The sequence below is a fragment of the Lactobacillus kalixensis DSM 16043 genome, from assembly GCF_001434335.1.
Taxonomy (GTDB): Bacteria; Bacillota; Bacilli; order Lactobacillales; family Lactobacillaceae; genus Lactobacillus; species Lactobacillus kalixensis.
Genome location: NZ_AZFM01000004.1, coordinates 1 through 57,671 on the forward strand (window position 1 = coordinate 1; position 57,671 = coordinate 57,671).

Sequence of the window (57,671 nt, forward strand, 5' to 3'; positions counted from 1 at the left end):
GCTAGTATATGACAGAAAACGGAGCTAAGATAGGTACCTTGTTTTTAGACGCTTACGCTATTACTTCAATTGTTCAAGGTGTTCTTTGATCTTGTCAGCTGAAGCTTCAAGTTTTTGATGTTCTTCAGCAGTTAACTTCAATTCAATTACTTCTTCAATTCCATCGCGACCAACAATTGCTGGGTAGCCAATGTAAGTCTTAAATTCTGGATTGTAAGTTGAAACTGGGCAGTACAAACGAGCATCGCTAAAGACAGCTTGAACTAACTTAACTGCACAAGTAGCAATTGCATAGCTAGTGTAGCCTTTACCATTAGCAACCTTGAATGAGTTCTTGTTTGATTGTTCACTGATCTTTTCTTGATCTTCTTCATCGAACAATTGCAAAGCAATCTTGTTGTTCACACGAACTGTTGACCAAGCAGTAAATTGTGAAGCACCGTGTTCACCTAACACAAATCCTTCAACATTACGTGGATCTTGCCCCAACTTTTCACCAACAATTCTTTGCATTCTAGCAGTATCAAGGAAAGTACCAGTACCGAAGACGCGGTTCTTCTTCAAGCCAGTAGTTTCTTGCAAAATTTGAGTAATTGCATCACATGGGTTAGAAATGTTGATAATTACACCGTTAAAGCCGGTTTCCTTGATCTTCTTACCAACTTCCTTGGCATTTTTAGCGTTCAAATTAAATTCACCGAAACGGTCCCCTGTCTTAACTGAGGCAGCGATATCACCAAATGCAGTGATGATTAAGTCAGCGTCTTTTAAAGCTTCCCAATCTTGCATTCTCACGTTAACAAAGTAGTTGTTTCTAGCTAAAGTATCATGCAAGTCGTTGTATTCAGCTTCCACCTTGTTTTCATTGTTATCAATTAAAATCAATTCATCAGCGATTCCGTGGGTAAATAAAGTGTAAGCAACTGTTGCTCCAACGTGGCCCATCCCGATAATACCAATTTTTCTCATTTTTAAAGTCCTTTCTAGCAAAAAGAGACCAGGCGAACCTGATCTCTTTCTTTAAGCTTCAACATCGTTAATAACAACGTCAAACTTACCACCTGGGGTGGTGATTGATACAGTTTCACCCTTTTTCTTACCAAGCAATGCTTGTGCAATTGGTGAATCATTTGAAATCTTTCCGTTCAATGGATCTGATTCGTCACTACCTACGATAGTGTAGGTTTCAGGATCATCTTCACCGACTTCAGTATAAGTAACAGTCTTACCAACTGAAACTTCATTTGGATCAACAGAATCTGCATCAACAACTTGTGCGTACTTAAGCATTTCTTCTACTTGAGCAATTCTGTCTTCTAAGTGGCTTTGTTCATCCTTAGCTGCATCGTATTCTGAATTTTCTGACAAGTCACCAAATGAACGCGCAACCTTAATACGGTTAATAACTTCTGGACGTTTAACAAGCTTTAAATCTTTTAATTCTGCTTCAAGTTTCTTCTTACCTTCAGCAGTCATTGGAAATGATTTTTCTGCCATTTGTTATATACTCCTTAGCAATTAAAAATAAATCTCTTATGTACTGATCAATGATATTGATTTATCTAGTCAAAGTCAACCTTTATCTAATAATTGCTTCTAATTCGTTTTCAAGAGATTCTGTAATCTTACTCATTGCCTTATTTACAACATCATCAGTTAAAGTATCCTTTTCATTTAAGAAAGTTAAGTTGTAGGCAATACTCTTTTTACCCATTTCAATATGAGCACCTTCATAAACGTCAATAACGCGCAATTCTTTTAGATACTTACCACTGTTAGCCTTAATAACGTTTTCAACTTGGGCATTAGTCAACTTCTTATTAATCAAAATTGACAAGTCACGGCTAATTGCTGGGTATTTAGGAGCTGGTTTAGACTTCAATCCCTTAGTTAAATGCTTAATAATTACATCAAGATCGATTTCGTAACCATAAAGTTCTGAACCGCGCAATGACTTATCTGCAAGAGTTACAGCGTGAGCAACCATCCCGATCATTCCGATATATTCTTTGTCTAAATAAATTGCAGCAGTACGAGTTGGGTGCATTCCATCAATTTCCGCAGCCTTGTAGACAATTTTATTTTCATCAAGTCCGATTGCGTCAAATAAGTTTTCCAATTGTCCCTTTACAAAGTAGAAGTCAATCTTTCTATTTTCATGTTGCCAGTTTTCGTTGAACGTATCACCAGCATAAAGGGTAGCAAGGTGTTCATGTTCATTGAAAGTGTCATTTTCATGATCATAAACACGACCTTGTTCAAAGAAGTGCAATTGCTTTTCTTTACGTGCCATGTTGTAGCTTGCTGCATCAACTAAGCCAGTCATCAAGTTTTCACGCATAGCTGAACGAGATGAATTCAAAGGCATTTCTACTTGAACAAGTGGCTTTGGATCCATTGTGTAGCGAACAGCTTGCTCAGGTGAAGTCAATGAATAAGAAATTGCTTCCATTAAGCCTTGTCCTTCAACAATATTCTTGATGCGACGAATTGCTGTTTCTTCTGGAGAATAGCCACCATGAGTTTCTGCAAGAAGTGGTTGAGTTGACTTCAAGTTGTCGTAACCGTAAAGACGACCAACTTCTTCAACAATATCAGCTGGAATTGAAATATCCCATCTTCTGTTAGGAATAGTAATAGTTAATTCACCATTATTTTCTTCAACATCAAAGTTCAAGCGATCAAGAAGTGCAACTACTTCACTGTTTTTAAGTTCAGTACCTAAAACGCCATTAATATGAGCAACTGAAGTCTTAACAACTGCAGGTTCACGTTTAGTGTCTGTAGCCTTAATCAAACCTTCGTCAACTGTTCCTTCTGCTTCATTTCTGAGCAAAATTGCAGCCATATTAATTGCCTTTTCAGTATTATCCCAGTTAATGCCTTTTTCAAAACGGCTTGAAGCTTCAGTTCTGTTAGCATGACGAAGAGCTGCTTTACGAACCAAAGTACCATCAAAGACAGCAGATTCTAAAATTACGTCAGTAGTGTCATCTTCAACTTCAGAATTCAAGCCGCCCATAACACCAGCCATCATTACTGGAGTTTCACCATTAGTAATAATGATATCGTTTGGATCAAGTTCAACTTCTTTATCGTTTAATAAAGTTAATTTTTCGCCCTTTTCTGCTTTTCTAACAACTAACTTGCCACTCTTGAAGCTTCGAGCATCGTAAGCGTGCATTGGTTGACCTGTTAAAAGCATAACGTAATTAGTTATATCAACTATGTTGTTAATTGGACGAATACCAGCATTCCAAAGTCTTCTTTGCATCCATAATGGACTTGGAGCGATTTTAACTCCGCTTACTTTACGCAAGTAGTATTTTGGAGCTAACTTAGCATCAACTTCTGCATCAAGCTCGTTAGTCCAATCTGGTCCGTCTTCTTTTAAGACAACTTCTTCAATTTTAGGATTTTGGTTAACAATTGCACCAACTTCATAAGCTACACCTTCCATTGAAAGTGTATCAGCACGGTTGGGCGTAATATCGAAGTCTAAGATGTAATCGTCCATACCTAAAGCTTCGTAAACATCTTGACCAGGCTTAACCTCAGCATCTTCTGGGAAAACGTAAATACCGTCAGCGAATTCTTCTGGAACAACACTATCTGCAAAACCAATTTCTTGTAAGCCACAGATCATGCCATAACTTTCAATACCACGGATTTTACCCTTTTTAATTTTTTCGTTACCAGCGATTCTAGCACCGTGAAGAGCCACAATAACTAATTGACCTGCAGCAACATTTGGCGCACCACAGACAATTTGTAAAGGTTCTTCTTCGCCTACATCAACATGAGTTAAATGTAAGTGGGTTCCTTCAACATCTTCACAGTCAAGAACTTTACCGACAACAATCTTTTTAAGACCTTCTTCAGGATGATCAACATCAGCAATTTCAACACCAGTTCTTGTGATCTTTTCAGCTAAAGCCTTAGGATCTTGATCTAAATCAATAAAGTCTTGTAACCAATTATATGAAACGAGCATTAATCTTCCTCCTTACGGAATTGATCTAAGAAACGAATATCATTTGTGTAGAAATCACGAATATCATCGATACCGTATTTAAGAATAGCGAAACGGTCCAAACCAACACCAAAAGCAAAGCCGCCATAAACAGTTGAATCAACGCCAGCGTTTTCTAAAACGTTTGGATGAACCATACCAGCGCCTAATACTTCAATCCAACCAGTGTATTTACAGATTGCACAACCTTTACCACCACAATTGAAGCAGGCAACGTCCATTTCAACAGATGGTTCAGTGAATGGGAAGTAACTTGGACGAAGACGGGTTTCACGATCTTGACCAAAGATATGCTTAGCAATCATTTCAAGAGTTCCCTTCAAGTCACTCATAGTAACGTGCTTATCGATTACTAAACCTTCCATTTGCATGAATTGGTGTGAGTGAGTAGCATCATCATCATCGCGACGGTAAACTTTACCAGGCCCCACCATCTTTAATGGACCTTTTGAAAAGTCGTGTTTTTCAAGAACCCGTGCTTGATCACCTGATGTTTGTGATCTGAGCAAGTTTTCATCATCAATATAGAAAGTTGCTTGCATATCACGAGCTGGGTGATCCTTTGGTAAGTTCATCATTTCAAAGACATAATGATCAGTTTCAATTTCTGGACCTTGAACTACTTGATAACCCATTCCGATAAAATATGCTTCCAAATCATCCAAAATAATGTTAATTGGATGCTTTGAGCCTAGCTTTTGTCTTCTACCTGGAAGAGTTACATCAACGCGCTCTTCTTCCATCTTTTGTGCAATTAAGGCTGCAACAATCTTATCTTTTGATTCGCCTAGTTGCTTATTGAATAAATCACGAAGTTCGTTAACTTTTTGACCAACTTCACGTCTATCTTCAGGTGCGATATCACCCATTGAGTGTAAAATCTTAGTTAATTCACCTTTACGTCCGATTAATTCTACTCGAACTTCATTAAGGTGTTCTTCATCAGTGGCCTTTTTAATTTCATCAAGACCTTTTTGGCGAAGTTCCTTTAACTTTTCAAATAAGTCCATTACTTTTTCCTTTCAAACAAAAAAGCTCCGTCCCCAAAAGGGACGAAGCTTCGCGGTACCACCCTAGTTTGAGTCCAAAAAGACTCACACTCTTGTTTTCGATAACGGTGAAATACCGGAATTGATTAGATCCAACTTCCAAGATGAAATTCACAAATTCCACTAAAGCCTTTCTTTCAGCTGGTAAAAAGGCCTCTCTTTTTTAGCTTTCTTTGTTACTAGTCTTGTTCTTAGTAATTAACTAATAGGATAATTCATTTTTAATCTTCTTGCAAGTACTTATGCCCATTTATCTGCCCAGTCGTGAACTGAATCAAATACCGGCTTTAAAGCCTTACCCTTTGGCGTCAAGCTATATGAAATAATACCTGTTTCTTTACCAACTTTTCTATCGACAATACCGTCTTCTTCTAATTCTTTAAGACGTTCTACCAATACACGATCTGAGCATGCTTCAATGCAGCGAGCCAAATCTTTAAAACGCATATCTTGAGTATCGCAAAGTGAACTGATGATTAAGCCATTCCACTTTTTCCCAATAATTTTAAAAGCATTAATAAAATGTCCACATAATTCGTAATCTTCAGGTTTACAGTCACCAATGCTCTTTTCTTTTACTCCTTGAGCCATAATTTTCCCTCCTGATCAAATATTATCATATTAACTTAAAAGCTCTGAATAATCATATTATAGATAATTCACTTACTTAATACAAGCAAAAGCATTTAAGCAAAATGATAGATCATAATTCCGGCTGCAACTGCGGCATTCAATGACTCGGCTTGTCCTTTAATTGGAATGTACAATTTTTCATCGCTTAAATTAGCAACAAAATCACTTACTCCGTGAGCTTCATTCCCAATAACTAACCCAAGTTGTGGTTCTTTTTCAAAATCTTGCAATTGTTTGGCAGTCTTATCTAGCATACTTGCATAAACGAGAATACCATTTGCTTTTAGATCAGTAATTGTATCGCCTAGGTTTTTGATAATCAAATCAAGGTGGAATTGACTACCTTGCATTGCTCTTTGAGCTTTAGGATTATATAAATCGACACTTTCTGGTGAAAGGACTACGCCAGTGAAGCCGGCAGCATCCGCTGTTCTAATAATCGTTCCAACATTGCCAGGATCCGCCAAATTATCGAGTAAAACCCACTTACCATAATTGAAGTTGAATTCTTTTGGTTGAGCAATTTTCAAAATCATAAAAATGTCTTGTGAATTCGTTGTAGCACTTAAATGACGTGAAATTGACGTATTAATCAAAATAACATTCTTAGCAGATAAGTCAATACCGTACTCTGCTTCGGCCTTAGAAAGAGCTTCATCGCTTCCCAGAAGGTATTTAAATTTTTTGTGGGCTTTTAATGCTTCTTCGATTAAGTGGAAACCCTCAATAATGTATAAGCCAGTATCTTCGCGATATTTCTTTTTGTTTAGTTTGGCTAAATTTTTAACCAATTTATTGTTAACTGAACTAATTTGCTGCATAGTGATTCCTTTCTATCTTCTTTCTTATTGTATAAAATGAACATGTTAGAATCAAAGCTAAATAGTTTAAAGAAAAGAGGATTAAAATGCAAACTTGGAAATTAATTGCTTCAGGAATTGTTCAAGGAGTCGGTTTTCGCTGGAGTGTTCAAAATTGCGCTCAAAATTTGGGCATTAATGGCACTGTGAGAAATAATTCAGATTCAACCGTCACAATTATCCTTCAAGCTGATCGTGATACACTTGATAAATTTGTCAAAAAATTACCTGATTTTATCTCACCTTTTGCAAAAATTGCAGATATTAATATTACAAAGCTATCAGGGGTGGAAAAGATGCATGGTTTTCATGTATTATATTAAAGTCAACTAGAAAATAAACAGGTGATTTAATGAAAAAATATCGAAAATATGCTGGAGTTCTTACTCTAGTTTTACTAGTTAGTCTTGTATTAACAGGCTGTTCTGGTGGTAATATCAATACTAGCACTCCTCCTCATGGCGGAATTTATGGTTGGATCTTCCAATATATCAGTTTACCAATTCAAAGAATCATGCTCTCAACTGGTAATGCTATTGGCGGAGCTGATGGAATTGGTTGGTCAATCGTAATTATTACTTTAGTTGTAAGAACCATCTTGCTACCACTGATGCTTTCTCAACAAAAAAAGAGTGTCACTCAACAAGAAAAGATGAGACGGCTTCAACCACAAATGAAGTTAATTCAAGAAGCTATGCGTCGTAAGCCAATTACGCCAGAGCAACAAATGCAACTGTCAACTTGGCAGCGTGAACTATATTCTAAGAATAATGTTTCAATGATCGGCGGTGTTGGTTGTTTACCATTATTGATTCAAATGCCAATTATGATTGGTATTTATCAGGCCGTAGCTTATTCATCTGTAATGAGACATGCAACTTTCTTTGGTATTTCTTTGAATGATAAGTCAGTTGTCTTAGCAATTGTAGCCACTGTTTTCGCTGTGATTCAAGGTTATCTCTCATTGATCGGAATTCCTGAAGAACAAAAGAAAACCATGCAATCAATGATGTTCATGAACCCAATCATGACTTTATTCTTCAGTTTATCATTCTCAGGAGCTTTAGCTTTATACTGGGCTGCAGGTAACTTTGTTATGATTATTCAACAATTAATTGTAACTTTCATCATTACCCCTAACGAAAAGAAGCGTGTTGCTAAAGAATTGGAAAATAACCCAACTCAAATAGTAGTCACTCAAGCTGATATTGATGATTTATTTAGCACTAAAACCACTAATAAAGCCGACAGCAAAACACAAGAATTGCACCAAGATCTACGCAAGCGTAATCAAGGTAAGCAACAAAAACGTAAATAATTTATCCATACAAAAAGCTTTCCCAAATCGAGGAAAGCTTTTTTTTGTTGCTTTAACTTAAAATTCCAGATGGCAAGTCTTTCTTTTTTCTTTCGTTATCAAGTTTTTCCAATTCTTCAGCCTTAGCTTTTGATAAAACTGGGAAAGAAATTTTAAATTGACTACCTTGACCTTGAACTGAGTCAACACTAATTTCACCATGATATGAAGAAACTAGCTTCTGAGCAATTGATAAACCTAACCCATTACCACCTTTTTCACGAGTTCGTGCCTTATCGACACGATAGAAGCGATTGAAGATTTTCGTCTTATCTTCTTCTGAAATCCCTTCTCCAAAATCTTGAACCATGATTGAAACTATTTGCTCACTAACACCTGCTGAGATATTAATTTGTTTGAGATCAGTTGAATACTTGATCCCATTATCAATCAAAATAATCAAAACCTGCTCCAAGTGACTGGAATACATCTGAATCTTCGTATCAGCTGGTAAATCATCCATATCAAGCTGAATATTGAAGTCGTTATGTACCATTGCCATATCACCTGCAACGCGTCTCAGAACCTCATTTACGTTGGTTACAGCATTAGGATATTGAACATCAATTTGTTCTGCACGAGTCAAGTCTAGCATTTCTTGAATCAAGTGCTTCATTCGATCAGCTTCTTGAAGTGAGGCATCAATTGATTCATCCAGAATTTCTGGATCATCTTTACCCCAACGCTTAAGCATTCCCAAATGTCCTTCAATTACCGCTACTGGCGTTCTCAATTCATGAGAAACATCGCTTACGAATTCTTTTTGTTGATCAATATAGCGCTGCATTCGATCAAGCATTAGGTTTAATGACGTACTCAATTCTTGTAATTCATCATCACGATTAAGATTTTCAATTCTAACATTGCTATTTGGATCTTCATTAACTTTTTTAGCAACTGCTGAAATATTTTTAATCGGATTAACAACATCTTTAACAACAAAATATGATATTAGTGTAAAGAGAAGAATTGAAAAAACAGAAATAAGTAGCATCCATCTGAGTAGATTATGCATTAATCTGTTGTAATTAGTCATTTTATTGGCAACAACCACATAGCCAATCAGCTTATTGTTCTTAGTAGATCTAATTCTGCTGTATGTAATCAGGCTTGAACCGTTACCTTTAGTATTAACTTTTTTATATTTAATATCACCGCTAAATGATTCTAGCTTTGGTGTGGTTGATCCGTTAGCAAAGACAACTTCTCTATGTAAGTTATAAACTCCAACACTGATGTCAGGATTAGAAATCGAAGAAACCAAGGCATCATTAAAAGCATTATTGCTTTCTCTTGAGTCAGCTGAGCCAGAAATATTAGGACCACCATTCAAAATTCTTCTAGTTGACGGTGACAGAGCCGGTACAACATTAGAAATTTGTAACTCTTCAGAAATCGATTGTAATTGTGTCTGCAATGTTTGAACAACACGATTTGAAGTTTGCTCTTGCTGGATCAAAGTCTGCTGACTAACAGTCGAATATATAATTACTGAAAAAATAATAAAGGAGACCGTAATCGTCAATGAAACGATACTTACCCACTTAATTATTAGGGATGAGTGCTTGGTCTCCTTCTTATTTTTCTTCACTTTTTCTTTATTCGCCATCATCTTCATCTCTTACCATGTATCCAGTACCACGGACTGTCTTGATGTATGATGGTTGACCTGGCACGTCAATCTTATTACGCAAGTAACGTACATATACTTCAACAACATTAGTTTCGATGTTTGATTCAGGTCCCCAAATTTTACTCAAAAGTTGGTCACGACTTACAACATTATTCTTGTTGTTAATCAAAGTCATGAGCAAATTGTATTCACGTTTAGTAAGATCAATTGCCTTACCGTCTCCGCGATGAACGATTCTGTTAGCAGTTTCAATTGTTAAGTCTTTAAACTTCACAATTTGTTGCTTAGAAACAGTGACATTTTGTGCATCCTTTTCAATTTTTACTCTACGTAAAACTGCACGTAATCTAGCCAGCAATTCTTCAATTGCAAAAGGCTTAACAATATAGTCATCTGCACCGTGATCTAAACCAGAAACTCGGTCTATCACAGAATCTCTAGCAGTCATCATAATGATTGGGGTGGTTTTAACTTGACGTACTCGACGTGCAATTTCCAAACCATTCAAATCTGGAAGCATCAAATCGAGTAAAATTGCATCAAAGTTTTCGTTAAGGGCTTGATCTAAACCTTTACGACCATTATTTTCTACTACAGTCTCATAATTCTCGTGTTGTAATTCAAGTTGTACAAAACGAGCTAAGTTCTTTTCATCTTCAATAATCAGAATTTTTGCCATTATCTATTCAGTTCCCGTCCATAAAATATCTCTTAGTTAAGACTAAGAATTAATAAATGTTTCATATTTAAAGGATACTTTAAAAAAGTATCAAAAACAAGGAAAAAAGCAAGTAATCTTAGGAAAGTATTACTTGCTTATCTATATTCAGTCTATTTACCCTGATCGTCATTATTATCTTCAAACAAAACCTTTAATTTAGCAAAGGCTGGATTGATTTGATTCTTCTTACCTTCTTCAAAGTCATGCTCTGAAACAACTTCCCAATCATTTCCTTCTGGATAAACATCATCATCCTCTTCTTCCGGAGTAAGAATGGTTGAAGGTATGTTAAGCAAGATATTATCTTCAACTGCTGTTTGAAGATCAATTTGATCATGGTTGATCAAAACAATTGGATCTGGATTTTCTTCAATTTCTTCCTTAGTCGGCTTATCCTGAGTGTAATTTTCTGTAAAAGAAAATTTTTCATGATAAGATACTGGCTTCAAACTTCTACTTGAAGGCACAACTAAGTCTGCTTCGACATGGAAGTTTCCTGTAACATATGGTTCATCGTAGAACAAGTCACCAGTTACTTGAATATTTTCTGCTTTATATAATAATTTTTTTGCTCTTTCCAAAAACTCAGGGCGAATTTCAACTTCGCGTTCAACATGTGTAATTGGAGCGCTTGAATTTTTAATTCTTGAAAAACTTAGAGTTAACATTTTATTTTATCCCTCGATTGGACGTCGACCAAAATTTTGATCAACGTGCATAATTTGCTCAAATAAACGATCTACTCGCACTTGTAAGGCTATTGAGCCGTCGCGAGAATTCTTCTTATCAACCTTAGAAACAATCTCAATGTCAAAATCTTTGCGGTGTTCCTTTAAGTATTGACGACCTAACTTACTAAAGCCTAAAAGCATTACAGCTTCATGATTAAAACTCTGAATAATATCATCTTGGCTGACGTTAAGTAAAGTATATAGACAAAGGCGGCGTAAACGTGAATAAGTATACCGCTTAGATTTAATTCGGCGTAAAAACTCAGTAAAATCACGTGCCAAGTGAATTTCTGCCTTCATTTTGTATTCAAGTCCCTCACTCATTTGATAAATTTTCTGCAATTCTTCAACTGAAGATGATTCAATACGATATTTCAAAAATGGAAACAGTATATTCCAATTGGGATAAATTTTTTGCTTACTTAAGGCTTCAGCTTCTTCTTTAGGTAGCCATTCCTTTAATTGACTAGTATCTTCACCATGGAGCAATAAATTTCTGATCGCACTTGCACTTTGAACGGCACTAGTTGTTTTTAAAATATCATCATGTCCAACACCGATTCGATTAATCGGATGAAGTGTCATTGGTGCACCTAAATTATGATTAGCAACAGCATATGCTAGTCCTAAAATTGCATTTGGTGCATTAACTTCATATCCAACTTCACGAGCAACCATCTGATTATATTGCGTCGAATAAGTCTGGCTATAATCACGAAAGTCCATTGAAGATTGAGGAATTTCAGCAATTCGACCGCCCAAATAAGCAAAGTTTAAATTGGCATCTTCTACTCCAAATACCAGCGTTTCTACGCCTAACTTATTAAGAATTTCAATTGAACCTAACGCAAAAAGATCAGCTGCTTCAACAGCAGTGGAAAAGGGCATCTCAAAAACTAAATCAGCTCCCGAAGCTAAAGCAGCCTTAGCCCTAGACCATTTATCCATAATTGCCATTTCGCCGCGTTGAACATAATTACCGGACATGATAACAATGATCGGATCATCTCCTGCAACCAGTCGGGCTTGATTCATCAAAAATTCATGTCCACTATGGAAAGGATTGTATTCAGAAATAATCCCAACTACGCTCATTAGTCTTCTTTTACCTCAAGTTGTTTACCATCTATCCATAACTTCTCAAGGTTATAGAATTCACGAGCATCCTTAGTAAAGATGTTAACAACAACATCACCTAAGTCAATCAAAAGCCAATTTGAGTCTCTGGTACCTTCAATACGGTAGTCAGTGTAATTGTGTTCATGAGCTTCTTCAACAATTGAATTTGCAATTGCATGAAGTTGACGATTTGAACCTGCACTGGTAACTACAAAAAAGTCTGATAAAATACTGATACCACGCATGTCATATGCTTCAGTATCTTCACCATGACGATCACTAATTGCCTTTAAAGCAAAATCTAAAATTTCTGTATTTTTCAAATTGTTCTCCTTTATTTTTTAATACTCCAGACATTGTATGCTTGCAATGTTCGTGGATAAACTTTATTTCTATTTTCGATTAAGAATTCAAGTGTATGCGCCAATTGATAACCTACGCCTTCATCCAAATTCTTAAAGGTAATCTTGCGTGCCTCTTCTACTCCATCAAATGATCTTCCAGGTTCGATATAATCAGCCATAAAAACTATTTTATCTAAAGTAGTCATTTCTACATCAGCAGTAGTATGACGCCATACAGCCTGCAAAATCTCTGGATCAGTAATTTTTAAATCACGCTTGATAAAGTAAGTTCCGACAATTCCGTGCCAAATTGCACGATTCCAATTGAGTAAATCTGGATCAAAGCCTTCATCCTTAATGACTTGGCGATATTCTTCAACTGGTACTTGCTTTGCATAATCATGGACAAAACCAGCTAAAGCTGCCTTATCTTCATCATAATTATTAAGCTTAGCTAATTTTCTAGCAGTTTCACTCACTCTAACGCAGTGCTCAAAACGGTTGTCATCCATATTAGCCTTTTCTTTGGCAATAATTTCGTCACTTGATAATGGCGAAAAAGTTTCTTTAAAAACCAATTTAGTCAAGGTAAAGCCCCTTTTCCTCAATATATTCTCTTACTTTATCAGGAACCAAATATCTAATTGAAGTGCCAGTTGCAACAGCTTGACGTATCGCAGTTGATGACAAGCGAATATCTGGTGCATCAACCCAAATCATTGGATATTTTGGATCTTGTGGATACCCGGGGCGACGAATTCCGACCAAAGTTACTAATTTAGCAAGTTCATCTGCATCTTTCCAGCGATGAAAACTATTTACCTGATCGCTCCCCATAATTAAATAATAATTATTTTGTGGAGCTTTTTCTGTTAAATAGCGCATTGTATCAATTGTATATGAGATCCCACCGCGGAAAAGTTCGAGTAATTTTACGCGGAACTTAGGATTGTCTCTCGTTGCTAAATCAAGCATGGTTGCACGATCTTTAGGCGTTACATTGACGGGGGCCTTTTTTAAATTAGGAATATTATCAGGAATAAACCATACTTCATCTAAACGAAGTTTTGTCATTGCTTGTTCTGCAGCTACCAAATGAGCGATATGAACTGGATTGAAAGTTCCACCCATAATACCAATTTGCCGACCAGGACGATTAGAATTTATTTGTAATTCTGTTTTGGTAATCGGCTTTTTCTCAATGCATCTAGAATTACTCATATTAAAACCTCTAAATTAAAGCTCGACGGATTCCTAAACCTATTTTATCAGGTGTATATGTTTTCACAACGCAATTTGCTGGAACAGTCACAAATCCGATCCCACCAAAGAGTAAATCACTCTTAAAGTCAGTATGATATTCTTGTCCTTTTAGTGGTGGTAAGTAATCACTGCCAGTAGGCGGGGTTAACATTTCCGCAACATGCTTTTGATAAAAATCATCGGCATTGCTTGTCTTGGTGCGGTGGAGCGTTACGGCGCGGGCTGCATAGACAGTAAAACCGGCTGGATCACCCTTAATAAAGTCAATTCGGCCAAGTCCACCTAAGAAAATCGTGTTTCCTGGCTTAATTTGGAAAGTAGCAGGCTTTAATGGCTTTTTAGGGGATGCACTCTCTAAATCTTTAGGATTAAGTCTAGTAGCCAATTGATTTTGACTCATGATGCCGGGTGTATCAGCTAAATAATGACCATTTTCAAGTGGAATTTCAATTCGATCCAAAGTAGTACCTGGAAAACGTGAGGTGGTAATTAAATCCTTAATATCCCCCATTTTATCTATGATAGCGTTAATTAATGTAGACTTACCTACATTAGTCATCCCAACAAAGTAAATATCTTCTTTTTGTGAAGCCTTATTTAAATACTCAATTAAGTCATCCAAATACTTTTGACGGGCTGCACTAATTAAAAAGATTTCTTTAGGATGAAGTCCCATGCGGTTAGCTTCTTGTCTCATCCAATCTTTAATCTTGCTTTGGCAAGTATTTAATGGGAAAAGATCAAACTTATTTCCTACCAAAATAAAATCATTGTCCCCAACAAATCTCTTTAATGAACTAAGCAGTGAATTTGAAAAGTCAAATAAATCTACTACATTAACAACTAGAGCCTTTTTTTCAGCTAAGGAATTAAGTAAAGCCAAGAAGTCATCATTATTTAAATCAACTGGCATAATTTCATTATAATGACGAAGTCTAAAGCATCTTTGGCAATATACGTCAGTATCTTCTGTTTCTTGCGCTTTCTTCAAAGCACTGGCCGGTAAGTAGCCAGCTTGCTTAGGATCGTCTGATTGAAGCTTAGCCCCGCACCCAATACAAATAATTTCATCATCCATTTTTTAAATTCTCCTTGAAAGTTACACGATGCGATAAGGATAAAAAGAAAAAGATAATTTTTTCAAAAAAGCGATTAATTCTTGTATTCCATTTGTCAGTTTCAACTAATGGTTTAACAAGAACAGTTTGAACACCAGCTAAGTTTCCAGCTTGCATATCAGTGATTAACTGATCGCCTACCATCATAACTTGATCTTTTTGAAGACCTAGTCGCTTGCGTTCTTTAGTAATTGCAAAAGGAAGTGGCTTTCTTGACTTAGCAACAAAAGCGATGCCATATGGGTTAAGTACTTTACCCACTCTTTCGGCGTTGTTATTGGAAATAACAACTAATTTAATACCAGCCTTCTTTAACCGCTGATTTAATTTATTCATCTCTTCTGCTGTTTCAAACTTATTCCAAGCAAGCAAAGTATTATCTAGATCTGAGAAGACAGCTTTAATGCCCATCTTATGCAGTTTATCAGTATCAAAGTGATAAATTGTATCAATAGTATATTTAGGTCGAAATAACATTTTCCGATTTTCCCTTCATGAATGTACTATTCCTATCTTATCAGAAATGGACTACTTTTTGATAATTTTTGGCATAAAAAAAACGCGTCTATCACGCGCTTTTTCTATTTATTAGTTCAAAGCTTTCTTTGCAGTTTCAACAAGCTTTGCAAAAGTTTCTGAATCGTTGTAAGCAATGTCAGCTAACATCTTACGGTTCATGTCAACGCCAGCAACCTTAAGACCGTGCATTAACTTAGAGTAAGACATATCGTTTTGTCTTGCAGCTGCGTTAATACGAACGATCCATAACTTTCTGAAGTCGCTCTTGCGTCTTCTACGGTCACGGAATGCGTACTTGTAGGAAACAAACAATTGAGTGCTTGCTGCCTTAAATTGCATATGCTTTGCGCCACGGTAACCCTTGGCAAGCTTTAAAACCTTTTTACGACGTTTACGTGTTACAGTTCCACCTTTAACTCTTGGCATCAGAAATTCCTCCTACTATCGTTCTATTTATCAATTAACGCATTTGAGCAAGCATTTGCTTGATACGCTTCATGTCGCTGCGTGAAACCATAGCAGCTTTTCTCAAGTGACGACGTTGCTTCTTAGTCTTACCGTGGAAACGGTGACCAGTAAATGCGTGGTGACGCTTTAAACCACCATTTGCAGTTCTCTTAAAACGCTTAGCAGAAGCGCGGTGTGTTTTCATTTTTGGCATTGTAAAATTCCTCCAATTAACTACTTTTTATTTTTGTCCTTATCACTCTTAGGAGCAAGCATCAAGAACATTGAGCGGCCTTCCATCTTAGGCTTGCTAGTTACATTAGCAATATCTGATGTAGCTTCGGCCATCTTCTCAAGTACTTGTTGTCCTAATTCCTTGTGAGTGATTGCTCGACCTCTAAAACGAATTGAAACACGAACCTTGGCATTTTCCTTAGTGAGGAACTTGCGAACATGCTTCAACTTAGTCTCAAAATCGTTACCTTCAATAGTTGGGCTTAAACGAATTTCTTTGACACTAATTGTCTTAGACTTCTTACGGGATTCCTTAAGCTTCTTCTGTTGTTCGAAGCGGTACTTACCGTAATCCATTACTCGAGCTACTGGTGGTTTAGCGTTTGGTGAAATAAGAACTAAATCAAGGCCTTCATCGCTTGCACGACGTAAAGCATCATTCTTACTCATAACGCCAACTTGTTCACCATCTGCATCGATCAAACGAACTTCGCGAGCGCGAATTCTTTCGTTTAATATCAAATCTCTTGGTATGACTCTTCACCTCCGTGTTAATTTGAGGACAAGAAAAAGGCGGGATAAGTAACGCCCGCCTTTAATCAACAGAAAATATCGATCAGCCTAGAGGTTAATTTAACTTAGGCGAGAAGCGGGAGCTTCTTCTTGTTCTCAACTAGTAGTAGTATACTCGTTTGCACCATACACGTCAATACGATCTTACAATTCTTTTGAACAAATTTGGGCAAAATAAGCATAATCTATTTTACCTATTTTTCAATAATTTTTCCACCAAAAAAAGCTGCTAGATTTTAGGCAATTAACCTGATCTAGTAGCTTTATTGTTAAATATTTAATTAGTTTTCTCTTGAGTATGACTTAACATCAGCTTCAATTTCGTTAATGAAATCTTCAAGACTCTTAGAAATCTCTTCTTCAGTACCGTAACGACGTACATTTACTGAGTTAGACTTCATTTCTTCATCACCCAATACCAAAGTGTATGGAACCTTTTGAGTTTGTGATTCACGAATCTTGTATCCCAATTTTTCATTTCTGTCGTCAACTTCAACTCTAAAGCCGCGCTTAGCTAATTCTGCACGAACCTTTTCAGCGTATTCACCGTGAGCTTCGTTGTTAACTGGAATAATTTCAGCTTGAACTGGTGCAAGCCAAGTTGGGAAGGCACCCTTGTAAATTTCGATTAAGTAAGCGATGAATCTTTCCATAGTACCAACAATACCACGGTGAATCATAACTGGTTGGTGTTCTTCACCATCTTGACCAACATACTTCAAGCCAAATCTTTCTGGAAGCATGAAGTCAAGTTGGATAGTTGACATAGTTTCATCATTACCCAAAGCAGTCTTAGTTTGGATATCAAGCTTAGGACCGTAGAATGCAGCTTCACCTTCTGCTTCAACATAGTCAAGACCAAGGTCATCCATAGCAGCCTTAAGCATTGATTGAGATGTTTCCCACATTTCGTCATTTGCGTAGTATTTATCAGTGTTCTTTGGGTCACGGTAAGATAATCTGAAGTAGTAATCAGTAATACCGAAATCGTGGTAAACATCCATGATCAACTTCAAAACTTTAGCAAATTCTTCTCTGATTTGGTCTAATGATACGAATGTATGACCGTCATTTAATGTCATTTCACGAACACGTTGAAGACCTGACAAAGCACCTGACTTTTCGTATCTGTGCATCATACCAAGTTCTGCAATACGAAGTGGTAAGTCACGGTATGAGCGAATGTGGTGCTTGTAAATTTGAATATGTGAAGGACAATTCATTGGACGAAGTTCAAGCATTTCACCATCACCCATGTCCATTGGTGGGAACATGTCATCACGGTAGTGTGCCCAGTGGCCTGAAGTCTTGTAAGCATCAACATTCATCAATACTGGAGTGTAAACATGCTTGTAACCATCAGCCACTTCTTTATCAACGATGTAGCGTTCAACAACACGGCGAATAGTAGCACCCTTTGGCATCCAGTATGGAAGACCTGCACCAACTTTAGGATCAACAAAGAACAAGTCAAGATCACGACCAATAGTACGGTGGTCACGTTCCTTAATTTCTTGACGACGCTTCAAATCTTCATCTAAAGCAGCCTTCTTGAAGAATGCTGTACCAAAAATTCTTTGAAGCATTGGGTTTGAAGACTTACCAAGCCAGTAAGCACCAGCAACTGACAAAAGCTTGTAGTTCTTAATCTTACCAGTGTTTGGAAGTAATGCATCAAAGCCAAAATCAACGAAATCGCCCAACTTATAAGCATCAACTTTTTCGCCATCGATCTTCTTAAGAAGTTCCAACTTGTATGGATCATCCTTAAAACGATCTTCTAATTCAGACTTAGCAACTTCAACACGTTCAATTGCTTGACCATTCTTGATCATCTTTTGCATTGCCTTTTCAAATTCTGGCAATTCGCTAACTTTAATTTGATCACTCTTATCAGTGTCAACATAGAAGCCGCCTTCGTCAGCAACGTGATCACCGAAGCGAAGTTCTGGATACTTGTTCTTAGCAACTGCTTCAAAAACAAATGCAGCAGTTGCACGTAAAACATCTAAACCTTCTTCATCTTTATCAGTAATAATAGCAACTTCACTATCTTTATCTAATTGAAAATCTAATGGCTTAATTTTACCATTAACCTTACCTGCAACAGCAGCTTTTCCAAGTGAAGTAGCAATATTATGTGCTAAATCACTGATTGATAATGCTTCTTCATATTCTTTCTTTGAGCCATCTGGCAAAGTAATTGAAAAACTCATAAGTTCCTCCAGTAAAAATATAATAAAAAAAGTCCCAGTGCGACATTGCACTGGGACGTTAATTAGCGTGGTTCCACCCAAAATTCAGACTAGCGTAATCTAGTCTCTCTTATGGACTGATAAAGGAGTCCAGCCAAATATTTATTTTGGGGTTAAAAGAGGTGGGGCAAGCCACTAATGAATGACTTCCAGAACTAGGTCATTCTCTCTGAAGCGTAGCTTGTCATGTCTCTTTCATTAATTGATATTATACGCGCTCCAAAATGCGAATCAAGCCTTTTTTAAAATTTTCTTCGATCTTCTCCTGAAACGACAACTTCTTTAGCCAAGAACTTCACTCTTTGCATAAGTCTTGCCGCCTTAACAGGATCAATCGCATTTCTAGTTTCTGCAAAATGTGCCTCTAACTTTTCAAAATCGAAGTTTGTTGAGAAAAATGTTGGCAAAACATTGTCCATTCTAGCTTGTAAAATCACACCTAAAACGTCATCTCTTGACCACTGGCTGAGGCTTTCGGCACCAATATCATCTAGAATTAAGACATCACAATCAGAAATTTTTCGAATTTCGTCTTGCAAGGTATTGTCATTGAAGTGACTGGACAAGCTAGCGATGAACGTTGGCACATGTAAAAAAATCACTTGTCTATTCATCGATGTAATTTGATTGGCTAAACCGGCTAGCATGTAAGTCTTACCGACCCCAAAATTACCTGTTAAATATAGTCCACGTTGATGAGGATCCTGTTTGTATTTCTTCAGAAAACTATTCATCTCATTTAAAGCAACCGCACGATTTTCATCAACATCTAGTTCACTAAATTTCACATCATGTAGGCGTTTAGGCAAATCAATTAGTTTCAAATTTTTCTTAACAGCACGTTCATGGTCATTTTCGATTTTTTGCTCAGTTGGTGTATAACGGACGTCAATCACTTTACCATTCATGAATAATTCTGGTCGATAGCCTTTAAGCACTTGGTTAGGTTTGTGCAATTGACTATAGTATTCATACAAATTAGTCATGCTATTTTTTACGATGGCAGAATTAAGCTGGTCTTGGTGTTTACGCAAAAAAAGTTGAATTTGTGGTTCTCTTAACACCTCATTTTGAATCTGTTCTTGATTGCCCAAATTACGTTCTTCAACTATCTTTTTGATAACTTTACCAATTGGCTCCATTATTTCTCACCTACTTCATTTTAATCTTCATATTTTTTGAGAGATTCTCTTAATTTATCTAAGTCAATATTAGGATCGATTTCTGCCTTTTTCTTGCCCCAATCGGTCCCCTGTTCAACCCGCTTATTTTGCGTATTTCTAACTTTGTAACGTGTCTTTTTATGTTGCTGTTCTTCAAAACGCTTCTTAGTATAACGCAAGGCTTGAGACCCAGTCTTAATACCTTTTTGTAGCCAGTCATCAACTACCTGATAAGCATAACTAGATGGCACTCCGGCATGGTCTAACAAGCAGACATAGATCAACACATTAATCATATCTGTTGGCAAACCATATCGTCCATTTAATGTAGAAATTAAACGTTTTTCACCAGGTTGCACCATTCCCCCGCTACCTTTTCTTGATTTCATCCGATACAAGAATTCAGCAGGATACATAGTATGTGCTAAACGAAGCAGGTTCTTCTCTTTTTCATCAAAACCTTCTAAATCTAGCTTTGCATCTTCTGGATGAGCTTGAACTTCTTGCTGCAGTTGCTTACGCGTAGTAATAGACTTGTAGTTATCCGCGATTTGATTAGCAATCATATTCATATCAAGTGTATTTCTACCTGATAAGAATGGCAAAACTTCGTTAACAAAATCCATTTCAGACAAGCCAAAAGTCTTCATCAATGATTGAATTTGACTCATGTTCTTATCTACTTCACCTGGATTGATTTGGTACATCTCAAATTGTTGTTTAATAGTATCCCAGTCAATTGAATGATCATCGTTAACTTTAGCAGTTTCAACTGGTTTTACACTATTATCAGCTTGTGCTTGTCTAACCGGTTCTGACGGATTAATTGCCTCATCCTCTGGCAAACTGAACACTTCCAGAAATGACGCTGAAATGTCTTGTGCATCTTTAAGTGGCTTTTGACTATAACGGTTTTTCTTTGAAAAGTAACGACTTATTTCAGCATAGTTAACGTCACCAATTTTTTCACGCAATAAGCTACTGAGTAGCGGAGTTGCATAAAATTCTGATGAAGATGGAACTTTATGCAATTTAAAAGCAATCGATTCCATAACTTCATTACTGATCAAGTAAGTCTTAACTAAACCAACTGCTTCAAGCTTATGCAAGTAATCAAATAAGTTCTCTAAACTGATCTCTAATTGTTCTTGCAAAAAATAAATACCTTTGGCATCCATCATTGTGGCATTGGGATTGAAATTCTGAATTAATGTGTGATATAAAGCCGTTCCCATTCCGCCAACAATTGGTTGATACAATTTAGTCAGTACTTCTTCGTCTTGAGGAAAAAGCTCAAGTTTGTTAACGACAAAATATGGCTGCTTAGGATCAGCAGTTTTAAACATTAATTATTCCCTTTCTCTCTTTTAGCCATCATGTCTTCCATCGTCTTCATAAAACTAGACATATCTTTAAATTCACGATAGATGGAAGCAAAGCGAATGTAGGCTACATCGTCGATATCTGCCAAATCATCCATAACGAATTGCCCAATCTTCTTAGATGAAACTTCGCTAATACCTTGTTTACGAATTTTGTTTTCGACATCATCAACTAAACGTTCAAATTGTTCACTTGTAATTGGACGCTTTTGACCAGCAGCCATTACACCATGCAAGATTTTCTTACGATTAAATGGTTCACGAGTTCCATCGTTTTTGACAACAAGCAAAGGCGCGGTTTCTACACGTTCAAAAGTTGTAAAACGAAAGCCGCAATTTTCACATTCTCTTCTACGTCTAATGGCGCGGTTTTCATCACTTGGACGTGAATCAATAACTCGTGAAGCGTTCTCATGACAATTAGGACATTCCATAGCTATACCTCTTGTTTGATTTTTAATAACAATTTTTCTAGATTTTTTTCTAATTCACTTATTGTACCAGTATTGGACACAACATAGGTAGCTTTAGCTTCTTTTTCTTTTAATGGCATCTGACTATTAATTCTTTTGACCGCTTCTTGTCTGGTAAAATTATTTCTCTTCATCAAACGCTCAATTTGCAATTCTCTTGGAATAGTAATTACAATTGTTTGATCACAGATACTCTCAGAATTAGTTTCAAAAAGCAGCGGAATATCAACAATTATGATGTCATTATTTTGACTAAAGTCTTTAATTTGTTGGAGTATTTCTTCATGAATCAGAGGATGAGTGATCGAATTTAATTTAGCCAATCGAGTTTGATTACTAAAAACAAGCTGTCCAAGCTTTCTACGATTAATTGATTGGTCTTTATTTAAATATTCTATCCCAAATGTTTCAATTACCTGCTTCCAGGCACTTTTTCCTTTATTCAAAATATTATGAGCGATCTCATCAGCGTCAATCACTGGTATATTTTGCTTTTTAAAATAAGCATCTGCAGCGCTTTTACCAGTTGCGATGCCGCCGGTTAAGCCAATAACTAAACTCACTTATAAATCACCTCACAATGAGGACAATATGTTGTGCCGCGACCATTTACTTTAGTTTTTTCTAAAATATTGCCACATTTTGGGCAATTATCTCCAGCGTGACCATAAACTTGTAGAAATTCTTGGAAACCACCGACATCCCCGTTGGCATCTAAATAAGTGTGAACAGTCGTACCATGTTTTTCAATTGCTAAAGCAATTTCCTGGTTAATAATGTTTCTTAATTCTTTCACTTTATCCGTAGGAATTTTATTAGCACTACTTAATGGGTTAATTCCACTTTTCCATAAAACCTCATCGACATAAATATTCCCAAGACCTGCGACAACAGTCTGATCAAGCAAGGTATTTTTAATATTTTTGCTTCGCTTTTTTAGTGCATTAATAAAATATTCGTCAGTAAATTCCGAAGAATTAGGTTCATATCCTAGCTTACCAATCCCTGTTGTTTGCCGCTCAGTGCCAGTGATAATGAGCTGCATCCGGCCAAACTTTCTTACATCGTTATAGCGAAGAGCTGTAGCGTCAGTAAATTCAAATTGAACGTGATCATGTTTGTCTTTTGGTGTTTCTGGCGTTACCAAATGGTATTTTCCTTCCATTCTTAAATGAGAAACAATTGTCAAATTATCACTCAAACGAATTAGTAAATACTTTGCATAACGATCAATACCAACTACTTTTTTGCCAGGCAATTCTTTGACAAATTCATCGTGATCTGTAGCAACAATATTTGGATACCATAAAGTAACTTTTTTGATAGTTTTTCCCTTAATTAAAGGCGTCAAAGTACGTTTAACAGTTTCAACTTCTGGCATTTCTGGCATAAAATCACCTACTTCGCATCATACCAATTATGACCCCAACCTGAATCCGCAATCAAAGGTACATCCAAACTAACAGCTGATTGCATTACTTCAGGTACAATCTTTTTCATTGTTTCCAATTCATCCTTTGGTACATCAAAGATCAATTCATCGTGAACTTGAAGGACCATCTTAGTCTTTAAATGTAATTCTTCCAATTTCTTCTGCATGTTAATCATCGCAATTTTAATGATATCAGCGGCTGAACCTTGAATTGGTGAATTAATCGCAGTTCTTTCAGCAAAACTTCTAACATTGAAGTTTTTTGAATGGATATCAGGTAAGTATCTTCTTCTGTGCATGATAGTTTCGGCATAACCCTTTTCACGCGCTTCTTTAACGGCTTTATCCATATACTCACGAATTTGTGGATATTGTTCGAAGTAACTGTCAATGAATTCTTTGGCCCGTTTTCTAGAAATACCTAAATTCTTAGATAAACCATAATCTGAGATTCCATAAACGATCCCAAAGTTTACAGCCTTGGCATGTCGCCGCATTAATGGTGTTACTTCATCTGGTGATTCTAAGTGGAAAATTCTCATCGCGGTGTGGGCGTGAATATCATAACCAGTCTTGAAGGCTTCTTGCATATTGCTATCGCCCGAAACATGAGCTAGCACTCTAAGTTCAACCTGTGAATAGTCACATGAAAAAATATAGCCATCTGGAGCACTTGGTACGAATGCTTTTCTAATTTGCTTACCTTCTTCAGTTTTTGTTGGAATATTTTGCAAGTTAGGATCAACGCTAGAAAGGCGTCCTGTTGCAGTCAATGTTTGAAGATAGCGTGTATGAACACGACCATCTGCTTGAATCACGTCAAGCAGACCTTTAACATAAGTCGATTGGATTTTAGCAATTTGACGGTAATCTAAAATTTCACTGACAATCGGACTTTGCGTTTTTAATTGATCTAATACTTCAACTGAAGTCGAATAACCTGTTTTTGTCTTCTTAATTGGTGGTAAATTCAACTTTTCAAACAAAATATGCCCAAGCTGCTTAGGTGAATTTAAGTTGAATCGTTCACCAGCTTGTTGATAAATCTTGTTTTCAAGCTCTGTCAATCTAGTAGCAAATTCGTTTTGAAGCTGAATCAAAGTCCCAGCTTCTACCTTCATTCCAGCGATTTCCATCTTTGCTAAAACAAAAGCTACCGGGATTTCAATTTCATCATAAAGATCATCTTGTTCATGATCTTTGAGCAGCTTAAGTAATTCTGGCTTCAATTTTTCAATCACACAAACCTTGGCAGCTAAGTGTTTGAAGAATTCTTCATCTTCTGGAATTGCTTGTTTTTTACCCTTACCATAAACTTCTAAATCAGTCTTAACTGAATATTCATCATAAAGATGGGCAACTTCACCTAAATCGTTAGAGTTATTTTCATTATTAACCAAGTATGAAGCAAGAAGCATATCATAATCGAGACCTCCTGCTGTAATATCCAAACGGTGTAATCCAACATAAGTCCGCTTAATGTCAAAGACATTCTTCTTGATAGTTTTATTTTCAAGGATACCTTTGAGTGGCATCTCTTGTAGCAATGCAACGTCTCTTGAAACGTAAACTTGATCGCCAACCTTTAAACTGAAGCCTTCAAACGGAGCTAAGTGATAATTATCACCAAGCATTTCAAGATAAAAGCTAATTTCTTTTTCTTCTAAGTTATCTAATTCAGCGATATTGTCAGTGGTCAATTCAACGTAATCATAATTTTCAGCATCAGTGGATTCACCACCAGTAACATCTTGATTTAATTCTACTAAGAACTTCTTGAAACCCAATCTTTCATAAAGATCGCGAAGTTTCTCGTAATCCGGTTCTTTTTTAACGGTGTCTTCAAGAGTTACTTCAACAGGCGATTCACGGTCAATTGTAGCCAATTTTTTAGCTAAAAATGCCTTGTCTTTGTCGCGGATAAGTCGTTCCTTACGCTTAGATTTCTTCAAATCATCTATGTGGTCATAAAGATTTTCAACTGAACCATATTTTTGAATTAAACTTGAAGCAGTCTTTGGACCAATTCCTTCAACACCAGGATAATTATCTGAGCTATCGCCCATGAGAGCCTTCATGTCAATAAATTCAGTTGGAGTTACACCATTAACTTCCTTCATATGCTCAGGAGTGTAAGCTTCAGTCTCACCAACACCATTTTTGGTGATTAAAACCGTCGTCTTGTCTGAAGCAAGCTGAGTTAAGTCACGGTCACCAGTAACAACATCTACTTTATAACCCGCATCTTCACCCATCTTAGAAAGAGTACCGATAATATCATCTGCTTCATAGTTTTTCAATTCATAGCTTTTAATACCTAGGTCTGCCAGCATTTCACGAATAACCGGCATTTGTTCAAGTAATTCACTAGGTGTCTTTTGCCGACCGCCCTTGTAGTCTTTATACATAGCGGTTCTAAAAGTTACTTTACCTGCGTCAAAAGCAACTAAGATATTAGTTGGTTCCACTTGCTTGATAATAGCATCTAGCATGTTTTTAAAAGTAAAAATAGCATTAGTATGTAAGCCATCTGGACTGGTAAAGCGATCAAGTTGCCGATACAAAGCATAAAAGGCACGAAAGGCAACTGAGTTTCCATCGATTAAGAGTAATTTCTTTTGTGCCACAATAGATCTCCCTTATTAAAATAAAAAAGCTGTCAAAATTAGTCTACTAACTATTTTAACAGTTTTTGTTATTATCTGTTCTAATTAAATATTCTAACATAGACGAGTAATTCTTCTGATTATTTGGAATAAGATAGAAAAAGAAATGGAGCAGTTATATTTAAATCGTCAATTTTCATTTTTAACTTTCTAATCGTTCTAATTTCCATATTTTTCAATTAAATTCTCCAATGACGACTTACCCACTGATTAAGTTCATTATCAGATAAAGCATATTTACATTTTCTAAAAAACTTTTCTGCATCTTCGCGATTATATCCTAATTCTTTTAAGTTTTTAATTTGATCAATAATTAGCCGTAATTGCATAATAATGATTTCTAACTTTTCAAAGCCATGAAATGATGTATCACTATGATATTCACCTTTGAAACCACGACCATACCAGGTTACTCCACCTTCAGAATCAGGTACTGCCAGGTAAAGATAATCTTGCCTCTGACAATATTTTTCAATCGATTCTTCAAAAATAGAAATTGCATCTTCTTTACCATCGCGATGAAAGGCTACCGTATAATCAAATAATCCAGTTGTAATTTCATCTTTTTCTTTTGGAGTTAAAGCTTGAAAGTCTGGATTAGTTCTATAGTTAATGCCATATTTTTTAACGACATTAGGTGTTGATGTATGATCACCTAACGAAAGTAATTCTCCCAGCGAAATCAATCTTCTTACTTTTTCTATGTCATCAGAATATGAAGCCCATAAAATTGCTCCATTATAATCAAAAGCACCATTCATATAGCATTCGATAAACTTGACTATCTTTGTTTCGGGATCTAATAATCCAATAACTGAATTAACGGCCATCGTCATCACCTTTCCATTTTAATCATATGTTCGATTAATAATATTATACATTAATATATCTTATTTGAACATATTTTCGATAAATTATATTTAAAAACAAAAAACGACTACCACACTTGGGCAGTCGTTTTTTTGTTGGTGGACGAGGCAACTCATCAATTGATAGTCACGATTTATGTTTTCTTAGTTGATAAAACATTGGCTGGTCGCGACCAAATTAACACATTCATTTGTTCGGGTCTTTACGTTAATACGTAATAAAGTTATCATTTGGAATCATCGCGGTCAGTCTTTATAATAATACTCTGATGACTGACAACTCTTTTATAGAAAGAGAATCTTTGTTTCCAACAATAATACAATTCTTTCTGGAGATAAAAACTTACTTATTTTGTTAAAATTAATTTCTACCTCTTCCACGTTTCTATCATATCATAATTGTAAACGCTTGCAAACTAATTAAATTGTTTTTGCTTTATTTTTTAACGACAAATGACTTTCAATAATTTTTTACAACTAATCGATAATATTAATCAGGATTTTCAAATTTTTTGTCAAATTCAAGATAAAAATTTACCAATCAGTAAAATCACCGTCTCAGCTAATGATTTTTTGGCCATCCCAGGGCAAAAAGCTATAACTAAACGTAAAATAATTAGATTATTTAATAAAATGCACAATCGCGGCCTCAGCTTATTTATTTTTTTCCAAGATAAAAAAATGCCAGTTTATGGCATTCAAATTTCTTTAGAAAAAAGTCAAATTATTCTTATGTAACTTTAGACAATATGTACATTTTGAAAAAATAAGTAATAGCAAAGCATCCTTATTTTTGCTTATATTGTCGAACCTCGTTTTTAGTCCCAGCAAAATACCATCTACCTGGCTTTTCGTCACTGATTAATTCTTGACCATCTTCTGGTACTTCCATCGCCTTATTAAAAATCTTTTCATATTCTGAAACTGATAATTTCTGTCTCTCTGAGAGCATCAAACGGTCAGCTTCTGGATCAAGTTGCTCTTCATAACCATCAACAATATTACCAGAGTAAAACTCAGCCATTGCGCCTGAACCATACGAAAACAACCCTAACAATGAATTTGGTGCTAAATCCGTATTTTCAAGTAAACTTAACAAGCTCATGTATAAAGACGCAGTATAAATATTACCTACTTGCATGCTCATTTGCTTAGAAGCTTCAAAGTTAGTTAATAAACGCTCACTTGTTTCTTCATCTTGACCTTCAACTGCTAAACGATTAGCCTTAAGTCCCAGCTTAGTGTATGGTAAGTGGCAAATAATTGCACTAAAGTCTTGCGTCTTCCACCCCTTTAGTTCCTTATATGCACCAAAAGTCTTACTAAAGAAGTCTAAATAGACTTGAGTTGAATACTTTCCTTCTACTAAGGCAGTTGTGTGATTGTTAGGACGCCAGAAGTCATTAATATCCTCACTATACGCACTATGGCCGTCATTCAGAGATAAAATAGAAGGATCACTCTTAATAAGCAAACTGATACTTCCGGCACCTTGAGTAACTTCACCCGGGGTATTGACACCGTATCGAGCAATATCACTACCAATCACAATTGCACTTTGATCCGGATGAACTCTCACAAAATCACGTGCCATCATCAGACCGGCAGTTAACCCAAAACAGGCTTCCTTAACTTCAAAAGTACGAACTTCTGGCTTTAAATGCAAAGCTGATTTAACAAATAAAGAGGCTGATTTTGATTGATCAACACTACTTTCGGTACCAAAAATCATTAAGCCAACTTTGTCTTGATCAATTTTATTCCAATATCTTAAAGTTGCATTAATCCCCATTGAAACTGCGTCTTGAGTTTGATCTGCCACACTCATTTTCTTTTGACCAATTCCAATCAAAAATTTATTAGGGTCAACATTGCGAGCTTCAGCTAAATCTACCATATCAACGTATTTATTTGGTGTATAAAAACCAATCTGATCAATACCAACTTGCATTATTTCTCTTCACTCAACTTTCTTAAAATTTTATTTGCTTCTTCAATAGTATAGTTTTTTTCGGCAATCATTCTCATTAAAACTCTTTGCTTTTCTTCATCACTTGCGTCCAAATTAGCCACAATATTTCTAGCTTGCAATTTCATATGACCAGCCTGAATACCAGTTGTTGAAATTGCTAAAATTGCCGCTAAGTTATTAGCTAACCCAACACTTGCAATAATCTCTGCTAAAGTATGAGCTTTAATATTCCCACCTAAAATTCGATAGGCTTGTTGAACATCGCGACGAGCATTAATTGAACCACCAACTGTTCCAATTGCCAAAGGTAGCGTTAACTCACCAACTAATTTACCTTCTTCTATACTCCAATTACTTAAGCTGCGATATTGGCCGCTTTGACTAGCTAGAACAGCACTAGCCGCTTCAACTGCACGATAATCATTTCCAGTCGCAATTAAAACAGCATCAACACCGTTCATAATCCCTTTATTGTTAGTAACTGCGCGGTAGACATCATCATGAGCAATTTGGCTTAACAAGCTAATACGCTTGGCGACATCTATCCCGCCAATACTGGCGACATCAATTACAGCCTTAGCCGTAGTTAATTGGCTAGGATAATTTGATAAAATCGCAAATAATTTTTCACGAATTCCTGGAAAAGTTGACAACTGATTGCCTAAATATTCCAAAATTGAATTAGTCTTATTGGCACCCATCGCTTCCGCAGGATCCACCAAAACTTTTAAATAAAGTAGCTCTTTTTTTAAATGGGCGCTTATCTTCTTAAGTCCGCCACCATGCTTGACCAAACTAGCGAATTCGTTATTCGTCTCATCAATTACTTTTGGAAAACTTGCTTTAAGTTTGTCTAATTCAAAATTAGATTCAATCCTGAAAACAACTTGACCAAAAATACCATTGCGTTTGCTTTCAGCAGTCACTCCATGATTCATAGCAAAGATTTGAGCGCCATGATTTGCAGCAGCCACTACAGATGGTTCTTCAGTAACAAGTGGCACCGTATATTTTTTGCCATTAACCACTAAATTTTGTACGATTCCAAGAGGTAGGCGCATTTGTCCTACCACATTTTCACTTAATTTATCTAGCTGCTTTAAGACTGATTGATCAATTTCATCCAATCGAATTCCCTCCTCAGCTAATAAATTGCGCCTTTCTTCAGGACTTAATTGATAAAATTTCATTTCATTAACTCGATTTCATAAGCAACGGCTTGACCACCACCAATACATAAAGTTGCGATCGCCTTTTCACCTTGCTTTTTCTTTAAAGCGGATATTGCAGATGTAATTAATCTGGTTCCTGTTGCTCCAAGTGGATGGCCTAAAGCGATTGCACCGCCCAAAACATTTAATTTTTCATTTGGAATATGTAAATCTCTTTGAAGTGCAATTGATTGAGCAGCAAAAGCCTCATTAATTTCAAAAATATCATAATCATCAACTGTCTTTTTGGACTTATCGAGCAACTTTCTAACAGCATAATACGGTGTATATCCCATCAAGCTTGGATCAAAGCCAGCTTCCGCAAATTGACCTAATTTAGCAATCGGCTTTAACCCCAACTTATCAACTTTTTCTTCAGTTGCTAAAATAAGCATGCTTGCGCCGTCTGTTAGCGGAGACGCATTACCCGCTGTTATTTGACCATCTTCTTTAAAAACAGGTTTCAAGTCTGCTAATTTTTCTAAATTAGAGTCGCCGCGGACAGGCTCATCGTGCTCTAATGTTTTACCATTAAGAGTAACTGACAGAATTTCATCACTAAAATCATCGTTAGCGATCGCCTTAGCTGCTTTTTGGTGAGATTTCAAACTAAATTTATCCATCTCACTTCTAGACACATGATACTTCTCTGCAACGTTTTCAGCGGTAATTCCCATATGATCTCCTGAAAAAGCGTCTAACAAACCATCAGAAAATAAAGCATTCTTCATGTGACCAACTGGATTATCCTTATATTTTTTATCAACCAAATAAGGAGTATTAGTCATACTTTCACTGCCGCCAACTGCCACTAAATCAAGGTCGCCCATTTGCATTTGCCCTTGAGCTAATCTAACAGCCTTTAAGCTTGAGCCGCAAACGTCATTAATTGTCGTTGCTACAGTTGTTTCTGGTAAACCGGATTTTAAAGCAACTTGTCTTGCCATATTTTCACCAAGACCAGCAGAAATAACATTCCCCATTAAAACAGCTTCAACTTCAGCTGGATCTAAATTAATGCTTTCAAGCACGCCTTTAAGTGCAATTACACCTAAATCTACTGCTGTTTGATCTTTGAAAAATCCTTTGTAACGACCAAAAGGCGTTCTCTTAGCCGCAACAACATAGATATTTTTCATTATATATTTTCTCTCCCTCAATCTATTTATACTAAATATTATATAGGACATTATGAAAAAGCTCAGGAATAAACCTGAGCTTTTCTATTTCTTATTCAAAATTTTAATTTTGTTTGCTATTTTTCTCTAATTCGCGTCCCAACTTAATGATGTAGTTACGCAATTCATCTTTAGTTTCTGGGTGAGTCAAGCCATATTCAATTGAAGTTTCAAGATAGCCTTCCTTGTTACCAACATCATGACGCTCTCCTTTAAAGACGTGAGCAAAAACTCTTTGAGTCTTGTTCATAGTGTCGATTGCATCAGTCAATTGGATTTCACCGCCGCGCCCTGGCTTTTGATGAGCTAAAATTTCAAAAATTTCTGGTGTTAATAAATAACGACCAATAATTGCATAGTCACTTGGAGCTTTATCAACAGCTGGCTTTTCAACAAATGACTTAACATTGATCAAGCCTGGTTCAATTTCGTCAGCTGGCTCAATGACACCATATTTGGAAACTTCTTCATGAGGTACTGGCATAACAGCAATTGTTGAAGCGTGGGTCTTGTCATAGCGGTTAATCAATTGCTTGGTTAATGGCACCTTGTCGGTCATTAAATCATCCCCAAGCATAACTGCAAATGGTTCATCTCCTACAAAACTACGCGCTCTCAAAATTGCATCCCCAAGACCAGCTGGATGAGGCTGACGAGTAAAGTATAAGTTAACTCCTAAATTAGTAATTGATTCAGTCAACTTCAACAATTCTTTTTTACCAGTTTTTTCCAAATCTTGTTCAAGTTCGGGATTTGCATCAAAATGGTCTTCGATTGAACGCTTATTCTTACCTGTAACAATTAAAATATCTTCAATCCCTGACTTTTTAGCTTCTTCAACAATAAACTGAATTGTTGGCTTATCAACAATTGGTAACATTTCCTTGGGCATCGCTTTAGTTGCTGGTAAGAATCTTGTTCCTAATCCGGCAGCGGGAATAACAGCTTTTCTAACTTTCATAATATAACCCCATATATCTATATACAAAAAAATTACACTTTATTTTGCTTGCTTTCACGTCTCTTCTGCTGGATGTATGAAGCAAGTCGACCACTTGTATATTCAAGCTGACCATGTCTTAACTTCATAATCGCCGCATTAACGCTAGTCCCAAATAAAAGAAATAAGGAAGCAAGGTTTAACCACAGCATGAAGATAATAAATGTTCCGATAATACCATAGTTCTCCCAAGAAATTGGAAAATTACGTAAATAAAAACCAAAACCATACGACAAGGCAACCCAGCTGATAACTGTCGTTAAAACGCCAGGCCAAATCACTCTTTTTTTAACTTTTATATTCGGCAAGACATAATTAAGATACGCCACAGCCAAAAGCATCATAATAAGAACAACTGGATATCGATATGAGAAAATCTTCTTAATTTCTCCAACAGAAATTTTAAAGATTGGACTGATAATATCTAGAACTTGTTGTCCAAAAATCAGCGCTAAACTGACCCCTGTAAAGACGATAATCATTACGGCTGTCAAAAAAATTGTGAACATTCTCGTCCAAACAAAACTTAACAAAGAAAGTTTTAATTCAATTCCATGTACACCATACAAGCGGTTCATCCCAATCCTAATTGCATTAACTAAACTTGAAAAAGACCAAACTGCAAGAATAATACCAAAAGACATGTAACCTGCTGATTTGCTTTTTAAGAGTGAATTAACAATCGGCATAATATACTGCGAAACTTGATCAGGAAAAATCCAATTAACATATTCCGCAATCGGTTCAGTCGGGATGTGAAATAATGGCAAAACATTTCCAACAATAATAATGATGGGAAAGATTGAAAATAAAAGATAATAGGCGATTACAATCGCACTTTGTAAAATCTCTCCTTCTGCATTTATCTGAGAAATAGTCAAATAAAACTGCTTTATCTGCCGCATGATACGACTTGGTAAAGACTGCATTAATTCATCCTTTAACTAATCTTCCATTTCATCAAAATGAGGAAGGTACTTTTCATAACCATCATATGGCTTTTGTAATGTTAAAATCTTTGGACCATCCTTAGTAATGGCAAATGTGTGTTCAAATTGTGCAGAATTTGAGCCGTCTGGAGTAGCATAATAAACCCAATCATCGTTTGGATCATCAACAACTCTTTGGTCAATATGCCAATCTCCACCTGCTTCAACCATTGGTTCCACAGTAATCGTCATCCCTTCACGCAGACGAAGACCGTGTCCTGCTTTACCCCAGTGTGGTACTTCTGGATCTTCGTGAATTGATGGTTGAATACCATGACCAACCAATTCACGAACGTCACCAAAATGATTTTCATCTTCAACATAATGTTGAATAACGGCACCAATATCACCAATTCTGTTACCTAAAACTGCCTGGTCAATTCCCAAGTACATTGCATTTCTAGTAACTTCGATTAACTTCTTATCAGCGTCAGAAATCTTACCTACTGGATAAGTAGTGCAAGAATCAGTTTCATAACCGTTTAAATTGCAAGTGACATCAACCTTTACAAGGTCACCTTCATTTAAAATACGGTCTTTTCTTGGAGTTTGGTGGGCAATTTCATCATTAACAGAAATACATGTGCCGTACTTGTAACCTTCAAATCCTTGCTCTGATAAACGACCTCCACGATCTTTAACAAACTTTTGACAGAATTCTTCAATATCCCAAGTAGAAATACCAGGCTTAATAACATCGCGTAAAGCTTCAAACATAGATGCTAATAAACGTCCAGATTTTTGCATACCCTGCAATTCTCTAATAGATTTAATTGTAATCAATATTAATTTTCTCCTTATAAAAATACTTACTATCATTATATCCTTTTTATCGCCTTTTTTAAAAGTTTGCTAAAGCATTACGCGATTTTCTAGTTTTTAGGTATAATAAGATATATTTGAGAATGTGGAAGGAGCAAAACACTCATGAAAGCAAAGATTGTTTATGCTAGTATGACCGGTAACGATGAAGATATGGCGGATATGCTTGAAGAAGATTTGCAAGATTACGGCTTCGACGTTGATTCAAGTGATGTTAGTTTCACTGATGCAACTGACTATGAAGATGCCGACCTATGTATTTTTATTACCTACACTTACGGTGAAGGTAAGATGACTGATGAACTTGTTGATTTTTATGAGCAACTTAAAGAATTAGACCTTAGCGGTAAATATTTTGCTGTAATGGGTAGTGGTGACAGAACCTATGGCGAACATTTTTGTGAAAATGTTTTTGATTATCAAAAAGCGTTTATCGCTTGTGGAGCCAAAGAAATCACTGCTCCTGTCACAATCGAAAATGCACCTGATGAAGACGACATCGATGCAATAGATAATGCAGCTAAGGAAATGAATGAGAAACTTGGATAAGAATAAACAAGTCGTTATCTCTGATGAAAAAAATATTCGTCAGTTAGGGCAAAAATTAGTAAAGCGTCATCGCAATTTATGGGTCTACATGATCTTTGGCTTTTTAGCAGCTTTAATTAACACTGTTGTGTTCATGATTCTTCATCAGTGGTGGCACAGTGCTGTAGTGATTTCTAACACTGTCGCATTTATAATTTCTAACTTAGCCTCTTTCTATTTTAATCAAAAAGCTGTTTTTATTAACAACGTTGACCATGACCACTCAACTTGGCATAAGTTGATCGTTTTCTTCACTTATAGGATTATCAGCTTGATCCCTGACACATTAATTATGTTAGTTGGTTTATCATGGTTGCATTTAAATGCCTTGTTAGTGAAAATCATTGATCAAATTTTAGTTGGTATTTTCAACTATCTAACTACTCGTTCAGTTTTCCAAAAACAGGAACACACAATGATTGAGCGAGCAAAAATGCGAATTCAAGAACAAAAAGAAAAACAAAAACATGAATTAAATAAAGAAAGAAAAGGAGACGTTCTACTTCAGAATTCTCCTTTTACTTTACTCAAAATCTTTTGGCTTATCTTGATTTTCTTTATCAAAGTAATAACTGATTGCATCCATAATGCGGTCGCTAGCATGACCGTCACCATACGGATTCTTGGCATTAGCCATTTCATCATATGCTTCTTTATTCTCAAGTAGTTCAAGCATTGCTTCGCGAACCTTGTCTACTTCTGTACCAACAAGCTTAAGAGTTCCAGCTTTAACACCTTCTGGACGCTCAGTTGTGTCGCGAAGAACTAAAACCGGCTTACCAAGACTTGGTGCTTCTTCTTGAACACCACCTGAATCGGTCATAATGAAATATGAACGCTTAGCTAAGTTATGGAAGTCTACTACATCAAGCGGATCAATCAAGTGAATGCGAGGATCTCCTCCCAGCACTTCTTTAGCCACTTGTTGAACACGTGGTGACAAGTGAACTGGATAGATAATTTCAACATCGTCATGGCTATCAACAACTTGCTTCATTACCTTGAAGACGCGGCGCATTGGTTCACCCTGATTTTCACGGCGGTGCATAGTAACTAAGATCACCTTGTTACCATCTTGAATTTCATCCATTACAGCGTGGTGATAATCTTTTTGCACAGTTTCATGAAGTGCATCAATAGCAGTATTACCAGTGACAAAAATATTATCAGCTGGGTGATTTTCTTTTAATAAGTTAGCCTTAGACAATTCAGTTGGAGCAAAGTAAAGATCTGCCAAATCATCAGTCATTTGACGGTTCATTTCTTCTGGGAATGGTGAATACTTATTCCAAGTTCTAAGACCTGCTTCAACGTGACCTACTGTAGTTTGTTTATAAAATGAAGCTAAGGCTGCCGCAAAACTAGTAGTCGTATCGCCGTGAACTAAAACGATGTCAGGCTTTTCTTCTTTAACAACCTTAGCTAAATCGATCATAACTTTTGAAGTAATTTCTTCCAAAGTTTGATTCTTGTGCATGATATTGAAATCATAGTCAGGCTTAATCTTGAAGATCTCCAGCACTTGATCCAGCATTTCGCGGTGCTGAGCAGTAACAACAGTTACTTCTTCAAAGCGGTCGTCTTTTTCCAATTTCAAAACCAAAGGGGCCATTTTAATTGCTTCTGGACGAGTGCCAAAAACAGTCATTACTTTTATTTTTTGCATAAATTTCCTCCGTTTATTTAATCTAAATATACCTATTTTTTCTTTTTTATTCAACTTAATCAGAACAATGTGCTTTAATAAATAATATATAAAAGAAAGTTGGTTAATAAATGGCACTAATTTTAACTACAGCATTATTTATTGTTATTGGCTGCTTTTGTTTAGTTTTTGGTTTAGACAAAACTCGCCCAGCTAAAACTCGCAAATATCTACTCTACACTGCATTAATTTGCGTCTTTATTGTTTGGGGCCTTATTACAGCGGTCATGTTAAATCCATTAAGATAAAAAAACTAATGCTCATCAAATTTTCGAGCATTAGTTTTTTTATCAAAATTTTATTTTATTTTCGCGTAGCATTTGTAAGAACTTTTGGTGCTTTGCTTCCATTTCTTCCATTGCTTGATCACGATCAATGAAGAAATATAATACAGCTGCAAGAATTGCAACTACTACTCCACAAAATAAAGTTAAAGGCGTAAAGTTTGTAACCATGTAACAGGATACAATCAGTGCCAAAATTGGGATAGTATATTTCCCAGGTAAACTAAAGCCATGGTTTGGAAATTCATTACTATGTTTAAACTTAATAACTGCCAGAATAGATGGTACATATTGAATAAAGGATGCTAGTACTGTACATGCAACTAAGAACAAGTAGCTTTGTGTAGCAAATATTGCTGTTAAAATTGATGTCATGATAATACCAACCCATGGAGCATCATGTTTATTCTTTTTACCAATCCACGCTGGCAATAATTTATGTTCATTAGCCAATGAAGCAATTAATGAAGGTGCATTAAATGATGCTGAAAATGCTACACCAAAAATTGAAATCAACATTCCGGCAATAATAAAATCATAACCCCATTTACCTACTCCAGTTTGAAAAGCTGAAGCCAGTGGTGTTGAATATCCACCCAACTTTGAGCCAGATAAACCAACTGCAACAAACATCATTAAGCAATCTAAAATTGTTACTGTTACCATTACTGCAATTAATACTCGTGGAATATTTTTTTCTGGATTATTCATTTGTCTTGCCGCAATCGGAATGAATGAAAAACCAGTGAATAAATAAAATACTGGGGTAAAAGCAGCGCCAAAGTGCTGCAAAAATGGTCCTGCCCCTTTTAATGCAGCTTTAGGAATAATTGGATTAAAGTTAGTCATATGGATAAAAAATGCACCAACTACAATAAAAACTATTAAAGTAATTATTTTGGCAGCTGCTGAAATATTATTAACTAGTTTAACTAAAGAACGCCCAAAATAATTAATAATTCCAAATAAGATAATTATCCCTAATGCACAAAGGTAATACACTGCCCAATTTGACAAAATTGGCACAAAAGACTTCAAAGTAGTAAGTAACGCAACTATTTCTGCCCCTAATGTGCAACAACCTAAAAACCAAGTAAATACACCTAATTCATAACCTGTGAAGCGACCAAAGGCATGATATGCATATAACCATGCAGCTCCTGAGCCTTTAAATCGGCTAGACAAATCCGCATAACACAAGGCAATCATTGATACGGTAATTGCAGTACATAACAAAACCAAGATTGCCATCAAATTCATCTTTTGATAAATAGTGGACGGGAGTAAAAACGTTCCTGAGCCAATAACTGCATTAATACCTAGAAAGTAGATCGATATAAAGGATAGCTTTTTAGGCTTTTTAACTGAATCATTCATAATTAAGCCTCGATTCTTCAAACCTAGAAACTCCACTTTCATTCTAGCAGTCTTTGAAGAAAAGATAACCTAATAAGCGATAATATTATGACCCGGGTGAGATTCGAACTCACGACACACGGTTTAGGAAACCGATGCTCTATCCAGCTGAGCTACAGGGCCTTATTGAATTAACTTTATCATAAAAGAAAAGTTAATTCATTATTTATCAAAAATTTTTAAAAATTCTGGCTAAAAAAAGTACGTGGCGCATTAGTATCCGCGATCTTATCAGCCGCAAAAACAAATGGTGTCCAAATAGCTAAAGCAATTAACATATTAATGATGCACAAAACAATTGCTCGCCAATCATAATTGCAGGCCAGAAACGGTCCAACAATCGGTGGCATTACCGAAGGAACAGCTACTTGAACTGGATTAACTAATCCCATCACTGTGACCCAATATGAAAATGCCACATTGACAATAGGTGCCACAACAAACGGAATAAAATAAACAGGATTTAAGATTAATGGCAAGCCATAAACAACCGGTTCATTAATATTGAAAATGCCAGGTGCTAACGCCACTTTAGCAATCGTACGATAATCAGCTCTTTTTGAAAACAATAAAATTGCAATAATCAAAATTAAGGTTCCGCCAGTTCCACCAAACCAGGCAAATGCATCAAATGATCCTCTTCCCCAAATATACTTAGGAACATTGCCATTTCTAGCAGCAGTAATATTCAAATTCTGAGCCGTCCCCCAGATTGAGTCGAGAATTGGCGCTAAAACTGCTAGACCACTTAACCCAAAGAAGCCAAAAACCTGGACAAGTAAAGTAACTAATAATACCATACCGAAACCTTGGCCCATTTTCACTAGTGGCATTTGAATTGAATTTAATAACCAATTACCGAAATAAGTGCCCGTGATTAATTGAAAAGCATAATTAATTGCTCCAATACTAAATAATGAAATAATACATGGCAAAAGTGCATCAAAAGCAGCTTGTTCAGCGTGTGGCATTTGAGCGTTAATCGTAAATTTTATTCTTGCCTTATAACAAATCACAAAAATTGCAAAACCAATCGAACCAAATAAAATTGCACTAAAAATTCCAGTTGTTGAAAATTGCGATATATCAAAGGTATCTTTCAACGTAATATTTTTATTAGCGACTTTAACCTTAGCATAATTGGCAATGCTCATCATAAAACTGCCTAAAGCAACAATCGCTCCTGCTAACCGATTAGCTTCAAAAGTCTTAGACAATTGATAGCCTATAGAAACCGCTAAAAACAATGCAAATAGTGAAAAGCTGCCTCGCCACACAATATTACTAATGCTGACTAAAGGCGATAAGGCTACAGCAAAAGTGTGCCAACCCCAATGCTCATCAACTGCATTAATCAAGCTTTTAATTAAAACCGCAAGCGAGCCAGTAATAGTAATTGGCATAACTGAGATAAAAGCATTTCTCAAGGCTACTAACCAGCGAATTTGAGCGACACGATTAGCAATAGGTAAAATATAATCTTCAAGCCAAGAAACTAATCGACTCATTTCTTCACCTTCAAGTAATGTGGGTGATAACCCTTATTCTTATTCTTTCTCTTCTTACGCTTAACCTTCTTTTTAGCAGAAACTTCCTGCTCTTTTTTAACTTTTTCTTTCTTAGGTTTAGGTTGTTTTTCACTTAAGTGGTAACCAGCAAAGTATACTCGTTTTACTTCTAGTTCATCTTCAAGCAACTTTTTTAAATCACGAAAATCATGGTCATCCCCAAGTGTAACAACATATCCTTCTTTGTTCATCCGTCCAGTTCTTCCGGCGCGGTGAAGATACGTGTTAACTTCGCTAGGGATATCGTAATTAATTACATAAGTTAACCCTGGAATGTCTAAACCTCTTGCGGCTAAATCAGTTGCTAAAAGCAATTTAGTCTTACCATTTGCTAAATTGCGCAAAGATTCCTCACGACGTTTTTTACCAAATTCATTTGCTAACAAATCAAACTTAGTTTTAGTATGACCAAAAATTCCAGCAAAGCGCATCATAGTTTCATTAGAGTCAAAAAACAAGATTCCTTTGAAACCATCTAACTTCGTCATTTTTTGCAGAAAATCAATCTTGTGCGCATTGTCCACCATCAAGAAATAATGCTTAGTTGCTGAAGTTTGCTCATTTCGCACATCCATTAGCAAAAAGTGACGAGCAAACAATTCTTCTGCATCTCTAGTAATTTCAGAATCAGTTGCCCCAAACAATAAGATTTGTGAATCTGGACCCAAATTTTGTCCTAAAGAAGTCAAAAGCTCCATTTTGGTAAATTCCAAAATATCATCGGCCTCATCAATGATCAAGGTCTTGATTTGTCCAATCTTAATCCTCCCGCTTGAAAAGAAGTCGAAAAATCTACCTGGCGTTGCCACAATAACTTCCGGGTGTTTTTTCTTTAATTGAGCTTCTTGACGCTTGCGGTTCCCTGCACCGACTAAAGAAATTCCTTTTAAGCCCAATGCATGTAAATAAGGATTAATTGCATGGCGAATTTGTACAGCTAATTCCGTTGTTGGTGCAAAAATCACCACTGAATTTGCTGCCCCACTTTCAGCCTTTTCAAGGACAGGCAAAGCATAAGCTAATGTTTTACCAGTTCCTGTTTTTGCTAAAGCAACGACACTAGCGCCATTTTTGATAGCTTCGTAACTTTCTTTTTGAATTAATGTTGGTTTAGTTTTGTGTTCCCTTTCAAGAACTGCTTGAATTTTTTCTTGATACATTATTGTGTTAATTGTCCATATTTCTGTTTATATTGTGCGACCGTGCCATTATATGAAAACATTGTTACGTCGTCTTCTAAGCCACTCACATTCTTTACTCGTCCATCAGTAGTATAACGCCAAAAAGCGTATTTTACTTTATCAGGCTCATATTTCCCATCTGTAACGAACTTAGTTTTTACAGGAAAAAATTTATGATAGCGATAATTGAGTAAAACCGCAACACTCTTTCCCCTATTCATTAACATTTGCGTAAAATCAGCCATTGAATTCAGATACTTTCTTGATCTCGATTCAACTGCTGGCTCAATTAAGATCGGCAAGCTACCAGTATTTAACCCCACTTTTTTGATGAAGTATTCATAATGCTGACGCGCAGTCGATTCATTACTGTAAGCAACGATTGTGCCAAATGCTAAGTTTGTTCCTTGCACCTGATCGCGATAACTTAAATAATCATCATCAAAATATGATCTTCCTTGTGTGCTTCGCAAATAAATGAAGGACACATTATTAGCCTGCAGTTTATGTAAGTCGACATAATCAAATTTTTGTGTCAATTCAACTCCGATTGCTGAAGTATTTGAGTTGCTTGGCAGTGTAGTCTGCCTTTTGAAATTAAACCAGCCAACAATAAGCCCTGCTATTGCTAGAACTAATAACGTTAGAATCATTGGCAGCGTATATTTATGATGAAATCTTGTCACCTGACTAGCCCCCTAACTAATCATTTTACCGAATCTTTCAAACTATACCAAGCCAATAATATTCGTTATAATGAAAATAATTGAGGATTCTGAGGTAAATCTCTTATGAAAAGACAAATTTCTTTTACACAAGCATTGGCTACCGTTGTTGGTTCAGTGATCGGAGCCGGCGTTTTTTTCAAAATAGGAACAATTACTGCTCAAACCGGCAGTACTTCAATGACATTATTTGTTTGGGTTCTAGCAGGAATTATTTCAATTGCTTCTGGCTTAACTGTCTCAGAAATTGCAGCTAGTCTAAAAGTTAACGGTGCAATTAAATATCTTGATTATACCTATGGTAGCGTTTGGGGATTTTTGTTTGGCTGGGCACAAATGGTTATTTACTTTCCAGCACAAATCGGAGCTTTGAGTTCTATTTTTGGAGTCCAATTTGTATCTCTATTTAATATTCCTAGTCAATTTTCAAATCTTATTGCGATTTTATTAGTCTTATTTTTATTTGGAATCAACTTAATCGGGACTAAATTTTCTAGCAAAATGCAATCGGTGATTACGGTTTTAAAAATCATCCCAATTTTCCTAATTATTCTATGGGGATTTTTCAATCAAAATAAAATCTCAACTCCTATCCTTCCAGTAACTACGGGAGCTGGTATTTCTTTTGGTAATGGCTTAAGTCAAGGACTACTTTCCGCATTATTCGCATTTGAAGGTTGGATTGTCGTGACTAACTTAGCCAATGAAGTTAAGCATCCAGATAAGGACCTATCCGGAGCAATAATTGGTGGTCTTTCACTAATCACTGTTATCTATGTTTTAATTAACTATACTTTTTTGACTGTTTTACCATTAGATAAAATTGTAAATAACAATAACACCGCCTTTGAAGTATCAATTCAGCTATTCGGCCAATTAGGTGGAAAGTTAGTTACTATTGGTATTTTGATTTCCGTTTATGGAGCGGTCAATGCCTTCATGCTCACGGGAATGCGAACACCTTATATTCTTGCTCAAGATAATCTACTACCTTTTTCTAATAAAATCGGTAAGACTAACATCCACACGGGTGTGCCTATCGTTGGAGCAATAATTGTTAATACGATCGCAATTGTAATGATTATACTTGGTAATTTCACGGTTTTAACCGATATGCTCGTTTTCGTTATGTGGACTTTCAATACCATGTTATCAGTAGCTACACTGATATTAAGAAAGCGTGATCCTGAATTAATACGGCCTTTCAAAGTTCCTTGGTATCCAATCATCCCGCTAATTTCAATTCTCGGCGGAATCTTCATAGTTGTTAGCACGATCATTAATCAGTTTATCTTATCAATGATTGGAATTTTCCTAACTTTGCTCGGATTACCAATTTATTATTACAAGCGAAAAAACAACTAAAAAACTCAGGATCAATTTTCTTTTGAAAAAGATCCTGAGTTTTTAATTAAGTCCTATTTATTCACGTACTTTTGGATAACTTCTGATTTCAAAACACCAATGTATTGAAGATTACGATACATATTCAAGAAATCCAAACCGTATCCAACTACAAATTCGTCGCCAACTTTGGAGCCATAGTAATCAACTGTAACATCTTTACTTCTACGTGCTTCCTTATTAAGAAGTGCACAGCATTTAACACTATTTGCACCACGTTCATGAATCATATCCTTCATGTATTTCATGGTCAAACCAGTATCAACAATATCTTCAACAATTAACACATCGCGATCTTTGACATCTGCACTTAAGTCAGTAATAACTTTAATCTTTCCACTTGATTCAAAACCATCGCCATAACTAGAAACATCAATAAAATCAAGTTGGTGAGCTACATCCATTTGTCTAGTTAAGTCAGTTAAGAAATAAACTGCGCCCTTTAAAGCACCAACTACTATTGGCTTTTTGCAAGCATAATCTTTGGTCAATTCCTTACCAAGACGCACACACATATTATGAATATCTTCTTCAGTAAATAATTTATGATCAATAATGTCATTAATATTATCGCCGTCTGCCATTTTTACCTCCACCTTACTAAAACATTCCATTGTTAGTTGAAATTATATCATTTTTGCACAAAAAAAGCGCTTGTTTATAGCGCTCTTTTCTTAATCATTTTATTTTTCTTCACTAGATTGATCGTCTTTTTCTTCATCCTTCTTAATTGGAGTAACGATAAACCAACGCATGAAGCCTTGCTCGATGCTTTCAAGCTTGAATTCATAGCCTTCAAGTTCAACCGTTTGATCCTTCTTTAAATCAGGATAATGTTCCATCATGTAACCACCAATAGTAATAATATCGCTATCTTGGAAACTGACTAAATCTGCATGGAAGTAACGTTCAAAATCATAAAGAGTGGTCTTACCTGAAACATGGACTAAACCATCTTTACCCTTGATAATGTAATCATCAGAAACATCATCGATTTCATCCTTAACTGATCCGAATAATTCTTCATAAATATCCTTATCAGTTACGATACCACTTGTACCACCATATTCATCAACAACTAGAACAATTGGAGTGTGCTTTTTGATCATCAAATGCAAGATATCTTGAATTGGCATTGATTCGGGTACAGTAATAATTGTACGAATAATTCTAGTTACCGGAACATCAGCATCAAGTTGATTTTGTTGGACAATGTCATAGGCGTAAACGTAACCAACAACATCGTCTTTATCGTTATCACGTACAACCGGAAACCGGCTGTAGCCTTCATCCAAATACATCTTAAGCGCATGCTTAATTGTATCAGTTGAGTTAAGGACCGTTAATCTAGTACGGTCAGTCATAATGTCTTTTGCGACTTTGTCATTTAACTCGAATGCACGGGTCATATAAGTTAAATCGTCTTTATCTAAAGAACCACTATGAACTGCATTTTGTGATAATTTGATAATCTCAGATTGTGAATAAACCTGATTTTCTTCATCAGCTGGTTCAAAACCCAATAATCTTAATAATCCATTTGAACTGGAATTAAGCAGCCATACAAATGGATAAACTAATGTATGGAACCATTGAAGTGGTGTGATGATTAACATTAATACCTTAATTGGTTTATCAATCGCAATATTCTTAGGAACGATTTCTGTAACAACCACTTCCAAATAAGTTAACAGAATCAAACCTAAGATCGCACTCACTGATTTAACCAATGATGTATTCATCGGCGTTAAATTAAATAATTTTTGTAAAAGTGCAGCGATAGTATCAGCTGAGAACCAACCTAAAATTGCCCCTACTAATGTAGTACCAACCTGTGTTGTTGAAAGATATTCGTTCAGGTTTCGTACCATATGCAATCCACGTTTTAACTTCTTTTGATTGCCTTGTCTATTTGCAATCATATCTTCGAGCTGACTTGCACGAGTTTGAACCAAGGCAAATTCAGCGGCAACAAAGAAAGAAGCAAAAACGAAAATGATCAGTGTCGCAACTAAATTTTCAATTATTTCCGGATCACTCAAAGTTATGTCACCTTTTTAATAAAATTTTTTATCTAATAATAATATTTTACCATTATTGCTTAGGCTTATTTACTCAACTTAAAGATTTTTTCAAATGGAACGCGAGCTGGGAAGAACTTAGGATCATTGACTTGGGCACCACGGTCTGGATAGCCTAAGCCAATTGCCATTCCCACGCTTTCGTCTTCAGGAATACCAGCATATTTTCTTGCCAAATCTGGATAAGAAACAAGAGAGTGAGCTGGCATAACTGCTAAGCCATTGTTAATTGCTGAAAGCATTAAGCTTTGTGCAAAGATTCCCAAATCAAAAACAGACCAAGCTGGTGAAACCTTAGGTACAGTCAAGAAGACAATCGCTGGAGCATTAAACATCTCATAATTTGATTTATTGAATAGATCGATTTTATTTCTAAAGAAATAAGCTTGTGCTGCACCCATGTTAGCCATATTTTGACTTGGGAAAGTATCCCAATCAAGTGAAAGCATTGAAGCAAAATCTTCATTCGGTTCTACACCATCATCATTTCTTTTTTGAGATTCTTTTTTAAAGTTTTCCAGTGCATTATCAGTAATAGCATATGCACGCCATGGTTGTGAATTTAATAATGACGGTGAGTGTTGAGCGTCTTTAACAACTTTAATAATAAGCTTGTCACTAACTTTACGATTAGTGAATTTACGTGTTACGCGTTCTTTTTTATATACTTCTTCAAAATCCATTCTTATATCCCTTCTAAAAATAAACCAGGTATTCTTTACATTCTTCCTCTATTATATAAAAAAATGCTAACTAATTCTTATTAGATATATCTTTTTTATCGTTATTTTTTTCTTCGCGTTTCTTAATCACTTCACGCATTGCTAGATCATTTTTATGCGTGGTAATTATTGCGATGATCGTTAATTCCAGTCCACCAAGACAAAGTAAAACTAAACCGACCGGGAACAAGAACATAAAATTGGGGTTATTTTTAACCGTTGCAACGATGCACCAGCAGAGTATTCCGAGAACCATTAAGATAATCCCAATCATCACTTGTTTATTACTTGGACGATATTTTTTCATAAATTTAATTATCCTTTCTAATTGAATTTTCTTATTAACTTTAATAGTATCAATTTTTGAAGAAAAATAAAACAAGACCCATGGTGGATCTTGTCTTACCAGCAATTATCTATTCTTTATTTACTATTCTATCTTCATAAATCTGATTTACAGCTTTCATAGTCGAATTAAATAGATGCTTTTCAATCTCATCAATGTCGAACGACTTAAGTATATAATCACGAGCGTCTAATCTTCTCTGGTAAGTCTGAAAAGCTAAATTAGCATGAGAAAAGTAAATTAACTCGCCATTTTTATCTTGCTTTCTAATTATCTCACCCAAATCAATGCCATTATGATGCTCAAGCCCCTCACCTAAATCGGCTTCAAGGAAGTATACACCACGATTAGGTTTATGGTTGTGTAAATACTTCAAAGCTTCTTCATAATTAGCAGCATAGCTAATTTCAAAATCAATTCTTGGTCGCATACAGCTCAGTTCATATTCAACTTTTTCTAGAGCCGTCGTCAACAATACTTCATCGTCATTGTTACAAATAAGTATTGGAAATTTCATTGTATGATTACCTACTTTTCTATAAATTAATTAACAACTTCCATTAGTAAGGATACAATAAAAATCACTCTAAAAACCAAAATCGTCCTATTCTAATGATTTCGCGTCTTATTTGAAGCATTTTTCAAATAAGATGCAAAAACAGGGGATTTAGGACGGATTAAAATGACAAATATTCTACCAAATTTGGTAGAATCCGTTCTGCTTCTTTTCTACCAATTTCATAGACTCGTCTAATTTCGTCCTTATCTTTTTCTACAGTTCCAATTTCTAAAGCATAAGGCGGACGAATTACGAAACACTTACCTGCTTCTTCATCATGCTCTATTTTGCTCAAAACAGCATTATAATCCTCTGCTCTAGTCTTTAACTTTTCTACAACAGCTGGATACTTGCGCAATACCATTTTTTCAACAGGCAACAACTTACTCTTAGTCTTACGGTATTCTTTGGGTTGCGTGGTAATCACAACCTTCTTATCAAATCCCTGTTGCTTCAAAAAATCATATGGAATAGAGTCAGACACTCCGCCATCAAAATAATAGTGGCCTCTAATTGCAACAGGATGAGCAAAAAATGGAATGGAACTAGACGCTCTGATCCACTCTAAGTCGGTATAACCGGCATCACGCAATTCATGATAAACTGGCTTACCTGTCGCGCTATCAGTTGCTACACACCAAAAGCGCATAGGATTCTTTTTAAACGCTTCTTTGTCAAAGACATCTAATTGTTCAGGCAAAACGTGATAACAAAAATTAGCTGCGTATAAATTACCGGACCGACGCCATGACCTCCAACTTGCGTAGTAATCTTTGCCAGCGTATTTCAAATTATAGCGTAAAACTCTTCCGATTTGTTTTGACTTCATATTCACGCCAAAAGCTGCCCCAGCTGATACGCCTACCGCTCCATCAAAGGTAACGTTGTTTTCCATCAAGACATCGATTACGCCAGCTGTGAACATCCCTCGCATCGCGCCGCCCTCAAGAACTAACCCTTTTTTCATATTTTCTCCTCCAAACAAAAAGACCTACGCAATCTCTGCATAGGTCTAATTTATTCTTATTTATGAATTAGTTCAAGCCAGACCATTTCCATTCAGTGACTTCAGGAATATCCTTACCGTTATCACGAATGTATTGGTGGTGCTTAGCAAGCAAGTTGTCCATTTCGTTAATGAAATCTGCATTCTTACCAGCTAATGCTGGAACACTTTCAACTGCATCCTTAGCTAAATCGAAGCGATCAAGGTGGTTCAAGACACGCATGTCAAATGGAGTGGTAATATCACCATTTTCTTCATAGCAGTGAATGTGAACATTGTAGTGCTTTCTTTCAAAGAAGATTGATTGCATCATGCTCTTGTAGCCGTGCCATGCAAAGATTACTGGAACATCACTTGGGAAGAGACGTTCAAATTCTTCATCTGAAATAGCATTCTTGTTGTCCTTTGGACTCATCAACTTCATCACATCAACAACATTAATGTAACGAATCTTAAGGTCTGGGAACTTCTTGTGCAAAATATCAATTGCTGCAAGAGTTTCAAGAGTTGGTTCAGTTTCAGTTGAAGCAAAGACAACATCAGGTTTTGCGCCGTGATCAGTTGAAGCCCAATCGATGTAGCTCAAACCTTTATCAGCTAACTTAGTAGCTTCTTCGATAGTAAACCATTGTGGACGAGGTTGCTTAGAAGTTACCAAAATATTGATGCATTCACGGTCTCTAAATGCCTTATCTGATACTGCAAGAAGTGAGTTAGTATCCGATGGCAAGTATTCGTGAATCAGATCTGGACGGTTCTTCTCAAACATGTGAGTCAAGATACCTGGATCTTGGTGAGTGTAACCGTTGTGGTCTTGTTGGAATACTGTTGAAGTAGCAACGAAGTTAAGTGATGGATAATCATGACGCCAGTATTGTTCCTTAGCTTTTCTAAGCCACTTCATGTGTTGAGTAAGCATTGAGTCAACTACACGCCCGAATGCTTCATAAGTTGCAAAGAAGCCGTGGCGTCCGGTCAAGACATAACCTTCAAGGAAACCTTCGTCTTGGTGTTCTGACAATTGTGAGTCGATCACACGACCACTTGGTGCCAAGTTTTCATCATTTGGTTCATGAACTTCTGGTTCCCATTGACGCTTTTGATTATCAAGCAATTGGAATAAACGATTTGACTTAGATTCATCTGGACCAAAACCACGGAAAGTAGTTGGGTTTAATTCAGCAACCTTATCCAAGTACTTAGCCCATTCAACCATATCTTGTTCTTCACGATCACCTGGCTTATCAATCTTCACAGCGAAGTCGCGGTAGTCCGGCAAGTTCAAACGCTTAGGATCCTTACCACCATTAGTAATAGGGTTCATTGCCATTCTTTGATCGCCCTTGGCAGTATTTTCAGTGACGATTTCCTTTGGAGAGCCGTCTTCGTTAAACAATTCTTCAGGTTTGTAGCTCTTAAGCCAGTTTTCAAGCATATCCTTGTGTTCCATATCATCTTGAGAAACTGGAATTGGAATTTGGTGAGCACGGAAACTATTTTCAATTGGATTACCATCCAAGTCTTCCTTTGGACCAGTCCAACCCTTAGGGCATTGGAAGATAATTAATGGCCAATGTGGCAAAGTGGCATCGTTATTTTCACGAGCATGCTTTTGAATAGCCTTAATTTCTTCAATCACTTCATCCATGGTCTTAGCCATTTCTTCGTGAACTTGCATTGGGTCCTTTTCACCATCAAAGCGTCCGCCCTTAAAGACTGAGACAAAGTGAGGATCCCAACCCATGCCACGGAAGTATTCAGTTAATTCTTCATCGCTCATTCTTGAAACGATGGTTGGATTAGAAATCTTGAAGCCATTGATTTGTAAAATTGGTAAAACTGCACCATCAGTAATTGGATTAATGAACTTATCACTGAACCAACTTCCTGCAAGTGGACCAGTTTCAGCTTCACCATCACCAATTTCAACAGCGGCAATGACATCTGGGTTATCCAAAATTGCACCAGTACCATGTGATAACGCATAGCCTAATTCCCCACCTTCGTGGATTGAACCTGGAGTTTCAGGAGCAGCGTGTGAAGCCACACCACCTGGAAAACTGAATCGCTTGAATAATTTAGCCATTCCCTTAACATCTTGAGTAATTTCTGGGTAGCGTTCAGTATATGAACCATCAAGATATGAGTTTGAAACCATAACTTGTCCGCCGTGTCCTGAACCTTCGATATAGAACATATCAAGGTTGTACTTCTTTAAGACACGGTTTAAGTGAGCATAAATGAAGTTTTGTGGAGCAATAGTACCCCAGTGACCAATTGGCTTAGGTTTAACATCTTCAGCTACTAAAGGTGTTCTAAGTAATGGGTTCTTCATTAAGAATAATTGCCCAACTGATAAATAATTTGCTGCACGCCAGTATGCATCGACACTCTTTAAGTATTCTTTTGAATCGTAATCGACTGTCATTTTTGTTTCTCCTCGAATTTTTTGATAACGTTTTCCTTACACTCTTATCATACCAAATTATTTCAAAAGTTCAACCTTTTTGTAAATTGGATCCTACCAATTGCCAAATAAGTGTTTTAATTTTAATAATCATGAGCCAAGCCCTAATTTAACAGCATTTATCTACTCTTACTTACGCGTTTATAATTGCATACGCTGGAAAACACTGATAAACAATTATAAAATACAGATAAAACACATACTTTTTAACTGATTCATGTTAATTTACTTACTGGAGAGAGGAAAATGATTCAAGAGGAACGATTAAATCAAATTAAAGATTTGCTCAAACAAGAACATCGCATTTTAACAAAAGAAATCGCTGAGAAGTTCAATGTTTCATTTGATACAGCTCGTCGTGACGTGATTCACCTTTGCTCAACTGGGCAAGCGGTTCGCATCCATGGCGGAATGATGGAAATTAATCAGACAAGTGTACCAGATTTCCTAGCTAGGAACCAAGTTCAATCTCCTGTTAAATTAAAAATGGCAAAAATGGCAAGGAAATTTGTTCACCCTGATCAATGTGATTTCATTGGTTCTTCTACAACGCTTAAACGTCTCTGTCCATTACTTAACGGAATGGATTTACAAGTAGTAACGAATTCAATAGACAATGCATTGAACTTACTTACCGGTGAATTTCCCTCGGTTAGATTACTTGGCGGAATTGTTAATAAGTCGCAGCGTTACATCTACTCTGAAGAAGCATTAGAAACAATTAGAAGAATTCATTTTAATACTGCCTTTATCGGTGGATCTAAAGTGCGAGTAGATGGCGTTTATGCTTCTATTATGGATGACGCCGAAATCGTTAATGAAGTTGTTAAACGAGCAAATCAAGTTGTTTTAGTCGCAGAAAAATATAAATTCACCAATCAATCCACTTCTCCATTTATGTCTACTTCATTAGATAAAGTCGATGTTTTAATCACTGACACACCTTTACCTGATGAAATTAAGTCATATTTCAGTTCAAAAACTCAGATAATACCAGTTTTAAAGGAGTGATTTTTATGTTAGTCGATCAGCAAAAAATCTATCAGGATCTAAAAGACTTATATAGTAGTTTTTCTGATGAGATGTATTCTCTATTAGCCACTGATAGTTATTCGAGAATTCGCCGCGCTATCGGCTTAGTAATGCAAAAATTTGAAAACAATGACCATCCTCTTGCCTACACTGGCAAACTTGTCATGTACATTCAAGCTAAAGTTGCGCTAAACAATTTACGCTTAACCAGTCAGCAAGAGCAGCTCATCAAGAGTTTGACTGAGAGTACTAAGCGAATTCACCTCAGTTATGTCTACTTAAGTCCGATTGACTCAAGTGAGCAATTCGTGTAATTTCTTGCTCTAAATCAAAAAATTGAATCTAAAAAAGCTAAATCTGCATTAAACAGTTTTAGCTTTTTTATTATCTATTTAAATTTACAAATGTGTTAAACCGCATGTAGGAATAATGGACCCGCATATTCGATACTTCAAATGGCGTTCCATCATCTAAGAAGAAAATACCCTCCATTACCCCAACAGGTTCGACTGGCTTTAACTTCATCTTTTCTTGGTCTTCTTCACTAGAAGGCTCAACTGTAATATTCAAAAATGACTTGGTTACAGTCTTATTTTGTTCATCTTCTAAAAAGTTAAACAAAGAACTCTTAAGAATTTCCGGTTTTAATTCCGGCATAATTTTAATTGGTAAATAACCAGTTTCAATTAAAAACGGCTGTTCATCAAGCAGACGTAAACGTTTAAATTTATAAACGAAATCATTTTCATTCAAGAAAAGATCTTGAGCAATTTCTGAAGAAGCCTTAATCACTTGGAAATCAAGCAATTCAATTCGCTGCTTTTTACCTGGAACCCTAAAACTATCGGTTAAGCCCAAGTTTGAGCCTTCATAACGAAAAAGTGCTTGATTTTTCAAATAAAGCGGATTAATAAAAGTCCCGGAGCCTCTTTTTTTGAAGACGATTCCTTGTTGAGCTAACAATTCTAGTGCCCTTTTCATTGATGAACGACTAACTTGATATTGTTCAGCAAGGCTTCGCTCATCTGGTAAGCGCATCCCTTCAAACTCATTATTCAAAATTTTTTCTTTAATATCGTGCATCACGCTGCGATAAACATAATCAGCCATTATTTTCTTCCTTGTTCAGCTATTTTTACGCCTTGAATAAACCAATCAGCAAATTCATCAGTTTTTACATCAACTGCAATTTCCGCATTTGGTTTGTCACTTAAAAAGTCCATGGCAGTCGCACCAGCAGTATATTTACCGGCCAATTCCACTTCAACATTTGCTTCTTTCATTGTAAATAATTCAGGATGGAGCATAATTCCGACAGCTGTTGGGTCAAAAATCTTAATTAGGTTTGAACCATCAGTTTCATGAATATTTGAAAACATTGCGTGCAGCATTTTACCAACTTCGCCACATTCTTTAATTCTTTCCATCTGTTCAGGAGTTACATGAGCTTTATTTCCTACTTCAAGTGGAGCTACTTTAATCTTGATGCCGCTTTGGAAAACAACTTGTGCAGCTTCGGGGTCCCCGGCAATATTATATTCTGCTAAAGGACTGTGATTACCATGGCCAATATTTCCCCCCATAATCACAACTTCTTTAATTTTTTCAAGATCTTCAGGATATTGCTTAAATAGCAAAGCTAAATCGGTCAAAGGTCCAATCCCCATCAAAGTCATCTTTTCTGGACTAGCTTGAATAGCTTCGTGCATCTTAGTTGCCGCAAGACCTTTTTCAACTAATGAATCATCAGCTTTTTCAAATTCAAAACCTGCAATTCCTGTCTCGCCGTGAACTGAAGCTGCGCTAATTGCAGGACGAACCAATGGCTGATTAGCACCAACTACTACTGGTACTTTGGTGTTTAAAAATTTTTCAAGATTCAGGGTGTTTTGTAAAGTATAGTTAAGTGCAACATTTCCCCATGTTGGAACGATCATCTTTACATCAATTGCAGGATCAAATAAAGCAATTGTCATTGCAGCAATATCATCAATTCCTGGATCAGTAGAAATAATTAATGGCGTTTTGGTCATTAAATTCATCCTTTCAAAAAATATCTGTTAAATAAAGTTTATCATATTAAAATTTCAGAAAAAGAAAAAGGTGGTTACAAGGCCACCTTAATCAAGAAAATTACTTTGTCTTGTCTTCTATAGTACCATCGCTATGAGCAATGATTACTTCATCACACATATCAAGAAACAACCCGTGTTCAACTACACCAACTGTGTGATCTAGATAATCCGCTAAGCCATGAATAACTGGTAGTGGATCAACCGCTAAGTCAATGATGTAATTGCCGTAGTGGGTCACATAGCGCTTGCCGTTTTCATCCATTCGCCATTGAGGCTTTAAGCCTTCTTGTTCGAACTTTCTGAAGTTTTGTTCACAAGAAATTGGCAAGACTTCAACTGGAAGTGGGAAATCACCTAAACGGTGCACAAGCTTTGATTCGTCTACAATCCAAATGATTTTCTTAGAATTAATGGCAACATTCTTTTCCAAAGTTAAAGCACCACCGCCGCCTTTGATTCCGTTTAAGTCATCATCAACTCGGTCGGCTCCGTCAACAGTCAAATCTGCTTGGTCAATGTCAGATAATTCATCAACTTTAAAACCTAAGCTTTCTAGTTGCTTCTTACTACGATTAGAAGTAGTGACAATATGCTTTAAAGAAAAGCCTTCTTTTTCTTTTCTTTCACCAAGTGCATCAATGAAAAAGGCAACTGTAGAACCAGTCCCTACGCCTAATACTGAATTAGGCTCTACCATCATTGCTGCCTTAGTGGCAGCTTCTTTTTTTAATTGATCTTGTTCTTTTTTATCCATTTCACTTCTCCATTAATTTGTTAACTTCTGCAGCATCCGGGATTGATGGCTGTGCACCTAACTTTTGCACAGCCAATGATGATGCGCGACTAGCGATAATTGCCGCTTGCTCTAGGTTAGATAAGTCGGAATTTAAATTGCCTGTTAAGAATCCTAAAAATGTATCTCCTGCTGCAGTTGTATCAACAGCCTTAACCTTAAATGCGGGGACTAACTTTTCCACTTGTGTATTTGACAAGTAGGACCCTTTTTCGCCATAAGTAATTACAACATTTTCTACACCTAAAGCATGCAGTTTATCAGCATTTTTCTTCAAATCATCGTCAGAAGCAATTCTAATTCCCGTAATAACTGCACTCTCAGTTTCATTAGGAGTAATTACATCAGTATATTGCAACAATTCTGAAGGAATATCTTTAATTGCTGGAGCTGGATTCAAAACTGTAACGGCGCCGTTTTCTTTTGCCAATTTAAAAGCCGCAATCGTTGCTTTCACTGGCGTTTCAAACTGGGCTACAACAAAATCAGCACTAGCAATTAAGTCTTTAGCATTTAAAATATCATCTTCAGTTAATTCATAGTTTGCACCGTGATCAATGATAATATCGTTTTGTCCTGATTCACTCAAAGTAATATAAGCATGACCAGTAGACACGCCTTCAGTTTCTTTTACATAGTCAAGACTTACTCCATATTTTTCAAGTTGGCTTTTCATAAAGCGTCCGGCTTCATCTTGACCAACACGACTAATAAAATAAGTTTGAGCACCACTTCTAGCAGCTGCAATTGCTTGGTTTGCACCTTTACCGCCACCAGCAGTAGTGATCTTGGTGGCATTTATTGTTTCTCCAGGTTGGGGAAAATCTTTAACATGCATGGTCGTATCAACGTTACTTGAACCAATTACTACAATCTTTTTCATGTTTTTCCTCTTCTAATAACTGAACTATTTCAACAGCTCAATTATATCAAAAAAACGCATCCAAATACTTGAATGCGCGTTCTTTTCTATAGGATAATTCCACCGTTAACAAAGCCCTTTAAGCGTTCTGCTTCCCATTTCAGAGTATCTGCGTCATCAACTTGAGATATTTTATAACCAACAAAGTAGGGGGAAGCAAAAAATCTTGGAATAATCTTGCAGCAAGTACCTGCACCATCATTAACTGGGTAAAAGAATAAGTTATATGAATCTACACCGTGAGATAGCACTGATCGTACATATTGTGTACCCTTTTGAATTAAATCAGCCCAAGTCTCTAAGTTGGTATTATCGTGAGTAATAATATTTACTTCTTGATAACCTTGAACAGGATATGCCGAAAGATTCATCTCAACAGAGCCTGATCTACCGACTTCAAAACCAGTAAAATTATCAGGACCAACGTCTTGATAGCCATCTTTTGAATATAAACCCACAATTTGCATATGAGGGTGAGTTAACGAACCGTCAGACTTTGGTCCAAAATTCTTATACCAGAGCACACTTTTATATTTACCTGAATCTTGCATCTGGTGAAAACAATTTAGTGCAAACTTCATCAATTTTTGATTATCTTCACGGGTATAAGTAGAAATATCGCCCTGGTGGTCACTTGATTCGATCAAAATTGTCTGGTCAGTCTCTTCCAAAGTTGGATATTTATTCTTCAGCCAGATCTTATCTCCTTCTGTTTTATAGATGTTCTCTAGATGGGCCACATCACAGAATGGGCAGCCAGCACTTTGATTACCTTGACGATTACCATAATCGTAATCATATGGTTTACGCTTACCAATTAAATATTTATATACTAAAGGATTTTTGTCCATAATTCTCACCTGCTATATTTAATTATCTCTTTTTATCTTAAAAGGATCTGTAAAATGTGTCAATTGAGAACATTATATCTTTTTAATCTATTATAGTACGTATATTTGTGTTAAACTGCTAAGTGAAGGTGTAATAAATGAAAGGTAGAAAAAATGAATTTTTATAAAAAATTGTCGCTAGTTGGTGTAGCTGCATTGTGCTTGTTAGGGCTTTCCGCATGTTCTAACAACAATAATAGTTCTAGCTCTAATTCTACAAAGATTCCGAACAAAATTACCAAAAAAACCACTATTAATTTTTGGTATTCATTAACTGGAACTTCTCAAACTGCTTTACAAAAGTTAACTAAAGATTTCGAGAAAGAAAATCCTAATATTACTGTTAAATTGCAAAGTCAAGGTGGTAATTACTCCGACTTACAATCAAAATTAGTATCAGGCTTGCAATCTCCTAAAGACTTGCCAACTATTACTCAGGCTTACCCAGGTTGGTTATACAACGCTGCCAAGAACAATATGTTAGTTAATTTAACCCCATATGTTAACAACAAAAATGTTGGTTGGGGTTCATATAAGGCTAGTGGAATTAAAAAAGCATTATGGGATGGTGCAAATATTGGCGGCAAGCAATATGGTGTTCCATTTAACAAGTCAGTTGAAGTTCTTTTCTACAATAAGACTTTACTTGATCGCTACAATGTCAAAGTTCCTACTAACATGAGTGAACTTGCTAGTGCATCAGCTAAAATTTACCGTGGAAGTCATCATAAAGTTCGTGGGGCTGGATTTGACGCACTTAACAACTACTACATGATGCAAATGAAGGAAACTTACGGCAAAGATTTCAATAAGAATTTAAACTTCGCTGCTAAGGATTCCGTTAAGGCTATCAACTACTATGCAAATGGCGTTAAGGCTGGTTACTTTATGCAAGCAGGTACACAAAAGTATATGTCTACTCCATTTGATAATGGTCAAGTTGCAATGTTTATTGGTTCTACTGCCAATGAAGCTTATCTTAAACAAGGTCTCAAAAAAGGTTACACTTACGGTGTAGCAGCTCGTCCAAGTTCAATGAACGTTCAACAAGGTACTGATATTTACATGTTCAAGAAAGCTAGTGCGATGCAAAAAGCTGCCGCATTTAAATATCTTAAGTTCTTAACTTCTAAATCTTCACAATTGTACTGGGCTAAGCAAACTGGTTACATGCCAGTTAACACTGCCGCTTTAAACGATTCTGCATATCAAGAAGCTAAAAATAGTAAGATTCCTGCAATTCTTTCTAAGACTTCAAAGAACTTGTACTTCTTACCAGTAACTAAGAATGCTATTACTGCTTACGATCAAGTTAATACAAATATGCAAACAATCTTAGCTAAGGCAAGTAAGGGACAAAGCTGGACTAGTGATATTAAGACAGGCAAAAGCAAACTTGATTCTGCTTGGAATCAATAGAAAATAGAATGTAGCAAAAATAAAAGGCACTTTTGAGGTGCCTTTTTCTTTATTCAAATTTTATTGATCGATTTCTGGTGCCTTACCAATTTCAGCAGTCATCATCCAGATTCGCTTTTCAACAGCGGTGTGGAAACTAGTCAACATATCGTTAGTTGAATAGTCCCCTTCTTCATCACTAACTTCAATTCCTTTTTCATAGAGCTTTTCAAGATAGCGATAGTCATCGATGATTTTAGCGTATCGTTCATCAATAGTTTCATTCCAGTTTCCCTTTTCATCAGGGATCTTAGTCATTTCGACAACCTCACCTAAAGTTGAAACTGGTGAGCCATCTAAAGTAACTAATCTTTCTGAAATTTCATCTAATTGTTCTGCTAATTCATCCATCACATCATCTAAGTATGGGTGAAGCTTCAAAAAGCGGCTACCTCTCATATAC

Annotated in this window: 58 protein-coding genes, 1 tRNA gene, 1 pseudogene and 2 other annotated features (1 of these 62 running past the window's edge); of the genes and pseudogenes, 9 read left to right on the forward strand and 51 right to left on the reverse strand. The window is 36.2% G+C overall.

Annotated elements, in window-relative coordinates:
• Positions 1-60 precede the first annotated feature (60 nt).
• The 6 genes from FC46_RS01985 to FC46_RS02010 form a co-directional block, all read right to left on the reverse strand.
• On the reverse strand, positions 61-969 hold the full coding sequence (locus FC46_RS01985; RefSeq protein ID WP_057797371.1) for an L-lactate dehydrogenase: 909 nt from the start codon (positions 967-969) through the stop codon (positions 61-63).
• A gap of 51 nt (positions 970-1,020) precedes the next feature.
• Complete coding sequence (greA, locus tag FC46_RS01990; protein WP_057797372.1) at positions 1,021-1,497, reverse strand: transcription elongation factor GreA; 477 nt, start codon at positions 1,495-1,497, stop codon at positions 1,021-1,023.
• Positions 1,498-1,579: 82 nt separating this feature from the next.
• Entirely contained in the window at positions 1,580-3,994 is a 2,415-nt protein-coding gene (gene pheT, locus FC46_RS01995) for a phenylalanine--tRNA ligase subunit beta (RefSeq protein WP_057797373.1), read from the reverse strand.
• A complete protein-coding gene (pheS, locus tag FC46_RS02000) occupies positions 3,994-5,043 on the reverse strand; it encodes a phenylalanine--tRNA ligase subunit alpha (protein ID WP_057797374.1) in 1,050 nt (349 codons plus the stop codon). Before pheS ends, pheT begins: the two co-directional genes overlap by 1 nt.
• A 35-nt stretch (positions 5,044-5,078) precedes the next feature.
• Positions 5,079-5,284, reverse strand: a binding site (T-box leader).
• A gap of 38 nt (positions 5,285-5,322) precedes the next feature.
• On the reverse strand, positions 5,323-5,673 hold the full coding sequence (locus tag FC46_RS02005; RefSeq protein ID WP_057797375.1) for a winged helix-turn-helix transcriptional regulator: 351 nt from the start codon (positions 5,671-5,673) through the stop codon (positions 5,323-5,325).
• Positions 5,674-5,768: 95 nt separating this feature from the next.
• Positions 5,769-6,536: a TrmH family RNA methyltransferase gene (locus FC46_RS02010; RefSeq protein WP_057797376.1), complete on the reverse strand. Its 768-nt coding sequence runs from the start codon at positions 6,534-6,536 to the stop codon at positions 5,769-5,771.
• Positions 6,537-6,622: 86 nt separating this feature from the next.
• Here FC46_RS02010 and FC46_RS02015 point away from each other — a divergent pair, with 86 nt between their 5' ends.
• A complete protein-coding gene (locus FC46_RS02015) occupies positions 6,623-6,898 on the forward strand; it encodes an acylphosphatase (protein WP_057797377.1) in 276 nt (91 codons plus the stop codon).
• A 29-nt stretch (positions 6,899-6,927) separates the two neighbouring features.
• The gene (yidC, locus tag FC46_RS02020; RefSeq protein WP_057797378.1) at positions 6,928-7,893 is read left to right on the forward strand and encodes a membrane protein insertase YidC; all 966 of its coding nucleotides are present in this window, start codon (positions 6,928-6,930) and stop codon (positions 7,891-7,893) included.
• 52 nt (positions 7,894-7,945) lie between these two features.
• On the opposite strand, the gene FC46_RS02025 is transcribed toward yidC, so the two are convergent.
• The 26 genes from FC46_RS02025 to map form a co-directional block, all read right to left on the reverse strand.
• A complete protein-coding gene (locus FC46_RS02025; RefSeq protein ID WP_157046772.1) occupies positions 7,946-9,550 on the reverse strand; it encodes a HAMP domain-containing sensor histidine kinase in 1,605 nt (534 codons plus the stop codon).
• Positions 9,531-10,244 (reverse strand): response regulator transcription factor, encoded by a 714-nt coding sequence (locus FC46_RS02030; RefSeq protein WP_057797380.1) that lies wholly within the window; start codon positions 10,242-10,244, stop codon positions 9,531-9,533. The genes FC46_RS02025 and FC46_RS02030 overlap by 20 nt, the downstream gene beginning before the upstream one ends.
• Before the next feature lie 152 nt (positions 10,245-10,396).
• The gene (locus FC46_RS02035) at positions 10,397-10,954 is read right to left on the reverse strand and encodes a DUF177 domain-containing protein (protein ID WP_057797381.1); all 558 of its coding nucleotides are present in this window, start codon (positions 10,952-10,954) and stop codon (positions 10,397-10,399) included.
• Between the two features lie 6 nt (positions 10,955-10,960).
• Complete coding sequence (locus tag FC46_RS02040; protein WP_057797382.1) at positions 10,961-12,112, reverse strand: nucleotidyltransferase; 1,152 nt, start codon at positions 12,110-12,112, stop codon at positions 10,961-10,963.
• Positions 12,112-12,459 carry a ribosome silencing factor gene (gene rsfS, locus FC46_RS02045; RefSeq protein WP_057797383.1) on the reverse strand — a complete coding sequence of 116 codons (348 nt, stop codon included), beginning with the start codon at positions 12,457-12,459 and terminating at the stop codon, positions 12,112-12,114. Before rsfS ends, FC46_RS02040 begins: the two co-directional genes overlap by 1 nt.
• 11 nt (positions 12,460-12,470) lie before the next feature.
• Entirely contained in the window at positions 12,471-13,067 is a 597-nt protein-coding gene (gene yqeK, locus FC46_RS02050) for a bis(5'-nucleosyl)-tetraphosphatase (symmetrical) YqeK (protein ID WP_057797384.1), read from the reverse strand.
• A complete protein-coding gene (locus FC46_RS02055) occupies positions 13,060-13,701 on the reverse strand; it encodes a nicotinate-nucleotide adenylyltransferase (RefSeq protein WP_057797385.1) in 642 nt (213 codons plus the stop codon). Before FC46_RS02055 ends, yqeK begins: the two co-directional genes overlap by 8 nt.
• Before the next feature lie 10 nt (positions 13,702-13,711).
• Entirely contained in the window at positions 13,712-14,821 is a 1,110-nt protein-coding gene (gene yqeH, locus FC46_RS02060) for a ribosome biogenesis GTPase YqeH (RefSeq protein WP_057797386.1), read from the reverse strand.
• On the reverse strand, positions 14,814-15,338 hold the full coding sequence (locus tag FC46_RS02065) for a YqeG family HAD IIIA-type phosphatase (protein ID WP_057797387.1): 525 nt from the start codon (positions 15,336-15,338) through the stop codon (positions 14,814-14,816). Before FC46_RS02065 ends, yqeH begins: the two co-directional genes overlap by 8 nt.
• A gap of 111 nt (positions 15,339-15,449) precedes the next feature.
• Positions 15,450-15,806 (reverse strand): 50S ribosomal protein L20, encoded by a 357-nt coding sequence (gene rplT, locus FC46_RS02070; RefSeq protein WP_057797388.1) that lies wholly within the window; start codon positions 15,804-15,806, stop codon positions 15,450-15,452.
• Positions 15,807-15,840: 34 nt separating this feature from the next.
• The gene (gene rpmI, locus FC46_RS02075; RefSeq protein WP_004046139.1) at positions 15,841-16,041 is read right to left on the reverse strand and encodes a 50S ribosomal protein L35; all 201 of its coding nucleotides are present in this window, start codon (positions 16,039-16,041) and stop codon (positions 15,841-15,843) included.
• 20 nt (positions 16,042-16,061) lie between these two features.
• A complete protein-coding gene (gene infC, locus FC46_RS02080) occupies positions 16,062-16,583 on the reverse strand; it encodes a translation initiation factor IF-3 (protein ID WP_057797389.1) in 522 nt (173 codons plus the stop codon).
• Between the two features lie 37 nt (positions 16,584-16,620).
• Positions 16,621-16,732, reverse strand: a sequence feature (ribosomal protein L20 leader region).
• A gap of 183 nt (positions 16,733-16,915) precedes the next feature.
• Positions 16,916-18,850 (reverse strand): threonine--tRNA ligase, encoded by a 1,935-nt coding sequence (thrS, locus tag FC46_RS02085; protein WP_057797390.1) that lies wholly within the window; start codon positions 18,848-18,850, stop codon positions 16,916-16,918.
• 281 nt (positions 18,851-19,131) lie between these two features.
• Positions 19,132-20,031, reverse strand: coding sequence for a primosomal protein DnaI (dnaI, locus tag FC46_RS02090; protein ID WP_057797391.1), 900 nt, complete (start codon positions 20,029-20,031; stop codon positions 19,132-19,134).
• Between the two features lie 20 nt (positions 20,032-20,051).
• Entirely contained in the window at positions 20,052-21,398 is a 1,347-nt protein-coding gene (locus FC46_RS02095) for a DnaD domain protein (RefSeq protein WP_057797392.1), read from the reverse strand.
• A complete protein-coding gene (nrdR, locus tag FC46_RS02100; RefSeq protein ID WP_057797393.1) occupies positions 21,398-21,868 on the reverse strand; it encodes a transcriptional regulator NrdR in 471 nt (156 codons plus the stop codon). Before nrdR ends, FC46_RS02095 begins: the two co-directional genes overlap by 1 nt.
• A gap of 2 nt (positions 21,869-21,870) precedes the next feature.
• Complete coding sequence (gene coaE, locus FC46_RS02105) at positions 21,871-22,470, reverse strand: dephospho-CoA kinase (RefSeq protein ID WP_057797394.1); 600 nt, start codon at positions 22,468-22,470, stop codon at positions 21,871-21,873.
• Complete coding sequence (gene mutM, locus FC46_RS02110) at positions 22,467-23,297, reverse strand: bifunctional DNA-formamidopyrimidine glycosylase/DNA-(apurinic or apyrimidinic site) lyase (RefSeq protein ID WP_057797395.1); 831 nt, start codon at positions 23,295-23,297, stop codon at positions 22,467-22,469. Before mutM ends, coaE begins: the two co-directional genes overlap by 4 nt.
• 8 nt (positions 23,298-23,305) lie before the next feature.
• Complete coding sequence (polA, locus tag FC46_RS02115) at positions 23,306-25,966, reverse strand: DNA polymerase I (RefSeq protein ID WP_057797396.1); 2,661 nt, start codon at positions 25,964-25,966, stop codon at positions 23,306-23,308.
• Positions 25,967-26,184: 218 nt separating this feature from the next.
• Complete coding sequence (locus tag FC46_RS02120) at positions 26,185-26,835, reverse strand: hypothetical protein (protein ID WP_057797397.1); 651 nt, start codon at positions 26,833-26,835, stop codon at positions 26,185-26,187.
• A gap of 826 nt (positions 26,836-27,661) precedes the next feature.
• Positions 27,662-28,825 carry a hydroxymethylglutaryl-CoA synthase gene (locus FC46_RS02130; protein ID WP_057797399.1) on the reverse strand — a complete coding sequence of 388 codons (1,164 nt, stop codon included), beginning with the start codon at positions 28,823-28,825 and terminating at the stop codon, positions 27,662-27,664.
• Positions 28,825-30,036 (reverse strand): hydroxymethylglutaryl-CoA reductase, degradative, encoded by a 1,212-nt coding sequence (locus FC46_RS02135; protein ID WP_057797400.1) that lies wholly within the window; start codon positions 30,034-30,036, stop codon positions 28,825-28,827. Before FC46_RS02135 ends, FC46_RS02130 begins: the two co-directional genes overlap by 1 nt.
• A complete protein-coding gene (locus tag FC46_RS02140; protein ID WP_057797401.1) occupies positions 30,033-31,196 on the reverse strand; it encodes a thiolase family protein in 1,164 nt (387 codons plus the stop codon). The genes FC46_RS02135 and FC46_RS02140 overlap by 4 nt, the downstream gene beginning before the upstream one ends.
• Before the next feature lie 103 nt (positions 31,197-31,299).
• Positions 31,300-32,196: a UTP--glucose-1-phosphate uridylyltransferase GalU gene (galU, locus tag FC46_RS02145; protein ID WP_057797402.1), complete on the reverse strand. Its 897-nt coding sequence runs from the start codon at positions 32,194-32,196 to the stop codon at positions 31,300-31,302.
• A gap of 32 nt (positions 32,197-32,228) precedes the next feature.
• Entirely contained in the window at positions 32,229-33,164 is a 936-nt protein-coding gene (locus FC46_RS02150) for a YihY/virulence factor BrkB family protein (protein ID WP_057797403.1), read from the reverse strand.
• Positions 33,165-33,179: 15 nt separating this feature from the next.
• On the reverse strand, positions 33,180-34,007 hold the full coding sequence (gene map / locus FC46_RS02155; RefSeq protein ID WP_057797404.1) for a type I methionyl aminopeptidase: 828 nt from the start codon (positions 34,005-34,007) through the stop codon (positions 33,180-33,182).
• Positions 34,008-34,151: 144 nt separating this feature from the next.
• On the opposite strand from map, the gene FC46_RS02160 reads away from it, so the two are divergent.
• On the forward strand, positions 34,152-34,595 hold the full coding sequence (locus tag FC46_RS02160; protein ID WP_057797405.1) for a flavodoxin: 444 nt from the start codon (positions 34,152-34,154) through the stop codon (positions 34,593-34,595).
• Positions 34,579-35,097, forward strand: a pseudogene (locus tag FC46_RS10010) (GtrA family protein); the annotation flags it as partial. The gene FC46_RS02160 and the pseudogene FC46_RS10010, both read left to right, overlap by 17 nt.
• 60 nt (positions 35,098-35,157) lie before the next feature.
• Here FC46_RS10010 and wecB read toward each other — a convergent pair.
• Positions 35,158-36,300: a non-hydrolyzing UDP-N-acetylglucosamine 2-epimerase gene (wecB, locus tag FC46_RS02165; protein ID WP_057797406.1), complete on the reverse strand. Its 1,143-nt coding sequence runs from the start codon at positions 36,298-36,300 to the stop codon at positions 35,158-35,160.
• Between the two features lie 110 nt (positions 36,301-36,410).
• On the opposite strand from wecB, the gene FC46_RS10235 reads away from it, so the two are divergent.
• Positions 36,411-36,587, forward strand: coding sequence for a hypothetical protein (locus FC46_RS10235; protein WP_057797407.1), 177 nt, complete (start codon positions 36,411-36,413; stop codon positions 36,585-36,587).
• Positions 36,588-36,629: 42 nt separating this feature from the next.
• On the opposite strand, the gene FC46_RS02175 is transcribed toward FC46_RS10235, so the two are convergent.
• From FC46_RS02175 to FC46_RS02195, 5 genes are all read right to left on the reverse strand, one after another.
• Positions 36,630-38,000 carry an APC family permease gene (locus FC46_RS02175; protein ID WP_057797408.1) on the reverse strand — a complete coding sequence of 457 codons (1,371 nt, stop codon included), beginning with the start codon at positions 37,998-38,000 and terminating at the stop codon, positions 36,630-36,632.
• Between the two features lie 88 nt (positions 38,001-38,088).
• Positions 38,089-38,162, reverse strand: a tRNA-Arg gene (locus FC46_RS02180).
• Positions 38,163-38,218: 56 nt separating this feature from the next.
• The gene (locus tag FC46_RS02185; protein ID WP_057797409.1) at positions 38,219-39,547 is read right to left on the reverse strand and encodes a PTS sugar transporter subunit IIC; all 1,329 of its coding nucleotides are present in this window, start codon (positions 39,545-39,547) and stop codon (positions 38,219-38,221) included.
• Positions 39,544-40,767, reverse strand: a complete 1,224-nt coding sequence (locus FC46_RS02190) for a DEAD/DEAH box helicase (RefSeq protein ID WP_057797410.1) — start codon at positions 40,765-40,767, stop codon at positions 39,544-39,546. Before FC46_RS02190 ends, FC46_RS02185 begins: the two co-directional genes overlap by 4 nt.
• Positions 40,767-41,474: a GH25 family lysozyme gene (locus FC46_RS02195; protein WP_057797411.1), complete on the reverse strand. Its 708-nt coding sequence runs from the start codon at positions 41,472-41,474 to the stop codon at positions 40,767-40,769. The genes FC46_RS02190 and FC46_RS02195 overlap by 1 nt, the downstream gene beginning before the upstream one ends.
• Before the next feature lie 105 nt (positions 41,475-41,579).
• Here FC46_RS02195 and FC46_RS02200 point away from each other — a divergent pair, with 105 nt between their 5' ends.
• Positions 41,580-42,878, forward strand: a complete 1,299-nt coding sequence (locus tag FC46_RS02200; RefSeq protein ID WP_057797412.1) for an APC family permease — start codon at positions 41,580-41,582, stop codon at positions 42,876-42,878.
• 53 nt (positions 42,879-42,931) lie between these two features.
• On the opposite strand, the gene hpt is transcribed toward FC46_RS02200, so the two are convergent.
• From hpt to FC46_RS02235, 7 genes are all read right to left on the reverse strand, one after another.
• Entirely contained in the window at positions 42,932-43,501 is a 570-nt protein-coding gene (gene hpt / locus FC46_RS02205) for a hypoxanthine phosphoribosyltransferase (RefSeq protein ID WP_057797413.1), read from the reverse strand.
• Between the two features lie 99 nt (positions 43,502-43,600).
• Positions 43,601-44,959, reverse strand: a complete 1,359-nt coding sequence (locus tag FC46_RS02210) for a hemolysin family protein (protein ID WP_057797414.1) — start codon at positions 44,957-44,959, stop codon at positions 43,601-43,603.
• A gap of 65 nt (positions 44,960-45,024) precedes the next feature.
• The gene (locus tag FC46_RS02215; RefSeq protein ID WP_057797415.1) at positions 45,025-45,681 is read right to left on the reverse strand and encodes a nitroreductase; all 657 of its coding nucleotides are present in this window, start codon (positions 45,679-45,681) and stop codon (positions 45,025-45,027) included.
• A gap of 70 nt (positions 45,682-45,751) precedes the next feature.
• Positions 45,752-46,027 (reverse strand): hypothetical protein, encoded by a 276-nt coding sequence (locus tag FC46_RS02220; protein WP_057797510.1) that lies wholly within the window; start codon positions 46,025-46,027, stop codon positions 45,752-45,754.
• Between the two features lie 109 nt (positions 46,028-46,136).
• On the reverse strand, positions 46,137-46,583 hold the full coding sequence (locus tag FC46_RS02225) for a response regulator (protein WP_057797416.1): 447 nt from the start codon (positions 46,581-46,583) through the stop codon (positions 46,137-46,139).
• A 160-nt stretch (positions 46,584-46,743) separates the two neighbouring features.
• The gene (locus FC46_RS02230) at positions 46,744-47,592 is read right to left on the reverse strand and encodes a patatin-like phospholipase family protein (RefSeq protein ID WP_057797417.1); all 849 of its coding nucleotides are present in this window, start codon (positions 47,590-47,592) and stop codon (positions 46,744-46,746) included.
• Positions 47,593-47,659: 67 nt separating this feature from the next.
• The gene (locus FC46_RS02235; RefSeq protein WP_057797418.1) at positions 47,660-50,059 is read right to left on the reverse strand and encodes a phosphoketolase family protein; all 2,400 of its coding nucleotides are present in this window, start codon (positions 50,057-50,059) and stop codon (positions 47,660-47,662) included.
• Between the two features lie 285 nt (positions 50,060-50,344).
• Between FC46_RS02235 and FC46_RS02240 the strand changes: the two genes are divergently transcribed.
• Both FC46_RS02240 and FC46_RS02245 read left to right on the forward strand, forming a co-directional pair.
• Entirely contained in the window at positions 50,345-51,109 is a 765-nt protein-coding gene (locus tag FC46_RS02240; protein ID WP_057797419.1) for a DeoR/GlpR family DNA-binding transcription regulator, read from the forward strand.
• Between the two features lie 5 nt (positions 51,110-51,114).
• Positions 51,115-51,444 (forward strand): bacteriocin immunity protein, encoded by a 330-nt coding sequence (locus tag FC46_RS02245; RefSeq protein ID WP_057797420.1) that lies wholly within the window; start codon positions 51,115-51,117, stop codon positions 51,442-51,444.
• Positions 51,445-51,514: 70 nt separating this feature from the next.
• Here the strand turns inward: FC46_RS02245 and FC46_RS02250 are convergent, their stop codons facing one another.
• The 5 genes from FC46_RS02250 to FC46_RS02270 all read right to left on the reverse strand — a co-directional run bounded on the left by FC46_RS02250 (position 51,515) and on the right by FC46_RS02270 (position 55,771).
• Positions 51,515-52,240: a GntR family transcriptional regulator gene (locus FC46_RS02250; RefSeq protein ID WP_057797421.1), complete on the reverse strand. Its 726-nt coding sequence runs from the start codon at positions 52,238-52,240 to the stop codon at positions 51,515-51,517.
• Complete coding sequence (locus FC46_RS02255) at positions 52,240-53,163, reverse strand: nucleoside hydrolase (RefSeq protein WP_057797422.1); 924 nt, start codon at positions 53,161-53,163, stop codon at positions 52,240-52,242. Before FC46_RS02255 ends, FC46_RS02250 begins: the two co-directional genes overlap by 1 nt.
• Before the next feature lie 100 nt (positions 53,164-53,263).
• Positions 53,264-53,959, reverse strand: coding sequence for a ribose-5-phosphate isomerase RpiA (gene rpiA / locus FC46_RS02260; protein WP_057797423.1), 696 nt, complete (start codon positions 53,957-53,959; stop codon positions 53,264-53,266).
• A 1-nt stretch (position 53,960) separates the two neighbouring features.
• The gene (gene rbsK, locus FC46_RS02265) at positions 53,961-54,881 is read right to left on the reverse strand and encodes a ribokinase (RefSeq protein WP_057797424.1); all 921 of its coding nucleotides are present in this window, start codon (positions 54,879-54,881) and stop codon (positions 53,961-53,963) included.
• Positions 54,882-54,967: 86 nt separating this feature from the next.
• Positions 54,968-55,771: a DUF4931 domain-containing protein gene (locus FC46_RS02270; RefSeq protein ID WP_057797425.1), complete on the reverse strand. Its 804-nt coding sequence runs from the start codon at positions 55,769-55,771 to the stop codon at positions 54,968-54,970.
• 153 nt (positions 55,772-55,924) lie between these two features.
• On the opposite strand from FC46_RS02270, the gene FC46_RS02275 reads away from it, so the two are divergent.
• The gene (locus tag FC46_RS02275) at positions 55,925-57,229 is read left to right on the forward strand and encodes an extracellular solute-binding protein (RefSeq protein WP_057797426.1); all 1,305 of its coding nucleotides are present in this window, start codon (positions 55,925-55,927) and stop codon (positions 57,227-57,229) included.
• Between the two features lie 60 nt (positions 57,230-57,289).
• On the opposite strand, the gene FC46_RS02280 is transcribed toward FC46_RS02275, so the two are convergent.
• Positions 57,290-57,671, reverse strand: the 3' portion of a protein-coding gene (locus tag FC46_RS02280; RefSeq protein WP_057797427.1) for a Dps family protein. It continues 86 nt past the right edge of the window; the window shows 382 of its 468 coding nt (coding positions 87-468); the start codon falls outside the window, past its right edge; the stop codon is at positions 57,290-57,292.

What these genes read in the sequence shown, in the direction of transcription:
- FC46_RS01985 (WP_057797371.1), bottom strand. Translation starts at nt 969, where the DNA reads ATGAGAAAAATTGGTATTATCGGGATGGGCCACGTTGGAGCAACAGTT.
- greA (WP_057797372.1), bottom strand. Translation starts at nt 1,497, where the DNA reads ATGGCAGAAAAATCATTTCCAATGACTGCTGAAGGTAAGAAGAAACTT.
- pheT (WP_057797373.1), bottom strand. Translation starts at nt 3,994, where the DNA reads ATGCTCGTTTCATATAATTGGTTACAAGACTTTATTGATTTAGATCAA.
- pheS (WP_057797374.1), bottom strand. Translation starts at nt 5,043, where the DNA reads ATGGACTTATTTGAAAAGTTAAAGGAACTTCGCCAAAAAGGTCTTGAT.
- FC46_RS02005 (WP_057797375.1), bottom strand. Translation starts at nt 5,673, where the DNA reads ATGGCTCAAGGAGTAAAAGAAAAGAGCATTGGTGACTGTAAACCTGAA.
- FC46_RS02010 (WP_057797376.1), bottom strand. Translation starts at nt 6,536, where the DNA reads ATGCAGCAAATTAGTTCAGTTAACAATAAATTGGTTAAAAATTTAGCC.
- FC46_RS02015 (WP_057797377.1), top strand. Translation starts at nt 6,623, where the DNA reads ATGCAAACTTGGAAATTAATTGCTTCAGGAATTGTTCAAGGAGTCGGT.
- yidC (WP_057797378.1), top strand. Translation starts at nt 6,928, where the DNA reads ATGAAAAAATATCGAAAATATGCTGGAGTTCTTACTCTAGTTTTACTA.
- FC46_RS02025 (WP_157046772.1), bottom strand. Translation starts at nt 9,550, where the DNA reads ATGAAGATGATGGCGAATAAAGAAAAAGTGAAGAAAAATAAGAAGGAG.
- FC46_RS02030 (WP_057797380.1), bottom strand. Translation starts at nt 10,244, where the DNA reads ATGGCAAAAATTCTGATTATTGAAGATGAAAAGAACTTAGCTCGTTTT.
- FC46_RS02035 (WP_057797381.1), bottom strand. Translation starts at nt 10,954, where the DNA reads ATGTTAACTCTAAGTTTTTCAAGAATTAAAAATTCAAGCGCTCCAATT.
- FC46_RS02040 (WP_057797382.1), bottom strand. Translation starts at nt 12,112, where the DNA reads ATGAGCGTAGTTGGGATTATTTCTGAATACAATCCTTTCCATAGTGGA.
- FC46_RS02055 (WP_057797385.1), bottom strand. Translation starts at nt 13,701, where the DNA reads ATGAGTAATTCTAGATGCATTGAGAAAAAGCCGATTACCAAAACAGAA.
- yqeH (WP_057797386.1), bottom strand. Translation starts at nt 14,821, where the DNA reads ATGGATGATGAAATTATTTGTATTGGGTGCGGGGCTAAGCTTCAATCA.
- FC46_RS02065 (WP_057797387.1), bottom strand. Translation starts at nt 15,338, where the DNA reads ATGTTATTTCGACCTAAATATACTATTGATACAATTTATCACTTTGAT.
- rplT (WP_057797388.1), bottom strand. Translation starts at nt 15,806, where the DNA reads ATGCCAAGAGTTAAAGGTGGAACTGTAACACGTAAACGTCGTAAAAAG.
- rpmI (WP_004046139.1), bottom strand. Translation starts at nt 16,041, where the DNA reads ATGCCAAAAATGAAAACACACCGCGCTTCTGCTAAGCGTTTTAAGAGA.
- thrS (WP_057797390.1), bottom strand. Translation starts at nt 18,850, where the DNA reads ATGAGTTTTTCAATTACTTTGCCAGATGGCTCAAAGAAAGAATATGAA.
- dnaI (WP_057797391.1), bottom strand. Translation starts at nt 20,031, where the DNA reads ATGGAGCCAATTGGTAAAGTTATCAAAAAGATAGTTGAAGAACGTAAT.
- FC46_RS02095 (WP_057797392.1), bottom strand. Translation starts at nt 21,398, where the DNA reads ATGTTTAAAACTGCTGATCCTAAGCAGCCATATTTTGTCGTTAACAAA.
- nrdR (WP_057797393.1), bottom strand. Translation starts at nt 21,868, where the DNA reads ATGGAATGTCCTAATTGTCATGAGAACGCTTCACGAGTTATTGATTCA.
- mutM (WP_057797395.1), bottom strand. Translation starts at nt 23,297, where the DNA reads ATGCCAGAAATGCCAGAAGTTGAAACTGTTAAACGTACTTTGACGCCT.
- FC46_RS02120 (WP_057797397.1), bottom strand. Translation starts at nt 26,835, where the DNA reads ATGGCCGTTAATTCAGTTATTGGATTATTAGATCCCGAAACAAAGATA.
- FC46_RS02130 (WP_057797399.1), bottom strand. Translation starts at nt 28,825, where the DNA reads ATGCAAGTTGGTATTGATCAGATTGGTTTTTATACACCAAATAAATAC.
- FC46_RS02135 (WP_057797400.1), bottom strand. Translation starts at nt 30,036, where the DNA reads ATGAAATTTTATCAATTAAGTCCTGAAGAAAGGCGCAATTTATTAGCT.
- FC46_RS02140 (WP_057797401.1), bottom strand. Translation starts at nt 31,196, where the DNA reads ATGAAAAATATCTATGTTGTTGCGGCTAAGAGAACGCCTTTTGGTCGT.
- galU (WP_057797402.1), bottom strand. Translation starts at nt 32,196, where the DNA reads ATGAAAGTTAGAAAAGCTGTTATTCCCGCTGCCGGATTAGGAACAAGA.
- FC46_RS02150 (WP_057797403.1), bottom strand. Translation starts at nt 33,164, where the DNA reads ATGCAGTCTTTACCAAGTCGTATCATGCGGCAGATAAAGCAGTTTTAT.
- FC46_RS02160 (WP_057797405.1), top strand. Translation starts at nt 34,152, where the DNA reads ATGAAAGCAAAGATTGTTTATGCTAGTATGACCGGTAACGATGAAGAT.
- wecB (WP_057797406.1), bottom strand. Translation starts at nt 36,300, where the DNA reads ATGCAAAAAATAAAAGTAATGACTGTTTTTGGCACTCGTCCAGAAGCA.
- FC46_RS10235 (WP_057797407.1), top strand. Translation starts at nt 36,411, where the DNA reads ATGGCACTAATTTTAACTACAGCATTATTTATTGTTATTGGCTGCTTT.
- FC46_RS02175 (WP_057797408.1), bottom strand. Translation starts at nt 38,000, where the DNA reads ATGAATGATTCAGTTAAAAAGCCTAAAAAGCTATCCTTTATATCGATC.
- FC46_RS02185 (WP_057797409.1), bottom strand. Translation starts at nt 39,547, where the DNA reads ATGAGTCGATTAGTTTCTTGGCTTGAAGATTATATTTTACCTATTGCT.
- FC46_RS02190 (WP_057797410.1), bottom strand. Translation starts at nt 40,767, where the DNA reads ATGTATCAAGAAAAAATTCAAGCAGTTCTTGAAAGGGAACACAAAACT.
- FC46_RS02200 (WP_057797412.1), top strand. Translation starts at nt 41,580, where the DNA reads ATGAAAAGACAAATTTCTTTTACACAAGCATTGGCTACCGTTGTTGGT.
- hpt (WP_057797413.1), bottom strand. Translation starts at nt 43,501, where the DNA reads ATGGCAGACGGCGATAATATTAATGACATTATTGATCATAAATTATTT.
- FC46_RS02215 (WP_057797415.1), bottom strand. Translation starts at nt 45,681, where the DNA reads ATGGATTTTGAAGAAGTATATAAAAAAGAACGCGTAACACGTAAATTC.
- FC46_RS02220 (WP_057797510.1), bottom strand. Translation starts at nt 46,027, where the DNA reads ATGAAAAAATATCGTCCAAGTAATAAACAAGTGATGATTGGGATTATC.
- FC46_RS02225 (WP_057797416.1), bottom strand. Translation starts at nt 46,583, where the DNA reads ATGAAATTTCCAATACTTATTTGTAACAATGACGATGAAGTATTGTTG.
- FC46_RS02230 (WP_057797417.1), bottom strand. Translation starts at nt 47,592, where the DNA reads ATGAAAAAAGGGTTAGTTCTTGAGGGCGGCGCGATGCGAGGGATGTTC.
- FC46_RS02235 (WP_057797418.1), bottom strand. Translation starts at nt 50,059, where the DNA reads ATGACAGTCGATTACGATTCAAAAGAATACTTAAAGAGTGTCGATGCA.
- FC46_RS02240 (WP_057797419.1), top strand. Translation starts at nt 50,345, where the DNA reads ATGATTCAAGAGGAACGATTAAATCAAATTAAAGATTTGCTCAAACAA.
- FC46_RS02245 (WP_057797420.1), top strand. Translation starts at nt 51,115, where the DNA reads ATGTTAGTCGATCAGCAAAAAATCTATCAGGATCTAAAAGACTTATAT.
- FC46_RS02250 (WP_057797421.1), bottom strand. Translation starts at nt 52,240, where the DNA reads ATGGCTGATTATGTTTATCGCAGCGTGATGCACGATATTAAAGAAAAA.
- FC46_RS02255 (WP_057797422.1), bottom strand. Translation starts at nt 53,163, where the DNA reads ATGACCAAAACGCCATTAATTATTTCTACTGATCCAGGAATTGATGAT.
- rpiA (WP_057797423.1), bottom strand. Translation starts at nt 53,959, where the DNA reads ATGGATAAAAAAGAACAAGATCAATTAAAAAAAGAAGCTGCCACTAAG.
- rbsK (WP_057797424.1), bottom strand. Translation starts at nt 54,881, where the DNA reads ATGAAAAAGATTGTAGTAATTGGTTCAAGTAACGTTGATACGACCATG.
- FC46_RS02270 (WP_057797425.1), bottom strand. Translation starts at nt 55,771, where the DNA reads ATGGACAAAAATCCTTTAGTATATAAATATTTAATTGGTAAGCGTAAA.
- FC46_RS02275 (WP_057797426.1), top strand. Translation starts at nt 55,925, where the DNA reads ATGAATTTTTATAAAAAATTGTCGCTAGTTGGTGTAGCTGCATTGTGC.